This window comes from Arthrobacter sp. NicSoilB4, from assembly GCF_019977335.1.
In the GTDB taxonomy this organism is placed as follows: Bacteria; Actinomycetota; Actinomycetes; order Actinomycetales; family Micrococcaceae; genus Arthrobacter.
In genome coordinates this window covers 2,815,283-2,870,845 of record NZ_AP024653.1, presented here as the reverse complement: position 1 = coordinate 2,870,845, position 55,563 = coordinate 2,815,283, and the positions used below count along the sequence as shown (strand labels likewise).

At 68.7% G+C, this 55,563-nt stretch carries 52 protein-coding genes, 1 pseudogene and 1 riboswitch (2 of these 54 only partly in view); of the genes and pseudogenes, 32 read left to right on the top strand and 21 right to left on the bottom strand.

Annotated elements, in window-relative coordinates:
* Both LDO13_RS12985 and LDO13_RS12980 read right to left on the bottom strand, forming a co-directional pair.
* Positions 1-739: the 5' portion of a glutamate ABC transporter substrate-binding protein gene (locus LDO13_RS12985; RefSeq protein ID WP_224047136.1), read on the bottom strand. It extends 140 nt beyond the left edge of the window; the window shows 739 of its 879 coding nt (coding positions 1-739); the start codon lies at positions 737-739; the stop codon falls past the left edge of the window.
* A gap of 58 nt (positions 740-797) precedes the next feature.
* Positions 798-1,553 (bottom strand): amino acid ABC transporter ATP-binding protein, encoded by a 756-nt coding sequence (locus LDO13_RS12980; protein ID WP_056425621.1) that lies wholly within the window; start codon positions 1,551-1,553, stop codon positions 798-800.
* A gap of 205 nt (positions 1,554-1,758) precedes the next feature.
* On the opposite strand from LDO13_RS12980, the gene LDO13_RS12975 reads away from it, so the two are divergent.
* The 4 genes from LDO13_RS12975 to LDO13_RS12960 all read left to right on the top strand — a co-directional run bounded on the left by LDO13_RS12975 (position 1,759) and on the right by LDO13_RS12960 (position 4,861).
* Positions 1,759-2,691: a TIGR00730 family Rossman fold protein gene (locus tag LDO13_RS12975; protein WP_224047135.1), complete on the top strand. Its 933-nt coding sequence runs from the start codon at positions 1,759-1,761 to the stop codon at positions 2,689-2,691.
* A gap of 43 nt (positions 2,692-2,734) precedes the next feature.
* Positions 2,735-3,097, top strand: a complete 363-nt coding sequence (locus LDO13_RS12970; protein WP_224047134.1) for a DivIVA domain-containing protein — start codon at positions 2,735-2,737, stop codon at positions 3,095-3,097.
* 140 nt (positions 3,098-3,237) lie between these two features.
* On the top strand, positions 3,238-4,461 hold the full coding sequence (locus LDO13_RS12965) for a hypothetical protein (protein ID WP_224049781.1): 1,224 nt from the start codon (positions 3,238-3,240) through the stop codon (positions 4,459-4,461).
* Positions 4,462-4,693: 232 nt separating this feature from the next.
* Complete coding sequence (locus LDO13_RS12960) at positions 4,694-4,861, top strand: DUF3117 domain-containing protein (RefSeq protein WP_069949162.1); 168 nt, start codon at positions 4,694-4,696, stop codon at positions 4,859-4,861.
* Positions 4,862-4,983: 122 nt separating this feature from the next.
* Here the strand turns inward: LDO13_RS12960 and LDO13_RS12955 are convergent, their stop codons facing one another.
* Positions 4,984-5,616 (bottom strand): O-methyltransferase, encoded by a 633-nt coding sequence (locus LDO13_RS12955; protein ID WP_224047133.1) that lies wholly within the window; start codon positions 5,614-5,616, stop codon positions 4,984-4,986.
* Positions 5,617-5,944: 328 nt separating this feature from the next.
* On the opposite strand from LDO13_RS12955, the gene sigE reads away from it, so the two are divergent.
* The 3 genes from sigE to LDO13_RS12940 all read left to right on the top strand — a co-directional run bounded on the left by sigE (position 5,945) and on the right by LDO13_RS12940 (position 8,174).
* Positions 5,945-6,580 (top strand): RNA polymerase sigma factor SigE, encoded by a 636-nt coding sequence (gene sigE, locus LDO13_RS12950; RefSeq protein WP_224047132.1) that lies wholly within the window; start codon positions 5,945-5,947, stop codon positions 6,578-6,580.
* A 23-nt stretch (positions 6,581-6,603) separates the two neighbouring features.
* Positions 6,604-7,698 (top strand): hypothetical protein, encoded by a 1,095-nt coding sequence (locus LDO13_RS12945; RefSeq protein ID WP_224047131.1) that lies wholly within the window; start codon positions 6,604-6,606, stop codon positions 7,696-7,698.
* A gap of 80 nt (positions 7,699-7,778) precedes the next feature.
* Positions 7,779-8,174 carry a twin-arginine translocase TatA/TatE family subunit gene (locus LDO13_RS12940; protein ID WP_224047130.1) on the top strand — a complete coding sequence of 132 codons (396 nt, stop codon included), beginning with the start codon at positions 7,779-7,781 and terminating at the stop codon, positions 8,172-8,174.
* On the opposite strand, the gene LDO13_RS12935 is transcribed toward LDO13_RS12940, so the two are convergent.
* From LDO13_RS12935 to LDO13_RS12925, 3 genes are read right to left on the bottom strand one after another with little or no spacing between them, the layout of a single operon-like run.
* Entirely contained in the window at positions 8,171-9,337 is a 1,167-nt protein-coding gene (locus LDO13_RS12935) for an Mrp/NBP35 family ATP-binding protein (RefSeq protein ID WP_224047129.1), read from the bottom strand. The genes LDO13_RS12940 and LDO13_RS12935 overlap by 4 nt on opposite strands.
* Positions 9,338-9,348: 11 nt before the next feature.
* The gene (locus LDO13_RS12930; protein WP_224047128.1) at positions 9,349-10,134 is read right to left on the bottom strand and encodes a DUF1003 domain-containing protein; all 786 of its coding nucleotides are present in this window, start codon (positions 10,132-10,134) and stop codon (positions 9,349-9,351) included.
* Complete coding sequence (locus LDO13_RS12925) at positions 10,115-11,398, bottom strand: CBS domain-containing protein (RefSeq protein ID WP_224047127.1); 1,284 nt, start codon at positions 11,396-11,398, stop codon at positions 10,115-10,117. The genes LDO13_RS12930 and LDO13_RS12925 overlap by 20 nt, the downstream gene beginning before the upstream one ends.
* A gap of 77 nt (positions 11,399-11,475) precedes the next feature.
* Between LDO13_RS12925 and LDO13_RS12920 the strand changes: the two genes are divergently transcribed.
* Positions 11,476-12,375 (top strand): general stress protein, encoded by a 900-nt coding sequence (locus LDO13_RS12920; RefSeq protein WP_224047126.1) that lies wholly within the window; start codon positions 11,476-11,478, stop codon positions 12,373-12,375.
* Between the two features lie 91 nt (positions 12,376-12,466).
* Here LDO13_RS12920 and LDO13_RS12915 read toward each other — a convergent pair whose 3' ends face one another.
* Entirely contained in the window at positions 12,467-14,050 is a 1,584-nt protein-coding gene (locus tag LDO13_RS12915) for an aminopeptidase P family protein (RefSeq protein ID WP_224047125.1), read from the bottom strand.
* A 130-nt stretch (positions 14,051-14,180) separates the two neighbouring features.
* Here LDO13_RS12915 and LDO13_RS12910 point away from each other — a divergent pair, with 130 nt between their 5' ends.
* Positions 14,181-15,026: a PHP domain-containing protein gene (locus LDO13_RS12910; RefSeq protein WP_224047124.1), complete on the top strand. Its 846-nt coding sequence runs from the start codon at positions 14,181-14,183 to the stop codon at positions 15,024-15,026.
* Between the two features lie 20 nt (positions 15,027-15,046).
* Here the strand turns inward: LDO13_RS12910 and LDO13_RS12905 are convergent, their stop codons facing one another.
* The 3 genes from LDO13_RS12905 to LDO13_RS12895 form a co-directional block, all read right to left on the bottom strand.
* On the bottom strand, positions 15,047-15,919 hold the full coding sequence (locus LDO13_RS12905) for a site-specific DNA-methyltransferase (protein WP_224047123.1): 873 nt from the start codon (positions 15,917-15,919) through the stop codon (positions 15,047-15,049).
* Between the two features lie 8 nt (positions 15,920-15,927).
* Positions 15,928-17,697, bottom strand: a complete 1,770-nt coding sequence (locus LDO13_RS12900) for a DEAD/DEAH box helicase (protein WP_224047122.1) — start codon at positions 17,695-17,697, stop codon at positions 15,928-15,930.
* A gap of 310 nt (positions 17,698-18,007) precedes the next feature.
* Entirely contained in the window at positions 18,008-19,498 is a 1,491-nt protein-coding gene (locus LDO13_RS12895; protein WP_224047121.1) for an RNB domain-containing ribonuclease, read from the bottom strand.
* Positions 19,499-19,539: 41 nt separating this feature from the next.
* On the opposite strand from LDO13_RS12895, the gene LDO13_RS12890 reads away from it, so the two are divergent.
* Positions 19,540-20,211, top strand: a complete 672-nt coding sequence (locus LDO13_RS12890) for a ferritin-like fold-containing protein (protein WP_224047120.1) — start codon at positions 19,540-19,542, stop codon at positions 20,209-20,211.
* Positions 20,212-20,220: 9 nt separating this feature from the next.
* On the opposite strand, the gene thiE is transcribed toward LDO13_RS12890, so the two are convergent.
* Positions 20,221-20,883: a thiamine phosphate synthase gene (gene thiE / locus LDO13_RS12885; RefSeq protein ID WP_224047119.1), complete on the bottom strand. Its 663-nt coding sequence runs from the start codon at positions 20,881-20,883 to the stop codon at positions 20,221-20,223.
* A 26-nt stretch (positions 20,884-20,909) separates the two neighbouring features.
* Positions 20,910-21,041: riboswitch (TPP riboswitch) on the top strand.
* Between thiE and thiO the strand changes: the two genes are divergently transcribed.
* From thiO to LDO13_RS12865, 4 genes are all read left to right on the top strand, one after another.
* The gene (thiO, locus tag LDO13_RS12880) at positions 21,035-22,435 is read left to right on the top strand and encodes a glycine oxidase ThiO (RefSeq protein WP_224047118.1); all 1,401 of its coding nucleotides are present in this window, start codon (positions 21,035-21,037) and stop codon (positions 22,433-22,435) included. (Overlaps the previous riboswitch by 7 nt.)
* Entirely contained in the window at positions 22,432-22,668 is a 237-nt protein-coding gene (gene thiS / locus LDO13_RS12875; RefSeq protein ID WP_224047117.1) for a sulfur carrier protein ThiS, read from the top strand. The genes thiO and thiS overlap by 4 nt, the downstream gene beginning before the upstream one ends.
* Positions 22,669-22,673: 5 nt before the next feature.
* On the top strand, positions 22,674-23,492 hold the full coding sequence (locus LDO13_RS12870) for a thiazole synthase (RefSeq protein ID WP_224047116.1): 819 nt from the start codon (positions 22,674-22,676) through the stop codon (positions 23,490-23,492).
* Positions 23,493-23,517: 25 nt separating this feature from the next.
* Positions 23,518-23,847 (top strand): 4a-hydroxytetrahydrobiopterin dehydratase, encoded by a 330-nt coding sequence (locus tag LDO13_RS12865; RefSeq protein ID WP_224047115.1) that lies wholly within the window; start codon positions 23,518-23,520, stop codon positions 23,845-23,847.
* Between the two features lie 103 nt (positions 23,848-23,950).
* On the opposite strand, the gene LDO13_RS12860 is transcribed toward LDO13_RS12865, so the two are convergent.
* From LDO13_RS12860 to LDO13_RS12850, 3 genes are all read right to left on the bottom strand, one after another.
* Positions 23,951-24,253, bottom strand: a complete 303-nt coding sequence (locus LDO13_RS12860; RefSeq protein ID WP_224047114.1) for a hypothetical protein — start codon at positions 24,251-24,253, stop codon at positions 23,951-23,953.
* Between the two features lie 51 nt (positions 24,254-24,304).
* The gene (locus LDO13_RS12855; protein ID WP_224047113.1) at positions 24,305-24,529 is read right to left on the bottom strand and encodes a DUF3107 domain-containing protein; all 225 of its coding nucleotides are present in this window, start codon (positions 24,527-24,529) and stop codon (positions 24,305-24,307) included.
* A 61-nt stretch (positions 24,530-24,590) separates the two neighbouring features.
* Positions 24,591-25,256, bottom strand: coding sequence for a TetR/AcrR family transcriptional regulator (locus LDO13_RS12850; RefSeq protein WP_224047112.1), 666 nt, complete (start codon positions 25,254-25,256; stop codon positions 24,591-24,593).
* 84 nt (positions 25,257-25,340) lie between these two features.
* Here LDO13_RS12850 and moeB point away from each other — a divergent pair, with 84 nt between their 5' ends.
* A complete protein-coding gene (gene moeB, locus LDO13_RS12845; RefSeq protein ID WP_224047111.1) occupies positions 25,341-26,552 on the top strand; it encodes a molybdopterin-synthase adenylyltransferase MoeB in 1,212 nt (403 codons plus the stop codon).
* Between the two features lie 24 nt (positions 26,553-26,576).
* Here the strand turns inward: moeB and LDO13_RS12840 are convergent.
* Positions 26,577-26,751, bottom strand: a pseudogene (locus LDO13_RS12840) (NAD(+)--rifampin ADP-ribosyltransferase); the annotation flags it as partial.
* A gap of 278 nt (positions 26,752-27,029) precedes the next feature.
* Between LDO13_RS12840 and LDO13_RS12835 the strand changes: the two are divergent.
* Genes LDO13_RS12835 through LDO13_RS12825 form a run of 3 tightly spaced genes read left to right on the top strand, consistent with a single transcriptional unit; the run spans position 27,030 to position 30,493 of the window.
* Complete coding sequence (locus LDO13_RS12835) at positions 27,030-28,400, top strand: chloride channel protein (protein WP_224047110.1); 1,371 nt, start codon at positions 27,030-27,032, stop codon at positions 28,398-28,400.
* Positions 28,397-29,089 carry a hypothetical protein gene (locus LDO13_RS12830; protein WP_224047109.1) on the top strand — a complete coding sequence of 231 codons (693 nt, stop codon included), beginning with the start codon at positions 28,397-28,399 and terminating at the stop codon, positions 29,087-29,089. Before LDO13_RS12835 ends, LDO13_RS12830 begins: the two co-directional genes overlap by 4 nt.
* A gap of 24 nt (positions 29,090-29,113) precedes the next feature.
* Positions 29,114-30,493: a glutamate decarboxylase gene (locus LDO13_RS12825; RefSeq protein WP_224047108.1), complete on the top strand. Its 1,380-nt coding sequence runs from the start codon at positions 29,114-29,116 to the stop codon at positions 30,491-30,493.
* A 41-nt stretch (positions 30,494-30,534) separates the two neighbouring features.
* On the opposite strand, the gene map is transcribed toward LDO13_RS12825, so the two are convergent.
* On the bottom strand, positions 30,535-31,305 hold the full coding sequence (gene map, locus LDO13_RS12820; protein ID WP_224049780.1) for a type I methionyl aminopeptidase: 771 nt from the start codon (positions 31,303-31,305) through the stop codon (positions 30,535-30,537).
* A 52-nt stretch (positions 31,306-31,357) separates the two neighbouring features.
* On the opposite strand from map, the gene LDO13_RS12815 reads away from it, so the two are divergent.
* Positions 31,358-31,630, top strand: coding sequence for a helix-turn-helix transcriptional regulator (locus LDO13_RS12815; protein ID WP_224047107.1), 273 nt, complete (start codon positions 31,358-31,360; stop codon positions 31,628-31,630).
* A 59-nt stretch (positions 31,631-31,689) separates the two neighbouring features.
* Here LDO13_RS12815 and LDO13_RS12810 read toward each other — a convergent pair whose 3' ends face one another.
* Positions 31,690-33,051 (bottom strand): glutamyl-tRNA reductase, encoded by a 1,362-nt coding sequence (locus LDO13_RS12810; protein ID WP_224047106.1) that lies wholly within the window; start codon positions 33,049-33,051, stop codon positions 31,690-31,692.
* Between the two features lie 170 nt (positions 33,052-33,221).
* Between LDO13_RS12810 and hemE the strand changes: the two genes are divergently transcribed.
* From hemE to hemL, 10 genes are all read left to right on the top strand, one after another.
* Complete coding sequence (gene hemE / locus LDO13_RS12805) at positions 33,222-34,319, top strand: uroporphyrinogen decarboxylase (RefSeq protein WP_224047105.1); 1,098 nt, start codon at positions 33,222-33,224, stop codon at positions 34,317-34,319.
* 4 nt (positions 34,320-34,323) lie between these two features.
* Positions 34,324-35,811: a protoporphyrinogen oxidase gene (gene hemG / locus LDO13_RS12800; protein WP_224047104.1), complete on the top strand. Its 1,488-nt coding sequence runs from the start codon at positions 34,324-34,326 to the stop codon at positions 35,809-35,811.
* Positions 35,812-36,031: 220 nt separating this feature from the next.
* Positions 36,032-36,640 carry a hypothetical protein gene (locus tag LDO13_RS12795; protein WP_224047103.1) on the top strand — a complete coding sequence of 203 codons (609 nt, stop codon included), beginning with the start codon at positions 36,032-36,034 and terminating at the stop codon, positions 36,638-36,640.
* Between the two features lie 134 nt (positions 36,641-36,774).
* Positions 36,775-37,488 carry a hydrogen peroxide-dependent heme synthase gene (gene hemQ / locus LDO13_RS12790; protein ID WP_224047102.1) on the top strand — a complete coding sequence of 238 codons (714 nt, stop codon included), beginning with the start codon at positions 36,775-36,777 and terminating at the stop codon, positions 37,486-37,488.
* The gene (locus LDO13_RS12785; RefSeq protein ID WP_224047101.1) at positions 37,485-38,783 is read left to right on the top strand and encodes a ferrochelatase; all 1,299 of its coding nucleotides are present in this window, start codon (positions 37,485-37,487) and stop codon (positions 38,781-38,783) included. Before hemQ ends, LDO13_RS12785 begins: the two co-directional genes overlap by 4 nt.
* Complete coding sequence (hemC, locus tag LDO13_RS12780; protein ID WP_224047100.1) at positions 38,780-39,778, top strand: hydroxymethylbilane synthase; 999 nt, start codon at positions 38,780-38,782, stop codon at positions 39,776-39,778. Before LDO13_RS12785 ends, hemC begins: the two co-directional genes overlap by 4 nt.
* Positions 39,779-39,843: 65 nt before the next feature.
* Complete coding sequence (locus LDO13_RS12775) at positions 39,844-40,764, top strand: uroporphyrinogen-III synthase (protein WP_224047099.1); 921 nt, start codon at positions 39,844-39,846, stop codon at positions 40,762-40,764.
* Complete coding sequence (hemB, locus tag LDO13_RS12770) at positions 40,761-41,741, top strand: porphobilinogen synthase (RefSeq protein ID WP_224047098.1); 981 nt, start codon at positions 40,761-40,763, stop codon at positions 41,739-41,741. Before LDO13_RS12775 ends, hemB begins: the two co-directional genes overlap by 4 nt.
* Positions 41,741-42,844 carry an LLM class flavin-dependent oxidoreductase gene (locus LDO13_RS12765; RefSeq protein ID WP_224047097.1) on the top strand — a complete coding sequence of 368 codons (1,104 nt, stop codon included), beginning with the start codon at positions 41,741-41,743 and terminating at the stop codon, positions 42,842-42,844. The genes hemB and LDO13_RS12765 overlap by 1 nt, the downstream gene beginning before the upstream one ends.
* Before the next feature lie 72 nt (positions 42,845-42,916).
* The gene (gene hemL / locus LDO13_RS12760; RefSeq protein WP_224047096.1) at positions 42,917-44,248 is read left to right on the top strand and encodes a glutamate-1-semialdehyde 2,1-aminomutase; all 1,332 of its coding nucleotides are present in this window, start codon (positions 42,917-42,919) and stop codon (positions 44,246-44,248) included.
* Positions 44,249-44,357: 109 nt separating this feature from the next.
* Here hemL and LDO13_RS12755 read toward each other — a convergent pair whose 3' ends face one another.
* From LDO13_RS12755 to LDO13_RS12740, 4 genes are all read right to left on the bottom strand, one after another.
* Entirely contained in the window at positions 44,358-45,200 is an 843-nt protein-coding gene (locus LDO13_RS12755) for a MetQ/NlpA family ABC transporter substrate-binding protein (RefSeq protein WP_224047095.1), read from the bottom strand.
* 164 nt (positions 45,201-45,364) lie between these two features.
* Positions 45,365-46,036: a methionine ABC transporter permease gene (locus LDO13_RS12750; protein ID WP_224047094.1), complete on the bottom strand. Its 672-nt coding sequence runs from the start codon at positions 46,034-46,036 to the stop codon at positions 45,365-45,367.
* Positions 46,033-47,091, bottom strand: a complete 1,059-nt coding sequence (locus LDO13_RS12745; RefSeq protein WP_224047093.1) for an ATP-binding cassette domain-containing protein — start codon at positions 47,089-47,091, stop codon at positions 46,033-46,035. The genes LDO13_RS12750 and LDO13_RS12745 overlap by 4 nt, the downstream gene beginning before the upstream one ends.
* Before the next feature lie 299 nt (positions 47,092-47,390).
* The gene (locus LDO13_RS12740; protein ID WP_224047092.1) at positions 47,391-48,101 is read right to left on the bottom strand and encodes a 3'-5' exonuclease; all 711 of its coding nucleotides are present in this window, start codon (positions 48,099-48,101) and stop codon (positions 47,391-47,393) included.
* A 140-nt stretch (positions 48,102-48,241) separates the two neighbouring features.
* On the opposite strand from LDO13_RS12740, the gene LDO13_RS12735 reads away from it, so the two are divergent.
* The 3 genes from LDO13_RS12735 to LDO13_RS12725 form a co-directional block, all read left to right on the top strand.
* Positions 48,242-48,658, top strand: a complete 417-nt coding sequence (locus LDO13_RS12735) for an MGMT family protein (protein WP_224047091.1) — start codon at positions 48,242-48,244, stop codon at positions 48,656-48,658.
* Positions 48,659-48,846: 188 nt separating this feature from the next.
* Entirely contained in the window at positions 48,847-52,092 is a 3,246-nt protein-coding gene (locus LDO13_RS12730; RefSeq protein ID WP_224049779.1) for an ATP-dependent DNA helicase, read from the top strand.
* Positions 52,089-55,563: the 5' portion of an ATP-dependent DNA helicase gene (locus tag LDO13_RS12725; protein ID WP_224047090.1), read on the top strand. 74 nt of this gene lie beyond the right edge of the window; 3,475 of the gene's 3,549 nt are visible here — the first part of the coding sequence; its start codon is at positions 52,089-52,091; the stop codon falls past the right edge of the window. Before LDO13_RS12730 ends, LDO13_RS12725 begins: the two co-directional genes overlap by 4 nt.

Genomic DNA, 55,563 nt, shown 5'->3' with positions numbered 1-55,563 from the left:
CCTTCTTCAGGCCGATGCCGTAGGGCTCCTTGGTGAAGGTCTGGTCCGAGGCCAGCTTGAAGGCGTCCGGTTCCTTGGACACGAACCCGGCCAGAATGACGTTGTCAGTGGTGATCGCTTCGACCTGCTTGTTGCGCAGCGGCTCAAGGCAAGCGGAGTACGTGGCGGCCGGGACGAGGACTGCTCCGTACTTCTCGACGATCGTGGCGGCCGGGGTGGAACCGGTCACGGAGCAGACGTTCTTGCCCTTGACGTCTTCGGGCTTGGTGATGGTTGTGTTGTCCTTGTTCACCATCAGCGCCTGGCCGGCCTCGTAGTACGGTCCGGCGAAGTCGACTTCGGTCTTGCGCTTGTCGTTGATCGTGTAGGTGGCGACGATCATGTCGACCTTGCCCTGCTTGATGAACTGCTCGCGGTTGGCGGAGACGGTCTCCACCCACTCGATCTTGTCCGCGGGGATGCCCAGCTTGGCGGCGATCAGCTTGCCGATTTCCACGTCGAAACCGACAGGCTTGCCGTCGAGGCCCTTCTGGCCGAACAGCGGCTGGTCGAACTTGGTGCCGATGACGATCTTGCCGGCGGATGAAAGCTTGGCCATGGTGGTGTCGGCCGCGAAGCTCGGCTTCTCTGCCACAGGCGGGTTGGACGTGGAGCTGCTGCCGCCGCAGGCGCTCAGGCTGAGCGCCAGAGCCGCGGACGCGGCAACCAGAAGGGATTTCCTTCGGAAAAATGCCTTCATGACATTCCTTTCATTGGACGGCCGCCTTGCGGCGGCCAGGGTGCGAACTCGTCAGGGATCAGTGGGTCAGCAGCTTGGAGAGGAAGTCCTTGGCGCGGCTGCTCTTGGGGTTGTTGAAGAACTCTTCGGGGGTGTCATCCTCGACGATCTGGCCTGCGTCCATGAAGATCACACGGTCAGCGGCCTTGCGGGCGAAGCCCATCTCGTGGGTGACCACGATCATGGTCATGCCTTCCTTCGCCAGCTGGATCATGACGTCGAGGACTTCGTTGATCATTTCCGGGTCCAGGGCGGAGGTGGGCTCATCGAAGAGCATGACCTTCGGCTTCATGGCCAGGGCACGGGCAATCGCCACGCGCTGCTGCTGCCCGCCGGAGAGCTGCGCCGGCAGTTTGGGTGCCTGGTGCCCGACGCCTACGCGTTCCAGCAGCGCCATGGCGTCCTTGTCGGCTTCGGTCTTCGAGAGGCCCTTGACCTTGATGGGGCCCAGGGTGACGTTCTCGAGGATCGTCTTGTGGGCGAAAAGGTTGAACGACTGGAAGACCATGCCGACGTCGGCCCGCAGCTTGGCGAGTTCCTTGCCCTCTTCGGGCAGTTCCTTGCCGTCGATCTTGATGACGCCGTCGTCGATTGTCTCCAGACGGTTGATGGCCCGGCAAAGTGTTGACTTGCCGGAACCCGACGGTCCGATGACAACAACAACCTCGCCCTTGCGGACATTCAGGTTGATGTCCTTCAGGACGTGCAACTGGCCGTAATGCTTATTGACGGCGTTCAGGGAGACGAGCGCGTCGCCGGGCACTTGAGTAGTCATAAGAAGAATCTAGCGAACATTACGGCTTTATGACCGTAATCACTCCTACTTCCTACGGATCGTGATTCAAGAGATACCTGCAGGTCAGACTGCCTGAGGGGTCATCCGGCAGTCTGCCGTGCAGGACGGAGGATCCGGTTCGCACGCCCGCGCCCCTGTGCCGCGCCGGACGGCCGCGGGGGAATTTCCGCGCTAACCTGTGGGCATGAGTACCGATCCGCAGCCCCAGGGAGCCACCGCCCCATCCGGAAAGCCCGCCGGAAAGCCGGCCGGAGGGAAGGCCGGCCAGGCCGCCGGACCGGCCGCCGCGAAAACCTCCGCCGAACCCCGCGACACACCGCCCCCTTCCGGGATCCGGCACAAGGGGCCGCTGGAGCTGCGGCGCAAGGCTGCCAAGGTGACGATGTCGGACCGGACGCTGCTGGACACCAAAGGGCCCGGCCAGTTCGTCCATACGGACCCGTGGCGCGTCCTGAGGATCCAGAGCGAGTTCGTTGAAGGGTTCGGCGCCCTGGCCGACCTTGGCCCGGCGGTCAGTGTCTTCGGTTCGGCACGGACCGTGCCCGGCAGCCTGAACTACGAACTCGCCGTCGAAGTGGGGCGCCAGCTGGCAGAAGCCGGGCTGGCCGTGATCACCGGCGGAGGTCCCGGCTCGATGGAGGCCGCCAACAAGGGGGCCGTGCAGGGCAATGGAGTGTCAGTGGGACTCGGCATCGAGCTGCCCTTCGAGCAGGGGATGAACCAGTGGGTGGACCTGGGGATCAACTTCCGGTACTTCTTCGCCCGCAAGACCATGTTCGTCAAATACGCCCAGGGCTTCATCGTGCTGCCGGGCGGCCTGGGGACCCTCGACGAACTGTTCGAAGCAATGGTCCTGGTCCAGACCAGGAAGGTGACCTCCTTCCCGATCGTCCTGCTCGGAACGGCGTTCTGGAGCCCGATGGTGGAATGGATCCAGACCACCCTCGTGGCCGAAGGCATGATGTCCGAGGAGGACCTGGATCTGCTGCAGGTAGTGGACGATCCGGCGCTCGCCGTGGAGCTGGTGGTGGAAGGGGCCGCCCGGCACCGGAACCCCAACGGCAGCAGCGCCGGCAACGGTACCAGCCCAGGAAACCCCGGCGGCACGCGGGGCTGACAGCCCGCCCGCCGGACCCGCCGCCGTCTGGCACGATGGGGGAGTGAGTTTCTTCCTGGTTTTCCTTGCGATTGCGCTGGTCGGCGCCGCGTTTTTCCTCGGCACCGGCAGGGCCTCGAAAGCCTTCCGCGGCCGGCGCGGGGCCGACGACGGCGGCCTGCGCGCGCTTAACGACGGCTTTGACCAGCCGGTCGCCAACCTCCCGCCAGTACTGCTGCCGGCCGAGGTGGAGCCGTCCGACGTCGACCGCCTCCGATTCGCCCTGGGCCTGCGGGGGTACCGGATGGACCAGGTGGACCAGGTGCTGGACGAACTGCGGGACCAGCTTGCAGCCAGGAACCGGCAGATCGCGGACCTGACCGCCGAACTGGAACGCCTCCGGGATGAACCCGGGCAGGCTCCGTGAGCAGCGAGCACCCCCGGACGGAGGCGCCGGAGGCGGAACAGCGGCAACACCGCGCTGCCGTGGAGGGCCGGGCCGGGAGCCCCGCGCAGCACGGCCCGACCGCCGCGGCCTGGGGCGCGGCCGCGGCAGCCGGCGCCCGGGTGGCACGCTGGCCCTGGTGGGTCCAGGTGGGCGCACTCTACGTCGCAGCCCGCCTCGTCAGCGCCTGCATCTTCATGGCCGCCGCACTGCACCAGGGCGTCAACCCCTGGTTTCCCGCCAAGCCCGATTACTGGTCTTTCGTCAATATCTGGGACGCCCGCTGGTACGGCGAGGCCCTCCAGAACGGCTACCCCGAGGTCCTCCCGACCGACGGGGCCGGCCACGTGCAGGAGAACGCCTGGGCGTTCTACGCGCTCTTTCCCTTCCTGGGCAGGGCAGTCGCCGGGCTGACCGGAATGCACCCGGCATTCACGCTGACGCTCATCGCCATGCTGGCCGGCCTGGGTGCAGCGCTGGTCATCTACCGCCTCTTCCGGCACAAGGCGTCCCACCGCACGGCGCTCTGGGCCACCGTGTTCGTTGCCACCTTTCCTGTCTCGCCCGTGCTCCAGGTGCCGTACGCCGAATCGCTGAACCTGCTCCTGCTGGCTGCCGCCCTGCTGCTGGTCGTGGAACGACGCTACCTGTGGGCGATGCCAGTCGTTGTGCTGATGTGCCTGTCCCGGCCGACCGGCGTTCCGTTCGCGGCGATGGTGGGGCTGCTGTTCCTGTACCGGCTGTGGCAGACCTACTCCGCCGGCCGCGAACCCGCGCGCTGGGAGGCCCCGGGCACGGGGGAAGCGGGGCGGACCGGACCAGTGCCGCACAGCGGCGGGCAGCTCTGGTCGCTGGCCGGGCTGACTGCGGTCAGCGGAGTCGGCGCCCTCATGTGGCCGGCCATCGCGTGGGCCGTCACCGGTGATATCCAGGCCTACACGAAGACCGAGACTGTGTGGCGCGGCCACGACCTGGTGCCGTTCAAACCCTGGTTCGACACCGGAATCCTGCTCTTCGGCCCAGTGCTGGGCGTGCTGGCACCGTTCCTCTTCGTTGCGCTGTTCACGCTGCTGATGATGTGCCGCCCGGTGCAGGCGCTGGGCACGGAGCTGCGGCTCTGGTGCGCCTGCTACATGGGCTACCTGCTGATCTTCCTGCACCCGCAGACAAGCACGTTCCGGATGCTGCTCCCGCTCTTCCCGCTGGCCCTCGGCGCGGCACTGGTCTCCCGGTCCCGCGCCTACCGCGGCACGGTGGTCATTATGTTCGTGCTGCTGCAGATTGTCTGGATCGTCTGGCTGTGGGCGTGGGCGCCGTTGCCTGGCGGGGGTGACTATCCGCCGTGACGCGCGGCACCTTTTCCGGCCCCCGGCCCTGCGCCGCGCGGCGCGTCGGAAAGTCCAACGATTAGCTACAGCCGCGTTGTTACGCGATAATAGAAGGTAAGCAAGGACAAGAAGCAAACTGAGTATATGGCCCTGATGGCTCCCATCGCGGCCGCCGGGCAGCTTGATTGACTGAGCGGACGCAGCCCGGCCGGGCTGGTATGTCACTGGACTAATGGAGGGGATATTCCTTATGGCGGCTATGAAACCACGCACCGGCGACGGCCCGATGGAAGTTACCAAAGAAGGGCGCAGCCTGATCATGCGCGTCCCGCTCGAAGGCGGCGGGCGGCTTGTGGTCGAACTCAACTCCGCCGAGGCCACCAACTTGAAGGAATGCCTCGTCGGCGTTACCGAATAGCCTCACTGCACCTTTTGACAGAGGGCGGTGCCCGCAGCCGGATGGCAGCGGGCACCGCCCTCTTTGTCGTCCCGGGCGGCCACCGCCCGGCAGGCTACGGCTTGACAGCTACTTCTTGACGGCTACTTTTTGACGGCGACCAGCAGGCCGTCACCGGTAGGCAGCATGGCCGACGCGAGGCGGTCGTCCTCGCGGATGGACTTGCCCACCTGGCGGAGCACCACGGTGGTGGCCTCGCGGGCGGCAGGGTTGGCGACGCGGTCCTTGTCCAGGGCGTCGTTGACGATCAGCAGGCCGCCGGACTTGAGCAGGCGGACGGCCTGTTCCACGTAGCCGGGGTAGTTCGGCTTGTCGGCGTCGATGAAGACCAGGTCATAGGCGCCGTCGGTCAGGCGGGGGAGGACGTCGCGGGCCCGGCCGGAGATGGTCCGCGTGCGGTTGGCCGGGCTGCCGGCTTCCTGGAAGGCTTCGCGTGCGGCTTTCAGGTGCTCGACGTCGACGTCGATGGTGGTCAGCACGGCGTGCGGGCCCAGTCCGCGCAGGATGCAGACGCCGGAGACGCCGGCGCCGGTGCCGATTTCGACCGCTGTCTGGGCCTTGGACGCCGCCGCCAGGACGGTCAGGACGGCTCCGACGCCCGGGCCAACCGGGGTCACGCCCAGTTCGAAGGACCGTTCGCGCGCGTGCAACAGAACCTCATCCTCGGCAGGCAGATCTTCTGCGTAGGACCAGCTCGTGGACTTATCGGCGCTCATGGAATTTCGCTTTCTGGGCGGCAGGGGAGTGTTCACCCCAGCCTACTGTGTCAAGTGGTGACCGGCCGGGAGGCGCCCCCGCGTGCGGCCGGGACGGCGGTCCGAGGGGCCCTCAGGCGGATGGCTGCGGCCAGCGCGGCGTGGGCCGTGCGGGCTCCCGGTTCTGCCGTGGGCAGAAGGAGCCTTGGCGTCAGGTAATTCCCAGCTTATTTTGAAATGATGGAGATCCGCTCATCCGCGTGGTGATCGGCGCCGAATCAAGGGTGCAGGAGCTTGCAGCCGCAAGCCCCGTCCACGGCGTAGGCACCATCCACGAGGGGAGCGGACAATGTCGGCACTGGCAGCTGTCCCTGCAACTGAACAGTCCCAGCCTGCGGCGGAAACCGAGTGGGTCCGGCCCACCTGGGAAGAAGTTGTGACCAACCACTCCGCGAAGGTGTACCGCCTCGCGTACCGGCTCACCGGCAACAAGTACGACGCCGAGGACCTCACCCAGGAAGTGTTCGTCCGCGTCTTCCGCTCACTCGAGAACTTCAAGCCCGGCACCCTTGACGGGTGGCTGCACCGGATCACCACCAACCTCTTCCTGGACCAGGCCCGGCGCAAGAGCCGGATCCGCTTCGACGCGCTGGCCGACGACGCCGAGTCGCGTTTGCCCGGACGCGAGCCGGGCCCGGAACAGAGCTTCGAATTCAACAACCTTGATGTTGATGTGCAGGCCGCTCTGGAAGAACTTCCCCCGGATTTCCGCGCCGCCGTCGTGCTGTGCGACCTTGAGGGGCTGTCCTATGACGAGGTGGCCGTCGCCTTGGGCATCAAGCTCGGAACTGTCCGCTCCAGGATCCACCGCGGCCGGACCATGCTTCGGGAGAAGCTGGCGCACCGCGACCCGCGCCCGCAGCAGTCCGCCAAGACCTCGCTGAAGCCGCGTTTGAAGATGCCGCGCATCGCCGGTCTCCTCTGAACCTCGATTCCCTGAAACACGCGATGCGTCTGCTCAAGCGACTGTTGGGCTGCCACGATCCGCGGCGCCGGCACCTGGAGTCCTGTGATCAGTGCCAGCAACAGTTGCGCCGGGAACGCCAATACCTGGAGCGGCTGCGCGGCGCCGAGGTCCCCTCGGCCAGCGGCGACCTGACGGCGCGCCTGCTGGCCCGCACCGAGGAACTGGCCCGCGGCACCGACACGGGAGGCACAGGACGGGCGCACCCACGCGGTCTGTCCTCTGCAGTGCCGGGCGTCCGGGGCTTCCGTCCCGCCCTTCGGTCCGCCTTGCTGGTGGCCGGCGGCGCGGCAGCCGCTGCCGCCCTGCTTGGCGGCTCGGCTTACGTCATGGGCGGGGACGCCGCCCCGCAGGCGGGCGGCGCACCTGCCTCAGCCTTCCTGCAGCGCGACCTTGCGTCCTCTGCGCCAGCTGCCGTCGAGGCGGGTGCCGGGACGCCCGCCGGCTGGGGCCCCACCGGCGAACCTGATTTCACCCCGGCCGGAACACTCACGGCCGCGCAGCTCGCCACCCTTCGCTCCGAGGGCTGGACCTGCCCCGAGCTCCGCGAACTCGGCTACCACCTGGTCTGGGCCCGGGGAGGGGTGCTGGCCGGGGTCGACGTCGTGGAACTGCGGCTCACCGACGGCCGGAATTTCGCCACCATCTTCGAAGAGCACAGTGGACTGCCCGGGCAGTCCGGCACACCGGAGGGCGGGCCACGAAAGGCACCGCCGGTCAACGTGCTGACGGGCCGTCCCGCGACGTCGGACGGATTCACCTCCGCGGCTGTCCCGGGCGGCGGTGCCGCGACGGGTGCCAAGGCGGAGACCGGGGGAGCGGCAGCGTCCAGCAGCGGGATCCTGTGGGTCAACCATGGTCCCCCCTACGCGGCTATCTACCAGAAAGACGATGCTACCTTCACCTACGTTTCGGATGAGCCCGCTGAGCGGGCCGACGACGGCGTGGCCGCCCTGGTGCACGCCCGCAGCGGGGCGGCGGCGGCCGCCGGAGACGGGGCCGGGTCCGGCGCGGGGCACAGTTTCACCGCGCGCCTGGAGCGCGGCCTGGGCAGGATCATGGAGCTGCTGGCCCCGTGACCGGGCGTTCCGCAGAGGCCCGCCGACGTGTGTCACGGCCGAATCGTCCCAGCTCCGACTAAGAGGGTAATCTTCCTACAGTGCTTGGAATCAATGGACCGGAGTTCTTACTTCTGCTGATCATCGGACTTCTGGTGATTGGCCCCAGCAGGCTGCCCGAATACACCCAGAAGCTGGCCAACATCGTCAAGGAAGTCCGCCGGATGGCGTCCGGGGCGCGGGAACAGATCAAGGAAGAAGTCGGCATCGATATCGATGAGGTCGACTGGAAGAAATACGACCCGCGGCAGTATGACCCGCGCCGGATCATCAAGGAAGCGCTGCTGGATGATGACACCAAGCCGGTCAGCGCCGGTGCCCCGGCCGCGGCAGCCACGGCGGTTGCTGCCTCCGCGGCCGCGGAGCGCCGCCCGGCGCGCGAGGTGGAGCGTCTCGCGGACGGTGAAGCGGCGCCCTTCGACTCTGAGGCAACCTAGCGGGGCTGCAGGCCCAGGGACATTCCGCTGAGCCCGCGCGGGACCGCGGCGAGCTTCCCGGCGATGTCCAGCAGCGCAACGGCAGACGGCGTCTCGGGGCGGCCCAGCACCAGGGGAACCCCGGCGTCCCCGCCCTCCCGGAGGAGGATGTCCAGCGGAATCTGGCCCAGTAGCGGAACCTCGGCGCCCACCGTCGCGGACAGCCGTTCGGCCAGCACAGCGCCGCCGCCGCTGCCGAACAGTTCCATCCGGCTGCCGTCGGGCATTTCCAGGTAAGACATGTTTTCCACCACGCCGGCGACGCTCTGCCCGGTCTGGGTCGCGATGGCCCCGGCCCGTTCGGCCACGTCCGCGGCGGCGGCCTGGGGCGTGGTCACCACGAGGATCTGGGCCTTGGGCAGGAGCTGGGCCACGGAGATCGCGATGTCGCCGGTTCCGGGCGGAAGGTCCAGGAAGAGGGCGTCGAGGTCACCGAAATAGACGTCGGTGAGGAACTGCTCCAGCGCGCGGTGCAGCATGGGCCCCCGCCACGCGACCGGCTGGTTGCCGGTGACGAACATACCGATGGAGATGACTTTGACGCCGTACGCCACCGGCGGCAGGATCATGTCATCCACCCGGGTGGGGGCCTGCGTGATGCCCATCAGCGCCGGGACGGAGAAACCGTAGACGTCAGCGTCCACGATCCCCACGCGCAGCCCCTGCGCGGCCAGCGCGCAGGCGAGGTTCACGGTCACGGAGGACTTACCCACGCCGCCCTTGCCGCTCGCGACGGCGTACACCTTGGTCAGTGAGCCGGGGTCGTTGAACGGGATCCCGCGCTGCCCGCCGGGGCCGCGGAGCTGCTCCTTCAGGGCGTCGCGCTGTTGCTGCGTCATGACCTTCAGCTCGACATCGACGCCGGTGACGCCGGGCACGGCGGCCAGGGCCGCCTCGCAGTCGGCGGTAATGGTGCCGCGCAGGGGGCAGCCCGCGATGGTCAGGAGCACCGTGATCCGGACCCGGCCGCCGTCGGACACCTCCACGGTGTCCACCATGCCCAGCTCCGTGATGGGGCGGCGGAGCTCCGGGTCGATCACGGTGCCAAGTGCGGCCTGCACGGCTTTCTCCAGGGAAGAGCCCGGCGACGTGTCCTGGATGCTGCTGTCCTGGGTAGGGTTCATGCGGTGGATGCTCAGCTCTCGGGGGATGCGGGGCGTGCCGGGGCGCTTGCGGTGTCCGGTGCGGCGCCGCGCAGGGTGTCGGTCGTGCCGGCTTTCTTGCTGGTTTTGGGGTCGTTCCTGGTGTCGGTCTTGACCCGGGGGATCTGCTGGGTCCGGGGGGTGCGCTGCTTGTCGCGGCGTTCCTTCAGCTTTTCCTTGACCTTGTCGCGGGGCGATTCGTGCGCGCCGGCCGTGGGGTCGTGGGTGCGCAGTTCCTCCTGCGCTTCCAGCATGTCCTCGAGCAGGCTGCGCAGCTCGGCCCGGACGTAGTCGCGGGTGGCGACTTCCCGGAGCGCGATGCGGAGCGAGGCGAGTTCCCGGGTGAGGTACTCGGTGTCCGAGAGGTTGCGCTCCGCTCGCTGGCGGTCCTGCTCGAGGGAGACACGGTCACGGTCATCCTGCCGGTTCTGGGCGAGCAGCAGCAGCGGCGCCGCGTAGGAGGCCTGCAGCGAGAGCATCAGGGTCAGCAGGGTGAAACCGAGGGCCCGGGAATCGAACTGCCAGTCCTCCGGGGCAAAAGTGTTCCAGGCCAGCCAGATGACAACGAACACCGTCATGTAGACCAGGAACTGCGGCGTGCCCATGAAGCGGGCGAACCCTTCCGTGGTCTGGCCGAACGCATCCGGGTTCGGGGAGAACTTCGGCAGGATCCGCTGGCGACCGCTCAGCGGGGTATCGAGGCTTCCCTTGGACGATTTGCTGCCCGTCCGGACGTGCGGGTTCCGTGGTGCGCTGCTATCAGCCAATGCGGCCTCCAAGCTTCCTTATCGGGGCGTCGTCCTCGTGGGCGCGCCAGTCATCGGGCAGCAGATGATCCAGCACATCGTCAACAGTCACCGCCCCGACAAGCCGACCATCGCTGTTGACGACGGGGAGCGAGTTGAGGTTGTACGTGGCCAGAGTGCGGGCGACCTCGCTGATGTGGGCCTGGTCCGACACCGGCTCCAGGGTCTTGTCCACCAGGTTGCCCAGAGGTTCGGGCGGCGGGAAGCGCAGCAGCTGCTGGATGTGGACGACGCCGAGGAACCGGCCCGTCGGCGTCTCCAAGGGGGGCCGGGCGATGAAGATCGACGACGCCAGGGCGGGGGAGAGCTCTTCGCGGCGCACGTGGGCCAGGGCCTCCGCGACGGTGGCTTCCGGGGGCAGGATAACCGGGACCGGCGTCATCAGCCCACCGGCGGTGTCCTCGTCGTATTCGAGCAGCCGCCGGACGTCTTCTGCACCTTCGGGCTCCATCAGCTGGAGCAGCTCTTCGGCCTGGGCGCTCGGGAGTTCCGCGAGGAGGTCGGCGGCGTCGTCCGGGTCCATCTCCTCGAGCACGTCGGCGGCACGATTCACGTCGAGGGCGGAGAGGATTTCCACCTGGTCGCCTTCGGGCATCTCCTGCAGGACGTCCGCCAGCCGTTCGTCCTGCAGCTCGCTGGCGACCTCAAAGCGGCGCTTGTCGCTCATCTCCTGCAGCGCTTCGGCGAAGTCTGCAGGCTTGAGGTCCTCGTGGGTCGCGACAAACTGGGTGGCGGCCTGGGGCTCGGTGCGGGCGCCCTGCTGCGCGTCGGTCCAGTCGATGATCAGTGTCTCGTTGCGGCGCAGCCTGCTCAGCGGGGACAGGGAGTGGCCGCGGCGGACAAAGAGCTTGCTGACGAACCAGTCACCGGAGCGGTGCTTGTCCATCGCGATGTCCTCGATCGTGGCGTCCCCGCTGCCGTCGGCGAGCGTGACGCGGCGGTCAAACATTTCAGCCACAACGAGGGTTTCGGCGCCACGCTGTTCGAAGCGGCGCAGGTTCACCAGCCCGGTGCAGATGATCTGGGTCTGGTCGATCGAGGTGATCCGGGTCATCGGGACGAAGACGCGCTTCTTCCCGGGAACCTCGACGACGATGCCCACCACGTGCGGGGCGCCGCGGGTGCCGCGGGAGAGCACAACGACATCGCGCAGCCGGCCCAGCCGGTCGCCCAGTGGGTCGAAGACGTCGAGTCCGAGCAGGCGCGCAACAAACACCCGCGAAACATTTGTACTCACCTGTACAGGCTACCGAGTCCGCTCTCTTTTAGCTGAATTTACAGCCGGTGCCCAGCAGGATAGGTAAGAATAGGCGTATGTCAAACATTTTTGGTGCTCCCAGGGCTGGCGCCCCCAACGGCCCGGACGAGGCCCGCAGTGTCCCCAAGGGCGACACCGTTGGTTCCTACAACTCCTACCTGGATGCCCAGAAGGCGGTGGACTACCTCGCGGACCAGCAGTTTCCGGTGCAGATGGTCTCGATCGTCGGCAACGACCTGAAGATGGTGGAACGGGTCACCGGCCGGCTCACGTACCCGCGGGTGGCCCTGTCGGGCGCGCTGAGCGGCATGTGGTTCGGTTTGTTCGTCGGCATCATGCTGTCCTTCTTCTCCACCACACCCGGGTATTTCTCCATTGTGACGTCGGTGCTCATGGGCGCGGCGTTCTTTATGCTGTTCGGCATCGTCACGTACGCCATGCAGCGGGGGAAGCGGGACTTCACCTCCACGAGCCAGGTGGTGGCGACCAACTACGACGTCGTGGTGTCCTTTGAGGCGGCGAACGAGGCGCGGCGGTTGCTCCACCAGCTGCCGATGACCCAGCGTGACGCCACGGCATCCGCCGGAACGGCCGGCTACTCCCAGCGCGACTACCAGCACCAGCCGTACCAGCCCGGCCCCGGGCAGGGTTCCGAACAGCCCGGCCATGCCCCGCAGCGCCCCGCGGGCTGGAACGACCCCTACGGCCAGCGGGCTCCCGAATCCGGCGGACAGCCCGCTGGCGGATGGCAGCCCGGCAACCAGCCGGCCCCGGGCCATGAGGCAGGGCCTTCCGGGCAGCCGGCAGGATCCGCCGACGCCGCACCGGACAAGGAGGAAGCGGCCAAGCCCTCCGGTTTCTCCTATCCGGACCTGCCCGACGGCCGCCCGCAGTACGGGGTCCGCGTCGATGACGCGGCCAAGCGGGAGCCCGGCCAGGACGGCTCGCAACACTAGAGTCGCTGCCCGCAAACGCTGAAGGCCTCCGCCCGGAACGATCCGGGCGGAGGCCTTCTGCGTACCGACGGACCAGCCGGCACAAGCGGAACTATGCCGTCTGGCCGTCCACTTCCTGGTAGATTCCCGCCATCCAGGACTCGACGTCGTCGGCCTTGCGGGGCAGGGCGGCGCTGAGGTTGACCGGACCGTCGGCGGTCATGAGGATGTCATCCTCGATCCGGACGCCGATTCCGCGGTATTCCGCGGGGATGGCGAGGTCCTCGTCCTTGAAGTACAGGCCGGGTTCGATCGTGAAGACCATGCCGGGCGTCAGTACGCCGTCGAGGTACAGTTCACGCTTGGCCTGGGCGCAGTCGTGCACGTCGAGGCCAAGGTGGTGGCTGGTGCCGTGCGGCATCCAGCGGCGGTGCTGCTGGCCCTCGGCGCTGATGGCTTCCTCGACGGAGACCGGCAGCAGGCCCCAGTCGGCCAGCCGTTCGGCCAGTACGGTGGTCGCGGCTGTGTGGATGTCGCGGAACCTCGTGCCCGGCTGAGCGGCGGCGAACCCGGCGTCAGCGGCGTCGAGCACGGCCTCGTAGACTTTCCGCTGGATCTCGGAGAACGTGCCGTTGGCCGGCAGGGTGCGCGTGATGTCCGCCGTGTACAGGGAATCCGCCTCGACCCCGGCGTCCAGCAGCAACAGTTCTCCGGCAGTGACCTTGCCGGTGTTCCTGGTCCAGTGCAGCACCGTGGCGTTGTTGCCGGACGCCGCGATGGTGTCGTAGCCGAGCTCGTTGCCTTCCTCCCGGGCGCGGGCGAAGAACGCACCTTCGACGACGCGCTCGCCGCGCTGGTGGGTGAGCGCCCGCGGCAGGGCCTTGACCACCTCGGTGAATCCCTGCACGGTGGCGGCGACGGCCGTCTTCATCTGTTCGACTTCCCACTCGTCCTTGAGCAGGCGCAGTTCGGAGAGTGCCTCGGTGAGCTTTTCGTCGAGGGCGTCAAGGATGCCCAGGTCCAGGTTCTCCGGGTCCTTCGCAGTGTTGTAGCGCGCGGTGTCAACGAGGGCGTCGATGTTCTCGTCGACCTTCCGCACCAGCCGGATGGAGATGCCGCCGATTTCCGGAGCACCCACGTTCTTGGTGATGCCGAGTTCGAGTTCGCTGATGTCCGCGGTGGCCAGTCCGAGCCGGGCCTTGAACTCGGCCAGCGTGGGGCGGGCGCCGATCCAGAACTCGCCGGAACGGGAGTCGGCGTAGAACTGTTCGGTGTCGCGGCCGGCCAGCGGGCGGAAGTACAGCGTGGCGCGGTGGTGGCCGCCGTCGTCGCCCTTGCCTTGCTCGACGGGTTCCAGGACGAGCACGGCGTCGGGCTCGTGGTCCAGGCCCAGGCCGGTGAGGTGCGCGAAGCCGGAGTGCGGGCGGAAACGGTAGTCGCAGTCGTTCGAGCGGACCTTCAGCGGACCGGCGGGAATGACCAGGCGTTCGCCTTTGAACTGCTCTGAAATGGCGCGACGGCGGGTGGCTGCGTGGCCGGCGACGGCGTCGCGTTCCGGCAGCTGTTCGCTGGACGGAGCCCAGTTGCTGGCCATAAACGCCTTGAAGGCATCGGAGCTGGGCCGCTGGGAGCGGTTGTTGACGCGCTCGTCGAGGGGCTGGGAAGCGGAGACTTGGGTGTTATCTGCATCGTTCACCGTCCCATAGTCTCACCAGCGGAGCGGCTTGGGCCAACAGGCCGGGGCGTTCATCCGCTCCATCCCTCCCCTGCATCCCTCCGCTGCATCCCTCAGGGGGCTGGCCGCGTCGATCTACTAGGCTGGTGGGGTGAGGATCGACCTGCATGCCCACTCGAACGTTTCCGACGGCACCCAAGCACCCGGCGCGGTGATGGCCTCGGCGGCGGAGGCGGGCATCGACGTCCTCGCCCTGACGGATCACGACTCCACCGACGGCTGGGCCGAGGCCGCCGTGGCCGCCCGGGAACACGGCGTCACGCTGGTTCCGGGGATGGAGATCTCCTGCCGGACGGTGGAGGGCATCAGTGTGCACCTCCTCTGCTACCTGCACGACCCGGCGCACCCCGGGCTGCTGGAGGAAATCACCAAGGCCAAGGACGCCCGTTTCACCCGGGCCGAACGGATGGTCAGCCTGCTCGCGGAGGACTACCCGCTGAGCTGGGACGATGTCATCCACCATGTGGCGCCCGGGGCCACGCTGGGCCGGCCGCACATCGCCGACGCGCTCGTGGCCGCGGGCGTGGTCGCCGACCGCACAGAGGCGTTCGAATCCATCCTGACCTCGCGTTCACGCTACTTTGTGCAGCATTACGCGCCGGACCCGGCGTTCGCCGTCGAACTGGTCCGTGCGGCCGGCGGCGTGCCGGTGTTCGCCCATCCTGTGGCGACCGCCCGCGGGCGGATCGTGGGGGAGCGCACGTACCGGGAAATGATCGACGCCGGCCTGGCCGGGCTGGAAATCTACCACCGGGACAATCCCGAGGAGGGCAGGGCGTTCCTGCGCAAGCTCGCGGACCGGTACGGACTGCTGGTCACGGGGTCCTCCGACTACCACGGGGCGGGGAAACCGAACCTGCTGGGCGAGAACCTGACCTCGCCCGAGGTGTTCGCCCGGATCGAGGAACTGGGAACCGGAACCCCCGTAGTGCGCTGACCGCCCCCGTTAGACGCGAGCTAGTTGCGCGGGAACGACGTGAATGCGGCGTGCGGGGCGAGCCGCTTGGCCATGACGTCGATCGCGGGCTGGTTCTGGTCCACGCACACGAACCTGCGGTCCAGCTTCGCCGCGACGGCGCCCAGCGTCCCGGAGCCCGCGAAGAAGTCCAGGCACCAGTCGCCGGGCCGGCTGGAGGCGGCCACCACACGACGGATCAGCCCTTCGGGCTTCTGCGTCGGGTAGCCGGTCTTCTCCTTGCCGGTGGGGGAGACGATCGTGTGCCACCAGACGTCCGTGGGAAGCTTGCCGAGCTCCCGCTTGGCCGGCGTGACCAGGCCGGGGGCCATGTACGGCTCCCGGTCCACCTCGGCGCTGTCGAAGTGGTATTTCGTGGGGTTTTTGACGTACACGAGGATGTTGTCGTGCTTGGTGGGCCAGCGGTATTTGGCGCGCGCGCCGTAGTCATAGGCCCAGATGATCTCGTTCAGGAAGCACTCCCGGCCGAAGATGGCGTCGAGCATGACCTTGGCGTAGTGCACCTCCCGGTAGTCCAGGTGCAGATACAGGGTGCCGTCGTCGGCGAGCAGCCGCCAGGCCTCGACGAGCCGGGGCTCGAGGAAGGTCCAGTAGTCGCTGAACGCGTCGTCGTACTTGTGCAGCGCGCCCTTGATGGTGTCGTAGGACCGGCCCTTGAACCCGACCCTGTCGCCCTCGCCGCCGGCGTTGAGCACCATCTTTGTTTCCTGGCGCTTCTGGACCCGGCCGGTATTGAAGGGCGGGTCCACGTAAATCAGTGTGAAGGCGCCGTCCGGCAGCGTTGGGAGGAACTCCGCGTTGTCCGCGTGTACCACCAGGTTGCTGCCGTCCGGCGCCCAGACGGTGTCAGCCATAAAGGGGATTAGGCCTCGGCGCTGCGTGCCGGAGCGCCGCCCTGAGCCTCGCCGGCGACCACTTCACCGTTGCGGCGGCGGGTGCGGGTGCGGCGGCGTGCACGGGTGGCGCGGTCAACCTCGGTCGGCGCGCTGGCGGCTGACCTGGCCGGTGCCTCGGCGGCGGGGCCGGTGCTGGCTTCGGCGTCGGCCGGACGGCGACGGCGGTCGCCGGAGCGTCCGCTGTCTTTTCCGCCGCCGGCGCCGGCGCTGCGGCGCGTGTCGCGGCCACCTTCGCGGGAGCTGCTGCGGCCTCCGTCGCGGCCGCCCGTGCTGCTGCCGTCGCGTGAGCCGCTGCGGGCGCTGTCACGACCGCTGTCACGACCGCTGGTCTGTCCGCCGGCGCGGGTGTTCTTCTTGCCGGTCTCGCCCAGGTCCTCGAGGACTTCGGCGTCGACGCCGGCGAGCACCCGCTTGTCGCGGGGCAGGCGGCCCTTGGTGCCCTCGGGGATGTCGAGTTCCTCGAAGAGGTGCGGCGAGGAGGAGTAGGTTTCCACCGGCTCCGGGACGCTGAGCCCCAGGGCCTTGTTGATCAGGCCCCAGCGGGGCATGTCGTCCCAGTCGACGAAGGTCACGGCGGTGCCCTTGTTGCCGGCGCGGCCGGTGCGGCCCACGCGGTGCAGGTAGATCTTTTCGTCTTCGACACACTGGTAGTTGATGACGTGCGTGACGTCGTCGACGTCGATGCCGCGGGCGGCGACGTCGGTGGCGACGAGAACGTCCACCTTGTTGTTGCGGAAGGCGCGGAGGGCCTGCTCGCGGGCGCCCTGGCCGAGGTCGCCGTGGATTGCCGCGGCGGCGAAGCCGCGGTCCACGAGTTCCTCGGCAACCTTGGCGGCGGTGCGCTTGGTCTTGGTGAAGATGATGGTGCGGCCGCGGCCGCGGGCCTGCAGGATGCGGGCCACTACCTCGATCTTGTCCATGCTGTGGGCGCGGTAGATCAGCTGGCGGATGTCGCGCTTGGTGAGGCCCTCGTCGTCCGGGTCGGCGGCGCGGATGTGGGTCGGCTGCGTCATGTAGCGGCGCGCCATGGCAATGACCGGGCCGGGCATGGTGGCGGAGAACAGCAGCGTCTGGCGCACGGGCGGCGTGCCGGCGATGAGGGTCTCGACGTCGGGCAGGAAGCCGAGGTCCAGCATTTCGTCGGCCTCGTCAAGGATGACCATCTTGACGTTTTTCAGGACCAGGTGCTTCTGCTTGTACAGGTCGATGAGGCGGCCGGGAGTACCGACGACGACCTCGACGCCCTTCTGCAGCGCCTCAACCTGCGGCTCGTAGGCCCGGCCGCCGTAGATCGTGGTGATCCGGGCGTTGCGCTTGCGGGCGGCGTTCTGCAGGTCGCTGGCAACCTGGACCGCCAGCTCGCGGGTCGGAACAATCACGAGGGCCTGCGGTGCGCCGGGGGCGGGGAGTTTGTCGAACCCGGCGTCGTCCGGTCCGACGACGCGCTGCAGCGCCGGGATGCCGAAGCCGAGGGTCTTGCCCGTTCCGGTCTTGGCCTGGCCGATGATGTCATGGCCGCTCAGGGCGACCGGCAGGGTCATGGCCTGGATCGGGAAGGGGTGGGTGATGCCGGCGTCGGCAAGGGACTCCACGATATCGGCGCGGACGTTGTAGTCCGCGAAGGTCTTCTCGGCTATCTCGTGCGGCTTTTCGTCCGAGATGATGGTCTCTTCCGGCTCGATCGTTTCCGTTCCGGAATCGTCGGTCAGAAGCTGGTGCGTGTGCAATTCACTCACAGGGGAGTTTCCTTATTCATTTGGGCTGCGCTGCTTGCTCAACGGGGCCGGCCGGGTGGCCGTTCCGGAGCACGCTCAGGCGCGCAAGCAAATCCAGTGGAAGCCGATCGCGGGCTATCTAAATGCTGGCACTGGTGACCAGCGGGTCTATCTCAAGATCGCGTAGGGGCGGGCTTGTTGAATTCGAAAATCAAGGAAATCAACGACCGGGCATCCATATCTACCCTTCCAGTCTAGCTGTACGCGGCCCGGATCCTCGACGGACCGCGCTGAGTCATACAAGATGCGCGGGGGGAACAGCGCCAATTGCTCAGCCCACCAGCTCCAGCCGGACCTCGCGGGTGGCAATGTCGGCTGAAACAATCCGCACCCGGACGTGGGTGCCGGGTTCCAGTTCGCCGGGGCAGCGGGCCGTGACCGCAGGCTCGGCGATCTGCACGATCCCGGAGGGGCCGTTTCCGTTGCCGCCCCCGTTGCCGTTCTTTCCGTTCCCGTTCTTTCCGTTTCGGGCGGGTTTGGAACCGGAGATCACGACGGCGTCGAACTCCTGGCCGACGTGGTTGACCAGGAGTGCCGCCTCGACCGTATCGAGCGAGAGGCGTTCCAGCCGGGCGGCCAGCTGGTCCGAGGCGGCCATGATCGCGGGCAGGGACGGGAGGGCTTCGCGGGCCCAGGCCGGGACGTCCGCGCCGTTGCTGAGTGCCTCGCAGATCACCAGGACAAAACGGTCGATCAGCCGGCGCAGCGGGGCGGTGGAGTGGGCGTAGGCTGCGCCGATCGCGGCCTGGATGGCGGCGTCGGGAACCGTTCCGTCGAACGGGGTGTAGCCGGCGCCGCGGAACAGCATGCCGGCCGAGTGCACGATGGCCAGCTGCTGCGGGTCGGTGGGATCGAGGGTGCGCAGGTATTCGCCGTAACTCATTTCGCCGTCCCACGGCTTGCCCAGGGCGCGGGTCTGGCGGTGGAAATGCGCCAGCGAGGCGGCATCCGGAGCCGGCATGGTGCGCAGGATGCCGACTTTGCCCTTCAGCATGATTCCCGCGGCGGCCATCCCCGTCATGAGGGAAATCTGTGCGTTCCAGTCCTCCACGGGCAGCGGCGGGGCGGCCACGATCCGGTAGCCGCCGTCGGGCAGTTGTTCGATTTCCTGTTCCGGCATGTTGAGGCTGGCGCCCCCGCGGAGCCGTTCCAGCTCCACGCGCTTCATTCCGACTTCCTTGAGCAGCTGCAGCACGGGTGCGGCGGTGCCGGCGTCGAGTTCGGCCTGCACGCCCGGGTAGTTGAGCTTGGCCCGGCTGCGGACCGCGGCCCGGCGCACCCGCACCGCGGACACCTCGGCGGCAGCGTCCAGCTCGAATTCCCAGACAAACGCGGCGCACAGCTGGCCGGCCAGCAGGCTTCCGGCTTCTTCGCTGATGACCTCCGGGTGCAGCGGGATCCGGCCATCCGGGGTGTAAAAGGTCTGGCCGCGGCGGCGGGTCTCGGCGTCGAGGGCACCCCCGGGGGCCACGAAGGAGGGGACGTCGGCGATCGCATAGAACACCGTGTAGCCCTCGCCGGCGCGGTCGATGAAGAGGGCCTGGTCCAGGTCGGTGGACGACGCCGGATCGATGGTCACGAACTCGATGTGCGTGAAATCCAGCTCCGGCAGCTCGTGGCGCGCGACTGCCTCCTTGGCCTCCCGGAGCACGTCCTCGGGGAAGGGGCCGGGCAGTTCGAGCGTTGCCCGCAGCGCGCTGAGCGCCTCGGCCAGTTGGTTCTCTTGCCGGTGGACGCTCGGGGTCAGGCGGTGATGGGACACGAAAATCAGATTAGCTCGATTTGCGCCATTAGTCTTGGATCATGAGCACATCCCCGGCTGATCCTGCCCGCTACAACAGCTTTCTGATGGATCTGCTCGGCGTGATGGCCTACGGCGAGCTGTCCGCCTTCGAACGGCTCTCCTCCGATGCCCGGTATTCACCGTCGCTGCACGACCGCGCGGTGCTGGGCCGGATCGCCGTGATCGAGTTCCAGCACTACGAACTGGTCAGCGCCAAACTCGAAGCCATGGGTCTGGACACGGAGGCTGCCATGCTGCCGTTCCAGCCGTCCGTGGACCATTTCCACGAACGCACCCGCCCGGCGGACTGGTACGAATCGCTCATGAAGGCGTATGTGATCGACACTGTCTCCGCCGATTTCTACCGGGCCATTTCGCGGTACGTCGACGCCGGGACCCGGGCCCTGGTCGAGCAGATCCAGGCCGATGAGGAGGCCACCGCCGTGCTGCGGGAACGGCTCAAGTCCGCCCTCGCGGATGACCCGCGGCTGGCGTCACGGCTGGCGCTGTGGGCCAGGCGCCTTCTCGGCGAAGCCCTGACCCAGGCGCAGCGGGTGAGCTTCGAGCACGCGTTCATCGGCGGCCTGGTCGACGCTGACGAGGACAGGTCCAAGGAACTGGTCCGCAGGCTCATGGCGGAGCTGGCAGCCAACCACTCGCGCCGGATGAAACAGCTCGGCCTGGCCGGCTGAACTGCCCGCTCAGTTCCCGGCGGCGTCGAGTGCGGCGAGCAGAGCCCGGGCGGCACCGGCGGGATCGTCGGCTTCGGTGATGGCACGGACCACCACGATCCTGCGGGCGCCGGCCTCCACCACCTGTTCCACATTTTCGAGGTCAATGCCGCCAATGGCGAACCACGGCACCCCGCCGGCTGCCGCGTCCGCAGCGTAGCGCACCAGCTCGAGTCCGACGGCGGCGCGGCCCGGCTTGGTGGGGGTGGCCCACACCGGCCCGACGCAGAAGTAGTCCAGGCCGTTGCGGCCGGCCGAGGAGGCAATGGCCGCATCCACCTGCTCCGGGCTGTGGGTGGACAGCCCGAGGGCGGTGTCCTGGCCCAGGAAATCCCTGGCGGCGCCCGTGGGGATGTCCTTCTGCCCGATATGGAATACCGGGGCCCCCGAGAGCGAGGCGAGGTCCGCCCGGTCGTTGACGGCCCACAGGCGGTTGTGGCGGCGGGCTGCCTGGTGCAGGACCTCCAGCAGTTCCAGTTCCTCGGCCGCCTCCAGCGACTTGTCGCGCAGCTGAATGATGTCGACGCCGCCGGCAAAGGCCTCATCCACGAAGTCCGCAAAGTCGCCGCGGCCCTGCCGGGCATCGGTGCAAAGGTACAGGCGGGCGGTGGTGTGGGCGGCATCCTGGCTCATGCCTCCAGCCTAGTTCCTCTAAACTGGGCCAATACCGCGGGAGCCCGCCGCCGACGACGCCACCAGCGTCCGGCGCCGGCAGGCTGAGAGGGCGTCAGAGCCGACCGCTTGACCTGATCCGGTTAGTACCGGCGTAGGGAAGGAATCCTTCATGGGCACCACATCCGCCCGCGGCACGGCCGCGGGCACTGACGCCGAGCCGCCTGCTGCGGCCGGCCCTGATGACACCGAAGCCGGGAAATGTTACGACGTCGCCGTGATTGGCGGCGGGGCTGTTGGCCACGGGATCGCCTGGGCGGCGCGACGCTCGGGCCGAACGGTCGCCCTCATCGACGACGCCCCGGGAAGCGGCGCCAGCTGGGCTGCCGCCGGCATGCTCGCCCCCGTGAGTGAACTGCACTACCAGGAAGAGCCCCTCCTGGAGCTTATGCTCGAGTCCTCACGCCTCTGGCCGGCATTTGCCGCGGCGCTGGAGGCAGGGGGCGCCGGCCCGGACACGCGCACTGCCGCCGTCAGCAGTACGGGTTACCTCACGACGCCGACCCTCGCCGTGGGCGCCGACGCAGCCGACCGCCGGGCGCTCGCGGACCTGCGCACCGTCCAGCAGGCGTACGGCCTTGGCGTCGAGCCGTTGAGTGTCCGCGAGGCGCGCACGCGCGAACCGCTGCTCAGCCCCGGCATCTCCTGTGCCTTCGACATCCCAGCCGACCACCAGGTGGACCCGCGCCGGCTGCTCGCCCGGATCGGGGAACTCCTGGCGGCGGACAGCGGCTGCGACACCGTCAGCCGTCGCGCCGCCGGGCTGTTGTGGCAGGACGGGCGCGTGGCCGGAGCCAGCCTCGCCGGCGGCGGATCCGTGCTGGCCAGGGAAACTATCGTGGCCAACGGGCTGGGCGCCGCCGCGCTCCACGGCCTGCCCGCCGGACTCCGGTTGCCGCTGCGGCCGGTCCACGGCGATATTCTCCGGCTCCGGGTCCCGGAGAGACTGCGGCCGCTGCTCACTTCAACCGTGCGGGGGCTGGTCCGCGGAGTGCCGGTCTACATCGTTCCCCGGCAGGACGGCACAGTAGTCATCGGTGCCACGCAACGGGAAGACGCCCTCGGTGAAGACAGCCGTTCGGCAGCCCCGGCCGGTGCCCCGCCCGGCTCGGCAGTCTCAGCCGGCGGCGTCTACCAGCTGCTGCGCGACGCACAGCAGCTGCTCCCCGCCGTCGCCGAACTTGAACTGCTGGAGGCCACCGCCAGGGCACGGCCCGGGACGCCGGACAACGCACCGCTGCTGGGCCGGGTGGCGCAACCTGGAGGCGCCGGGGGTGTTGCAGGGCTGATCATCGCCACCGGTTTCTTCCGGCACGGAATCCTGCTCACGCCCGCCGCCGCGGACATCTGCCGGCAGTTGCTCGACGGCGCCGCGGACCCCCGCTGGGTCCGGTTCCGGCCGGACAGGTTCGCCGCAGGTACCGAGCCCTGCGGCCCGCCCGCCGCGAGACAGCCGGACACGTCCCTGCGGACCACCAATCCCAACCCTGAGCACAGCAAGGAAACGGCATGAACATCACATTGAACGGAACCGGGCACACGCTGCCCGACGGCGCCTCGGTGGGCACCCTCGTCAGCGCGGTCACCGGCCGGCCGCTGGCCCCGAACGGCCAGTCCGCCGACGGCCGGAAACTCGGGGTCGCCGTCGCCCGCAACGCGGAGGTGGTACCCCGCAGCCAGTGGCACGGCACCGCGCTCGCCGACGGGGACGACGTCGAACTGGTCACGGCGGTACAGGGAGGATGAGCAGCATGGAGGACACCACCCTGGCCGCGGCACCCGGAGTGTCGGCGGCTGCAGCGGATCCGTTTGAGGTCGACGGCGTACAGCTGGGGTCGCGGCTGATCATGGGCACCGGCGGGGCGCCGAGCCTGGGCGGGCTGGGGGCCGCGCTGCTGGCCTCGGGCACCGAGCTGACCACTGTCGCCATGCGCCGCTATTCGCCTGCGGAAGCCGGTTCGCTGTTTCAGCTGCTGCTGGACCACAACATCCGGGTGCTGCCCAACACCGCGGGATGCTTCACGGCAAGGGACGCCGTGCTGACCGCCGAACTGGCCCGCGAGGCCCTCGAAACGGACTGGGTGAAGCTGGAAGTCATCGCGGACGAGCACACCCTGCTGCCGGACGCCGTCGAACTCGTCGAGGCCACCGAGCAGCTCGTGGGCCGGGGGTTCAAGGTCTTCGCCTACACCAACGATGACCCGGTGCTTGCCCTGCGGCTGGAAAACCTCGGCGCCACGGCGGTGATGCCCCTGGGCGCGCCCATCGGCACGGGCCTCGGCATCCTGAATCCGCACAACATCGAACTGATCGTCTCGCGCGCCTCCGTGCCCGTGGTCCTCGACGCCGGGATCGGCACCGCCTCCGACGCAGCCCTTGCCATGGAGCTTGGCTGCGACGCGGTGCTGCTGGCGACGGCAGTGACCCGGGCGCAGGATCCGGTGATGATGGGGGAGGCCTTCAAGCACGCGGTGATCGCCGGTAGGCTGGCAAAAAGGGCCGGCCGGATCCCGCGCCGGGAGCACGCGCTGGCGTCGTCGGCAATGGAGGGACGGGCCGAATTCCTTTAGGCCCTTCGCAGCAAAGGAGCCCGTTATGGCAGGCACAGAGGACGTCCTCGACGAGAGCCAGGTCGACGCGGCCCTCGCCGGGCTGCCGGACTGGACGTACCGGCTCGGCGGTCTGGTCACCGTCTACAAGGCGCCGTCTGCGGCCGCGGCGCTGGACCTGATTGCCGCCGTCGGACGCATCGCCGAAGAACAGAACCACCATCCGGACCTGGAATGGCGGTACAGGAAGGTCTCCCTGCGGTACAGCTCGCACGACGCCGGGGGCAAAGTCACGCGGCGGGATGTCGCGGCCGCGGCGGCCGCCAGCGCGGCCGCTGCCCGGATCGGCGCTGTCGCGGAGCCTCCGCCGCTGTAAGCCCAGGTCGCGGGCTGGAGGAACCTGGGGCGGGCCTTAACGAACCGTGACCACCACCCGGGTGGGCGGTGGTCACGGAGGCCGGGCTGCTGCCGGCGAACGGCTAGTAGCGCAGGATGGCGGTGAGCCGGGCAGTGTCGCGGCTGGTGCGGGTCCTGCCCAGGTAGAGCACGGCTGCCACGGCGGCGGCGGCGCCCAGGACCATGGGCAGCACCCACGGAATCCAGGTCAGCCCGGGTTGGTAACCCAGCCCGGCGGCGACGAAGATGGTCCAGCTCACCATCCCGGCGGTCAGCGATACCCCTGCCGGGACCGCGATGCCGTACTTGGCATGCCGTTTGTCATTGGCCCAGACCACAAAGCCCGCGGCCACTGTCACCAGCGCAACCACAATCAGGGAAAGCATGTTTGGACTCCTAGCGGATCTGGTAACGGGGTCGGCAGCGGCCTGTGGTGCCTACAGCGCGCCGAAACCGACGCGGCGTACTTCCTCGGCGCCGATTTCAACATAGCCCAGAACGTTTGCGGGAATGATGATCTGGCGGCCCTTTTCGTCCGTCAGGCGCAGTTCCGTGCCCTTGGCGATGGCCTCACCAACCACCTTGGCCACGGCGTCGGCATCCTGGGCCGATTCAAGGACAATTTCGCGGCCGATGTTCTGAATGCCGATCTTTACTTCCACAGCAAGGCCTCCCAGCCAATCAAAGTCCAACAAAAATCAAAGCGTCATCTCTATTTGTAGTCTAGGTTTCCTTGGGGAAGCGTGAGATTCCGCGCCAAGCTAAACGGTAGATCAGGTCGCTGGCCACATCGAGGTCAAGATTGCCGTCGGTTTCCAGCCAGTACCGGGCACTGACATGCGCCAGCCCGGCGAGTCCGCGGCCCAGCAGCTGGGCCTCCAACTCGGGCAGCTTCGTGTCCTCGGCGATGACCCGGGCGACGGCGTCGGCGAAAGTCTTGTTGAACGTTTCGAGCCGGGCGCTGACGTCGGGATCGTTGACGAGGTCCGATTCGAAGACCAGGCGGTGGGCCTGGTCGTCACTGGCGATGAAGCGGAAGTAGGCCCGCATGACCGCCTGGACGCGCTCATCGTTGTCCGTGGTGGAGTTGAGGGCCCCCAGCAGCAGCTCCGTCAGCTTGCTCAGCTGGCTGTCCAGCAGGGCGATGTACAACTCGCGTTTGGACGGGAAGTGCTGGTACAGCACGGGCTTGCTGACGTGGGCGGTCTCGGCGATTTCGTCCATCGCGGCGCCGTGGTAGCCGTTGGCGACGAAGACTTCCTGGGCCGCCGCGAGCAGCTGCGCCCGGCGTTCATCGCGGGGCAGCCGCGCCGACCGCTGTCCGCCCCGTGCCGGCGCGTCCGGCGACTTTCCCGCATGACCCCGCTCAACCGGTGCCTGGTGAACCACTGTCGGCCTTCTTTCCCTTGCTGTTACGTCCACTTTACGTGGCGGTAATATGACCTGGCGGCATCTGCGGGCATAGATTGAAGTATGGCTTCCAAGTTCACCGCAGCAACAGCCCCCGCAACTCCGGACACGGCGCCCGGGCCGCTGGTTGAGCCCGCGGACGGATTGAGCCCGGAAGAAGTCGAACGCTACTCCCGGCACCTCATCATTCCGGAAATAGGGGCGATCGGGCAGCGCCGCCTGAAAAACGCCAAGGTCCTCGTGATCGGCGCGGGCGGCCTGGGCTCACCCGCGCTGCTCTACCTGGCCGCCGCCGGGGTGGGCACCCTGGGCATCGTCGACGACGACACCGTGGACCTGAGCAACCTCCAGCGCCAGGTGATCCACGGCGTCGCAGACGTGGGCCGGCCCAAGATCGAATCCGCCCGGGACGCCATCGCCGCGCTGAACCCGCTGGTTGAGGTCCGCCTCCACAATGTCCGCCTTGACGCCTCGAACGCCCTGGAACTCTTCACCGGCTACGACCTCATCCTCGACGGCGCCGACAACTTCGCCACGCGCTATCTCGTGAACGACGCCGCAGCCATCCTCGGCAAGCCCTATGTCTGGGGCTCGATCTTCCGCTTCGACGGGCAGGTCAGCGTCTTCTGGGAGCAATACGGCCCCACGTACCGCGATCTGTACCCGGAGGCGCCGCCCGCTGGCTCCGTGCCGTCCTGCGGGGAAGGCGGTGTGTTCGGGATGTTGTGCGCCGCGGTGGGTTCGCTCATGGTGACGGAGGCCGTCAAGCTGATCACCGGCGTCGGGCGTTCCCTCCTGGGACGCGTGGCACTCTTCGACGCCCTTGGCGGGACCTGGCGCGAAATCAAGGTGTCCCGTGATCCCGCGGCCGAGCGGATCACGGAACTGACCGACTACGAGGCGTTTTGCGGCATCACCCCGGCAGCGGAGGCAGGCACTGAACATACCGTGACGGCGACGCAGCTGGCCACGATGCTGGCCTCCCGCACGGCCGGGCTCAAGGACTTCCACCTCGTCGATGTGCGCGAGAGAGGGGAATTCGAGATCGTCCGGATCGACGGGGCGGTGCTGATTCCGCAAGGCCAAATCCTGGCCGGCGAAGCGTGGCACGAACTGCCCCAGGACATGGACATCGTGTTCCACTGCAAGGCCGGCACCCGGTCCGCGGCGGTCCTCGCCGCCGCCCGGGCGGCGGGCTATGAACGCGTCAGCCACCTAGAGGGCGGAATCCTGGCCTGGGTGCGGGACGTTGAGCCCGGGAAGCCGGTCTACTGACGCGAAGCGTCAAGGCAGCGAAGTTCAATCGATCGCTTCGATGCCGAGCCGCTTGAGTTCTTCAAGGTGGTTCCGCATGTTCTGGAGCACGGGGAGTGCGGCTGCCAATCCAGGATCTCATCGACCACCCGCAGCGGCGCCCGCGTGCGTAGGACAGCGTCGGATTGCCCGGGAATTTCTTGTCCGTCAGATTGGGGTCGGGTTCCCGCTCCAGCCCGCCGGCCGGTCCACATCCGCTGACTGGTTCTCTCTTTCACCCGCATTGGGTGATGACTGCCCCGACTGGACCCGCTAGCTTGGCGAACGAGTGATTGACCAGCTTCCGTCCCCTGTGAGACCCCACTGAATGCTGCCGCCGTCCGGCGGACGGCCAGCGGAAGGAGTAGGGATGCCCAACTGCTACGCCGGGCGAACCGGGCCCGTCCTGTCAGTGCCTCCGGTGGCCCGATTCGTCACTGCCGCGCAGGGTTGCCCGGCATGAGCGAGCCTGCAGCGTCGCCCGCGCGTATCGATCCGGTCGCCGTGATCCGTTCCAAGCCGTACATCTCTGCGCTCGTGTTGGCGGCGCTCTTGGGCGTTCCCATCTCGGCCATTGCATACGGTTTTCTCGCTTTGGTGGCCACGATCCAGCGGTACATCTTCGACGGGCTGCCGAATCAAGTCCTGGGGGGTCCTGCTCCTGCGTGGTGGCCGGTCCCGTGGTTGGTGCTGTGTGGGTTGTTGACGGCGTTGACCATCCGGTATCTGCCGGGAAACGGGGGCCACTCACCTGCTTTCGGGTTCAAGACGGGCGGCGGTCCGCCGAACGGGCGGGAGCTCGTGGGCATCTTCCTCGCGGCGCTGGCCACGCTCAGCCTGGGTGCGGTGCTCGGGCCTGAGGCGCCGCTGATCGCGATCGGCGGCGGCCTCGGGGCGTTGGCGGTGCACCTGGTGAAGAAGGACGCGCCGCCGATGGCCCTCACGATCATGGCGTCGGCAGGCAGCTTTGCCGCGATCAGTACCTTGCTCGGGTCTCCCGTGCTCGGTGCATTCCTGATCATGGAGGCCGCCGGGATCGGGGGAATGACGCTGAGTCTGATGGCCCTGCCCGGGCTGCTCGCTTCTGGCGTCGGGGCGCTGGTGTTCGTCGGCTTGGACGGCTGGACCGGATTGGGCAGCTTCTCGCTGGCGCTGCCTGTGGTGCCGCCTGCGGAGCCGCCGACGTTGGCGACGCTGGGCTGGGCGGTGGTCATGGGCGCGGTCGGCGCGCTGTTGGGATGGTTGATCCGCCGGGTCGCGCTGTCACTTCGTCCGCTCGTGCATTTGAACCGGGTGTTGGTGACGTCCGCGCTCGGCCTGTTGATCGGTCTCACCGCTATGACGTACCAGTTGATCTCCGGGAACAGCTTCACGCAGGTCCTGTTCTCGGGGCAGGACGCACTTCCGGAGCTGGTCGAACACGCCGCCAACTACTCGCTTGCTGTGCTGGTCCTGCTGATCGCTTGTAAGACCTTGGTCTACGGGCTCTCGCTGAGCGCATTCCGTGGTGGTCCCGTGTTCCCGTCGATGTTCATCGGTGCGGCGCTCGGCATTGCTGCGAGCGGGTTGCCCGGAATGAATCTCGCGGCGGCGATCGGCATGGGCATCGGAGCCATGTGCGCAGCCATGCTGCGGTTGCCGTTGACGTCGACGCTGCTGGCCACGCTGCTCCTGGGAGTCGACGGTGTGGCCGTCACGCCCCAGGTGGTGGTGGCTGTTGCGGTGGCCTTCGTCATCACCAATGTGCTCCCGGTCCCGGGCCCGACGGCGTCCGCGGGGCCCGACGACGCCGGCGGCGTCCACCAGCGGACTCCCCGGAGGGCAACATGAGCACGGGCCGTTCGACCGTACGGGACCGGTGGATCGCCTGGTTGTTCATCATTGGCTCGAGTCTGTTCGCCTTGGGAGCGGTGCCGCTATACGCCGAGGCCGTGGGATTGCGCTTGTGTGGAGTCACCTTCTTCGTCGGTTCGCTGTTCTTCACCTGTGCGGCCTTCCTGCAGTACCGCGAAGCCGTTGACGCGCTCCCGGCCGCCGGTGCCGTGAGCCGTTCGTTGTGGGTATGGGCGCCGCGGAATCTTGTCTGGCTCGCCAGCGCGATTCAACTGGCCGGCACGCTGTGGTTCAACTGGAGCACGGGGAACGCGCTGCTGGTCAATCTCAGTGCGGAGCTGACCGAGCAGCGGGTGTGGCGACCCGACGCCCTGGGTTCAGCCGCCTTCCTTGTCTCAAGCGGTATCGCCTTGCGGTATGCCGGTCGCAGCACCATCGCCGGCAGGCCCAGGCCCAGGCCCCGGACGTGGAAGATCGGCGTGATCAACGTGGCAGGCTCTGTTGCGTTCGGCATCTCGGCTGTCGCGGCCTTTGTCATACCGTCGAGCGGCGACGTCTGGAACGCCGAACTGTCCAATCTCGGCACCCTCGTGGGGGCCCTGTGCTTCCTCACCGGCGCGATTCTGATGCTAAGCCCGGAATCCACCGACGCCTCGGTTCCCGCGGACCGGGGAACGCATCCGTAACCCTTTTCAACACTAGGAGAAGTGATGTCAATAAATTCCCAGCCGGCTGATGCCGACGTGGCATTGTTCGGCAACCGATTCGTGACCCAGGAGGTTCCGAGCCGGGAGTTCCCGGAGACGGGCATTCCCGCTCAGGACGCCTTGCGGCTCGTGTCCGAGGACCTGGCGCTGGAGGGTGATCCGGCCCGGAACCTGGCGACCTTCGTGACCACATGGATGGAGCCGCAGGCCCAGCAGATCATCGCCGCGAACCTGCACCGCAATTTCATCGACCACGCCGAATATCCCCGCACGGCCGAGATCGAGCAGCGCTGCATTCGGATGCTCGCCGACCTCTTCCACGCGCCCGGCGAGACAACGGGAGCCCGAACCCAGGGATCGTCCGAGGCGATCATGCTCGGCGGCCTTTCCCTGAAGTGGAACTGGCGCAAGCGCCGCGAGGCCGCCGGCGGGTCGACGTCGAGCCCCAACCTGGTGTTCGGCGGCGATGTTCACGTCGTGTGGGAGAAGTTCTGCCGCTACTTCGACGTCGAACCGCGGATTGTGCCGCTGCAGCCGGGGAAGTACACGATCGGCCCGGACGACGTGCAGGCCCATGTCGATGAGAACACCATTGGTGTCGCGGCCGTGCTGGGTACGACGTTCACGGGGCACAAGGACGACATCGTCGGCATCAACGACCTGCTGCTGCGGATCAAGCGTGAGCGCGGCCTTGATGTTCCGTTGCACGTGGACGGGGCCAGCGGGGGGTTCGTCTGGCCCTTCCTCTACCCGGACTCCGAGTGGGACTTCCGGCTCGAGCAGGTCCGCTCGATCAATGTCTCGGGGCACAAGTTCGGGCTGGTCTATCCAGGCATTGGCTGGCTGATCTTCCGGGAGAAGGCCGATCTGGCGAAGGAGCTCGTCTTCGAGGAGAACTACCTCGGCAAGACGGACTCGACCTTCACCCTGAACTTCTCCACCGGCTCGTCGATGGTTCTCGCCCAGTACTACAACTTCGTGCGCTACGGCCGCGCCGGTTACACCTACATCATGCGGAACATGCAGACCAACGCCCGCGTCCTCGCCGAGAAGCTGGAGGCCATGGGCCGGTTCGAGATCATTGGTCCCGACGAGGAACAACTTCCCCTGGTCGCGTTCCGGCTCGCCTCCGACCCCGGGTACAACGAGTTCGACATTGCCTGGCAGCTCTCGGCCGAGCGTGGCTGGATGGTGCCGGCCTACACCCTGCCGCCGAACGCCCAGGACGTGACGATCATGCGGGCCCTGGTCAAGGAAACGATGAGCCGCGAGCACGTCGACACGCTCGCCCGTGACATCGAAGAAGCGTGTGCCACACTGGCGAAGAAGGGCGGCGCGCACGAATCCGAACGAAACAAGATCGTCACCGGCCCCGGCCATTGACCCGCTGCAGCGGTGGCACGCCGGGCCCGGGGCCGGAGGTTCTAGGCCAACTGAGTGAGGACGACGGGTCCGGATTCCGTGACGGCGATCGTGTGCTCCGAGTGCGCCGTTCGGCGGCCATTGGAACTGCACAGGGTCCAGCCGTCGGGAGCTGTGACGAGTTTGCTGGTGCCGTCCATGACCCAGGGCTCTATGGCCAGAAGCAGGCCGGGGCGGAGCACATATCCGCGTCCGGGCTTGCCGGTGTTCGGAATATGCGGGTCCTGATGCATGGTGCTGCCAACGCCATGTCCGCCAAATTCGGTATTGACCTGGAAACGGGCCGATTCGAGGACCGAGCCAATTGCATGGGAGATATCTCCGATCCGCGCCCCGGACTGCGCCGCCTGGATGCCGGCCAGCAGAGCGTTCTCCGTGGTTTCAATCATGAGCCGGTCAACGGGCGCGGAAGATTCCCCGACGGTGAAGCTGATGGCGGAATCGGTGACCCAGCCGTTAACACTGGCTGCGAAATCGAGTGAGAGCAGATCCCCGTCCGCCAGAACGTAGTCATGAGGGAGACCGTGCAGAACGGCATCGTTGACGGACGTGCAGATGACTTTTCCGAACGGACCGCGCCCAAACGACGGGGCGTAGTCGACATAACACGAGCGGGCTCCGGCGGTCCGGATCATCGAGGCTGCCCAGTCGTTTATTTCCAGGAGATTCGTGCCCGGCTCGATTCTCGCCCGCAAGTCCGACAGGGTCCTCGCCACGAACTGGCCAGAGAGGCGTGCCTGGTCAACTTCGCGGGGCGTGAGCAGTTCAATCAATGATTCCTCCAGCATAGGACCGGTATTATTATAACGGTACTATGCTTGGAGGATGGTTAGAGTCCCCCTGAGTCCAGACGACGTCCGTGCAGGAAGGCTGCTCGGGGAGATGCTCCGTAATGCGCGGGGGGAGCGGACACTGGTCCAGGTGGCTCTTGGCGCAGGTATTTCCCCTGAGACACTGAGGAAAATCGAGACGGGTCGGATCGCGACACCGTCTTTTATGATCGTGGCGGCCCTCGCCGAAGAACTGGGCCTCTCGCTGGATGCCATCCAGGAAACGCTGCGAAGGACATCGGGCGAGAAGCTCGAGGTAGCTTCCTGAACGCACCTGCCATGCGGCCCCAGGGCCACAGTATTGCCGAAGTGGGAACCCCGTGCGGCTTAGGCCGAGTGCCGGCGGTCTTCATCCCCGGCATCGCGGACAACAGCATCGTGGACGACAGCATCGTGGACGACGGGGCACTCGGCGCCTGCGGTCTTTGCGGCGGCCGGCTCAACTGTGATGCCGTACAGCGCCTCAAGGGCGGCGACGTAGTCTTCCTGCTGGCCGTTGGCGGCGAGCTCCCGGGCGCGGACCGTGGGGACGTGGAGCAGCTGCTTGACCATCCGGCGGAGCGCGAACTCAACTTCCTCGGCCGCTGCGGTGCAGCCGTGGCGGGCCCGGACCTTTTCCATTTCCGTGTCCAGCACGTTCATGGTGTGCCGGCGCAGGGCGACGATCGCCGAATCGACGGAGCGGGCTTCGCGTTCCTGCTCGAAGGCGCTGGCCGCGCCGGCCACGATGCTGCTGGCCTGGGCCAGCGATTCTGACTGTTCCTGCGGGGCGGCCAGGCGGACCGATTCCAGCGTGAGCAGCTCGACGCCGTCGAGTCCGCCGACGGCGGGGTCAAAGTCGTGGGTGAGGGCGAGGTCGATGGCGATCAGGGGCTGGGGCGACGCCGCCCTGACGGCGGCCAGTTCCGCGGCCTCGACGCGGGTGTCCGCTCCGCTGCAGCCGATCATGACGTCGGCCGCGGCGACGGCCGCCGGAAGCGTTTCGCCGTCGAGCGCGGTCCCGCCGCGGGTGGCGACGAAGCCGGCTGCGCGGCCCGAGGAGGAGTAGACGGAAACGTCCGTGCAGCCGCGTTCGCGCAGCAGCGACATGGTGGCGCCGGCGTAGGCGCCGGTGCCGAAGACAACGATCTTTTTGGTGGACCAGTCGGGGTCCTCGGAGAGCTCCGTGGCGAGGTCCAGGGCCACCGAGACGACGGAGAGGCCGCGGGCACCCAAGGCGGTCTGGGCCCCGACGTCCTTGGCGGTCTTCGACGCGGCCTGGAACAGCCGGACAAGGCCCGAGCTGGCCGTGCCTTCGTGCTGGGCGGTAATCAGGGCCCGGCGCACCTGGCCGGCGATCTCGCGTTCACCGACGACGGCGGAGTCGAGTCCCGAGCTGACCGAGAAGAGGTGCCGGGTGACGTCCGGGCCCGTTCGTGTGTTGAAAGACTGCGCGACGAGCTGTTCGTTGAGTCCGGTGGAACCGCTGAGCTGGGCGATGAGGGCCGCACGGGCGTCCTCGACGTCGTCCGGGCGGTGCGCCTCGCCATAGATTTCGAAGCGGTTGCAGGTGGCAAGGACAATGGCACCCGCCACGGCCGGCGACCCGGCGAGGGCGGATGTGGCGAGCTCTGAAGCGCCGGTGCTCAGTTGAGCAACGGTCTCGAGGTCGATGTCGGCGTGGGTCGCCACCAGAGAAAAAAGAACCACAGCAGGACAATCATAGCTTTTTCGTCCCCGTGTAGAACAACTGCCGGGCGTGTGACCGCACACGCCGGCGTGTGATTCCCGCCACCGCGCAGGGGCGGCCCGCGTCGGTGCCCGCGCCGGTGACAGGCTGTCGTTATCTTTTGGGCCTGATTTTCGGCACAATCGAAGTCATGACTCCTAGCACTGCGGCAACTCCCGAAATCTCCGGCCTTGATGCCGGGCACCCGCTGATGGACGGCCGCACCGCGGATTCCCCGCTGATCACGGCCTACCGCGGCGGCAAGCCGTCGCGCCGCCCGGTCTGGTTCATGCGCCAGGCCGGCCGTTCGCTGCCCGAATACCTCAAGGTGCGCGAGGGCGTGGCCATGCTGGATTCCTGCCTGCGCCCCGAATTGGCCTCGGAGATCACCCTGCAGCCGGTCCGCCGCCACGACGTCGACGCCGCCATCTTCTTCTCCGACATCGTTATCCCGCTCAAGCTGGCCGGAGTCGGCGTGGACATCGTCCCCGGCGTCGGTCCCGTGCTGGACAAGCCGGTGCGCACTGCGGCCGATGTCGCCGCCTTGCCCGAGCTGACGTGGGAAGCCCTCGAGCCGATCCGCGAAGCCGTCCGGCTCACCGTCGCCGAACTCGGCAGCACCCCGCTGATCGGCTTCGCCGGCGCGCCGTTTACCCTCGCGGCGTACATGGTGGAAGGGAAGCCCTCCCGCGACCACCTCGGCCCGCGCACCATGATGCATGCTGATCCCGAAACGTGGACCGCGCTGGCGAACTGGGCCGCGGACGCCTCCGGCATGTTCCTCCGCGCCCAGCTGGAAGCGGGCGCCTCCGCCGGCCAGCTGTTCGACTCCTGGGCGGGCTCCCTCGGCCTGGCGGACTACCAGCGCTTCGTCGCTCCCGCCTCCGCCCGCGCCCTGGACCACGTCCGGAACCTGGGCGCACCGCTGATCCACTTCGGCACCGGCACCTCGGAACTGCTCGTCGCCATGCGCGACGTCGGCGTCGACGTCGTCGGCGTGGACTACCGCCTGCCGCTCGACGAAGCCAACCGCAGGCTGGGCGGCACGGTGCCGCTGCAGGGCAACATCGACCCGGCCCTGCTTTCCGCGCCGTGGGAGGTGCTCGAGGCCCACGTCCGTGAAGTCATTGCCGCCGGCGCCTCGGCCCCGGGACATGTGCTGAACCTCGGCCACGGGGTGCCCCCGGACACCGATCCCGCCGTGCTGACGCGCGTCGTCGAACTTATCCACTCGATCTCCCCGGAATAGCCGCATGGAGGCGGCCGGCACGCCCGCGGGGACAGGGCAGACAGCAGTGGTGGTGGGTGGCGGAGTCGCCGGCCTGCTTGCCGCGCGGACGCTTGCCCGGGCCGGCGTCACCACCACGGTTCTGGAGGCCTCGGGCGAGTGGGGCGGCTGCGTCGGCAGCCATACGGTGGCCGGCCTGACGCTGGACAGCGGCGCGGAGTCCTTCGCCACCCGTTCCTCCGCCGTGGCGGACCTCGCCGCCGAACTGGGCATTGCCGATGCCATTGTCGCGCCGAATCCCGGCGGCGCCTGGGTCCAGTTGCCCGAAGGCCCGCGTGAACTGCCCCGCACCGGGGTCCTCGGCATTCCTGCCAATCCCTGGGATCCTGAAGTACGCCGTTCGCTCGGCCTTGCGGGTTCGCTCCGTGCCTCGCTGGACAAACTGCTGCCCGCTTCGCTGGGCACTGCAGCCGAGGCCACGAGCATCGCGGCACTTGTCCGTGCCCGGATGGGGCGGCGCGTGCTCGATCGGCTTGTGGCGCCCGTCGTCGGCGGTGTCCACTCCGCGGACCCTGACGTGCTCGACGTCGACATGGTGGCACCGGGCCTGCGGGCCGGGATCAAAGCCCACGGCTCCCTTGCCGCCGCAGTGGCCGCCCAGCGCAGCGGAAACGAACGCAGCCGAAACGAACGCCGTGCCGGGGACGCCGTGGCGCCGCCGCCAACCGGTCTGCAGAAGGCGGGGTCCGCCGTCGCGGGGCTGCGCGGCGGCATGCACACCCTCATCACGGCGCTGGTCGCCGATCTGCACGGCCGGGGCGTGACGCTGCTCGGCGGCACGCGGGCGGATTCCGTGGAGCGCACCGCCGGCGGCTGGCGCGTTTACGCCGGTGGCACTGCGCACGACGCCGGGCTGCTGGTCGTCGCCGTGGACGGCCCGGCCGCCGTCGGGCTGCTGGCCGGCGCCCTGCCGGAACTTGTCGGCCTCCGCCCCGAGGCCGGACCCGACGTCAGCCTAGTCACGCTCGTGGTGGACCTGCCCCCGCTCGACGCCAGTCCGCGCGGCACAGGGGTTCTGGTCGCGCCGCAGAGCCCGGGAATCCAGGCCAAGGCCCTCACCCACGCCACCGCCAAATGGGCGTGGCTCGCTGACCGGACCGGCCCCGGCACCCACGTTGTCCGGCTGTCCTACGGGCGCGGTGACGCCCGGCACGGCGCCCAGCCCCGGCCGGAGCCACGCACCGACAACGAACTGTTCGACGCTGCCTTGACGGACGCCTCCACCCTGCTCTCCGTTCCGGTCACCGCCGCGGACGTCGTGGACTGGGACGTCGTGCGCTGGGGCGGCGCGCTGCCCTTCGCCTCACTCGGCCACAGGCGCCGCGTAGCGGAAGTGCGCAGCATCTGCTCGGCGGACGGCACCCTGGCCGTCGTGGGCGGCTGGCTGTCCGGCAACGGACTCGCGGCGATCGTTGCCGACACCCCGCAACAGGTCCGGCAGCTGCTGTCCTGAGCGGCTCGGAGGCCAGGAATCCGCCCGGAATCCTGCCTCCGGAGCGGGCACGCCGTCGGGCGCCGGTACCCGGAAAAGGCGGGAACGGCAAATTTTCCCCCGCGTCCTCTGGGGGCTAAGGTCGATGACCATGGTTACTCACAGGTCCAACGTCCAAGAAACGCCGGCCGGTCACCATGGGGGACTTCGGCGTGGCACGGCAGCTGCAGCGCTTGGAGTGGTGCTGGCTCTATCCGCGGGCGCGCCCGCATCACACGCGGCCACGGGCACCGCCGTCTCCGTGCCTGCCGCGACGGACGCCCTGTCCATCGACCTCGATGGCCTGGTTGACGGACTGCTCGGCCCTTCGAAGACGCCCAGCCCCTCGCCCACGAGCCCCTCGCCCCAGCCCTCCGCCTCCGAGGAACCCGACGAGCCGGAGCCGAGCCGCTCTCCGACGCAGTCACCCACCCAGACGTTTGCTCCGCAGCCCGTGGCACCTCCGGTGCCGGGGACCCCGCAGCCCGCCGCCCCGGCCGTGCCCGCGGTTCCTGTCCCGGGCCAGTCAACCGCGGCACCGGTCCCCGGTGCGCCGGCTCCGGAGCTTCCGGCCGGGACAGAGGCCCCGTCTGAAGCCTCGGCGACGGCGTCGGCCACCGCCGCCGTTTCCCCGACCGCTACCGGTGGCCCCGCAACAGCGTCGGCCAAGCCCCGCTCCGGCAGTACCTCCATGGAGGCCACTTCAACGCGGCAGGCCGCGGGACCGTCGCCTTTGTTGGGCGCGGGCATCGGCCTCGTTGCGCTCTCCCTCATCGCCGGCGGCGTGGTCCTGCGGATGCGGCGCGTCTGACGGAGCCGACAGCTTCCTCCCCGGAGCGCCGGACCCGGAGTCTAGAGCCCCGCTGATGTGAAATAAAGCACTTCTACGCGCTGTAGAAGTGCTTTATTTCGACTTAGCTGAGGGGAAGGGGCAGACTGGTATCCATGAGCCACACTTCTGCCGAAACTGTCACTAAAACTGAATCAGCAAGCGAAGAAGCAGCCGAGCAGTTCTTCACGCTCTGGACGGTTTTCAAGCGCTCCGCCGACGTGCTTCGCAGCGGCGATGCTGCCGAAGAGTTCGACGTCCTCATTGCGCGGCTGGCCGACTCGGGCGTTGTCCACCGCGGCAGCTACGACGTGTCGGCGATGCGCGCGGATGCGGACATCATGATCTGGCTGCACGGCCCCCAGCCCGAGGCCCTTCAGCGGGCCGTCCGGGATATCCGCCGCAGCAAGCTGTTCACCGGCACCGAGATCGCCTGGTCCGCCATGGGCGTGCACCGTGAGGCCGAGTTCGCCAAGAACCACACCCCCGCCTTCTCCCGTGGCGTCGAACCGGCGGAGTGGCTCTGCGTCTACCCCTTCGTCCGCTCCTACGAGTGGTACCTGCTGCCCGACGCGGAGCGCGGCGCCATGCTGCGTGACCACGGCCTGCTGGGCCGTGACTTCCCCCAGGTCATCTCCAACACGGTGTCCTCCTTCGCGCTCGGCGACTGGGAATGGATCCTCGGCCTGGAAGCCCCCGACCTCGTGGACCTCGTGGACCTGATGCGCCACCTGCGCGCCACCGAGGCCCGCCACCACGTCCGCGAAGAAATCCCGTTCTACACCGGCCGCCGGGTGGGGGCCGCCGAGATCGCCGAGGTCCTCTCATGAGCCCGCTCGATCCGCAGGAAACTGCCACCGCCGCCACTGCCGTCAATGAGGTGACCGAAGCCGGCCGGATGGCTCCCAAGGAGTACGACGCCGTCCTGCTCGCCTCCTTCGGCGGGCCCGAAGGCCAGGACGACGTGATCCCGTTCCTGCGCAACGTCACCCGCGGCCGCGGCATCCCGGACGAGCGGCTCGAAGAGGTCTCGCACCACTACCGCGCCAACGGCGGCATCAGCCCGATCAACCAGCAGAACCGGGAGCTCAAGGCCGGCATCGAGGCCGAGCTCGCGGCACGCGCGATCGATCTGCCGGTGTTCTGGGGCAACCGCAACTGGGCCCCCTACATCCCGCAGACCCTTCAGGAGATCCACGACGCCGGGCACCGAAAGGTCCTCATGGTCACCACCAGCGCCTACTCCTGCTACTCCAGCTGCCGCCAGTACCGCGAGGATATCGGCATCGCGCTGACCGAATCCGGACTGGACGGCAAACTTGAGGTGGACAAGGTCCGCCAGTACTTTGACCACCCGGGCTTCGTCGAGCCGTTCATCGAAGGCACAGCCGCCGGCCTCGCCGAGGTCCGGGCCAAGCTGGCCGCGGACGGCACGCCCGACGCGCCGGTGCACATCGTGTTTGCCACGCACTCGATCCCCACCCGTGACGCCGAGGCGGCCGGCCGCTCCGACGCCGAACCGCGCCACTTCGAGGAGGACTCCGCATATGTCGCGCAGCACCTCGCGACAGGCACGGAGGTCATCCGCCGGGTGGAAGCCGAGAGCGGCGATACTGCCCCCTGGTCCCTCGTCTACCAGTCCCGCTCCGGTGCCCCGCAAGTGCCGTGGCTGGAACCGGACATCAACGACGCCATCGAGGAACTCGCCGGCAAGGGCGTGAAGGGCATCGTGATCGTGCCGCTCGGCTTCGTCAGCGACCACATGGAAGTGGTCTGGGACCTCGACACCGAAGCCCTGGAGACCTGCGCCAGGCTGGGGCTCGCCGCGAGCCGCGTCCCCACGCCCGGGACGCACCGCAAGTTCGTCGGCGGAATCGTGGACCTGATCTGCGAGCGGACCGCCGCCAACAACATCGCCGACCGGCCGCACCTGACCAACCTCGGACCCTGGTACGACGTCTGCCGGCCGGGCTGCTGCGCCAACTTCCGCGGCGAAAAGCCCACCATCGCAGGAGCCGACACCACGGTCGGGACCGGCCATGACCCCTACCCGGCGGCCTCCGCCGCATCAGGCGCGTCCGCTCCGGCAGGCTCTTCGGCTCCGGCAGGCCAGGACGCATCATGACTGTCAGGATCGGGACCCGCGCCAGCAAACTGGCGCTCACCCAGACGCAGCAGACCGCCGACCAGCTTGCCGCCGTCGGCGGGTTCCCGGTCGAGCTGGTCCACATCCGCACCGACGGCGATGTCCTCAAGGGCTCGTTGTCCCAGATGGGCGGCACAGGCGTCTTCGTCGCGGCCCTGCGCGACGCGCTGCTGCAGGACAAATGCGACGTGGCCGTGCATTCGCTCAAGGACCTGCCCACCGGTCCGGCCCTCGGGCTGACCCTCGCCGCCACGCCGAAACGCGTCGACGTCCGGGATGTGCTCTGCGCCCGCGACGGGCTCAAGCTCGCCGACCTGCCCACCGGCGCCACCGTCGGCACGGGTTCCCCGCGACGCGCGGCCCAGCTCCGCGCCGCCCGTCCCGACCTGGACATCCGGGACATCCGCGGCAACGTGGACACCCGGCTCGGCCGCGTCCCCGGGCTGCCGGGCAACACCACCGACGCCGTGGTGGAAGGCAAGAGCTGCGATCTCGACGCCGTCGTGCTCGCCGCTGCCGGCCTGCACCGGATTGGCCGGCTCGACGCGGTCAGCGAGTACCTCGAAACCGAGGTCATGCTGCCCGCCGCCGGGCAGGGGTCCCTCGCGATCGAATGCCGTTCCGCCGATGCGCCGCGCAAGGCGGGATCCACCGAAGGCTCGCAGGGTGTGCTGGCGCAGGCCCTCGCCGCCCTCGACGATCCCGACACCCGGCTCGCCGTCACCGCCGAGCGGGCGCTCCTGGCCCGGCTGGAAGCCGGCTGCGCCGCGCCGGTGGGCGCGTACGCCTACCGCAAGGGCAGCCTCCTGCACCTCGAGGCCGTGGTCTGCGCCGTCGACGGAACCGCCTCTGTCCGGGACAAGAAGGCCACGGACGGACTGACCGAAGTCGGGGCAACCCTGCTCGGGATTGAGCTCGCCGAAGTCCTGCTGGCCCGCGGCGCCGCCGACATCGCGGACCTGGCCGCTTCCTGAACCGCGGAATCCATTAGTTCATGGGACGGCACAGCGCCCGAAACGCAGACGACGGGCAGCCCGGTATGAGGACACCCGACGGCGCCCGGGTCCTCGTTGCCCGCAACCCGGACCGCGCAGCGGAGCTCGTCACCGCCCTGCGCGACGCCGGTGCCGAGCCGCTGCTGCTGCCGCTCATCGACTTCGAACTCGCCAGCGACCAGCACTCCCTCGACGTGGCCTTCGACGCCCTCGGCGCCGGCGCCTACGCCTGGCTGGTGGTCAGCAGCGTGACCACGGTCCAGGCGCTGGAGGCCAAGGCCGCCGAGCGGGGCACAACCCTCAGCGGCTGGCTTCCCGGCAGCCTCCTCGTGGCGGCGATCGGACCCGCGACCCGCCGCTTCCTGGAATCCCGCGGAGTCGCCGTCGACCTGGCGCCGACCGGGCAGCAGTCCGGCGCGGGATTGGTCGAAATCTGGCCCGAATACCAAGGCAGCGTGCTCCTGCCGCAGGCCGACATCGCCGACCCCCGGCTTCGCCGCGGGCTGGAGGCCCGGGGCGCCTTCGTCCAGGCCGTGACCGCATACCGCACCGTGGATTACCCGGCAGACCCGCGCCGCAGCCTCGCCGCGTGCCACCCGGCAGCGGAAACGTGGGCCCCAGCGCAGCTGGACAACGGAGCACAGCTGGACAACGTGGCACCCGTGCTCACCCCGGACCAGGCGAAGGCTGAAATCGGCGCCGGCCGGCTGGACGCCGTCGTCGCCGCTTCCCCCAGTGCAGCCCGGCGCATCCACGAGGACCTCGCCCCGCTGGGCGCCTGCCGCTTCGTGGCGATCGGACGGTCGACCGCCGCCGAGGCAGAGTCGCTCGGCCTCACCGTCGCCTCCATCGCCGAGGAACCCACCGCCTCCGGCCTGGTGGCCGCAGTCGTCCGGGCCCTGGCCGGCCAACCGTCCCCACCTCATCAGCCAGTCGCAGAGCCCCCAGCAAAGGACACCATATGAGCTTCCCGACCCACCGCCCCCGCCGGCTGCGCACCACCCCTGCCATGCGCCGGCTCACGGCCGAACACCGTCTCTCGGCCGCGGAACTCATCCTGCCCGCTTTCATCCGCGAGGGCCTGACGGAGCCGAACCCCATTGCCTCGATGCCCGGCGTGCAGCAGCACACCACGGATACGCTGAAGCGCGCCGCTGCCGAAGCCGTGCAGCTCGGCGTCGGCGGCATCATGCTCTTTGGAATCCCGGCCGTCCGCGACGCCGCCGGCACTGCCTCTCTCGACCCCGACGGCGTGCTGAACAAGGCCATCCGCGACGTCCGCGCCGAGGTCGGGGACGAGTTGGTCATCATGAGCGACGTCTGCTTGGACGAATTCACCGACCACGGGCACTGCGGCGTCCTCGATGCCAACGGCTACGTGGACAACGACGCCACGCTGGAGATCTACGGCCAGATGGCCGTGGCCCAGGCGGAGGCCGGCGCGCACGTGCTCGGCCCGTCCGGGATGATGGACGGCCAAATCGGTGTGATCCGGCAGGCGCTCGAAGACGCCGGCCACGCCAACACCGCCGTCATCGCCTATGCCGCGAAATACGCCTCGGCGTTCTATGGCCCGTTCCGCGAGGCCGTCGACTCGCAGCTCAAGGGCGACCGCCGCACCTACCAGATGGACGCGGCCAACCGCCGCGAAGCGATCCTCGAAGTGGAGCTGGACGTCGAGGAAGGCGCCGACATGGTCATGGTGAAGCCCGCCATGAGCTACCTCGACATCCTCGCCGACGTCGCCGCCATGAGTCCCGTCCCGGTGGCCGCCTACCAGATCTCCGGTGAGTACTCCATGATCGAGGCCGCCGCCGCCCACGGCTGGATCGACCGCCGCGCCGCGGTCACCGAATCCGTGCTGGGCATCAAGCGGGCCGGGGCCAACATGGTCCTGACCTACTGGGCGAGCGAACTCGCCGGCTGGCTGAAGGAGTCCTGATGAACAACGCGACAACCCCCGACCCGGCAGCCGGGGCGAACCCGACGGCGCCCGTGGGCCCCGGGCGCATCCTGCTGGGATTGAACACTTTCGGCGACGTGGGGGTCTTCCCCGACGGGCACCCCGTCCCGCACGCCCAGGTGCTGCGGCAGCTGCTGGAACAGGCTGAACTGGCGGATGAGGTGGGGCTCCATGCCTTCGGCGTGGGGGAACACCACCGCCGCGACTTCGCAGTCTCCGCCCCCGAGGTGTTCCTCGCCGCGGCGGCCGCCCGGACCAAGCACATCCGGCTCGGCTCAGCCGTGACCGTCCTCAGCTCCGATGACCCGATCAGGGTATTCCAGCGCTTCTCCACCGTCGACGCCATCTCCAACGGCCGGGCCGAGGTCATGCTGGGCCGCGGCTCCTTCGTTGAGTCCTTCCCGCTCTTCGGCCTCGACCTGGCCGACTACGAGGTCCTGTTCGAGGAGAAGCTCGAGCTCTTCGACAAGGCCCGCGCCCAGAAACCCATCCACTGGGAAGGCCGCACGCGTCCCGCCATCAACGGGCTCATTGCCTACCCGCCGCTGGAGCACCACCTCCTGCCGGCCTGGATCGGCGTCGGCGGCACGCCCGAGTCGGTGCTGCGGTGCGCCGAGTACGGCTATCCGATCATCTTCGCGATCATCGGCGGACAGCCACGGTCCTTCGGCCCGCTGGCGAACCTCTACCGCGAGGCGATGGCCAAGTACGGGCACACGATGCAGCAGATGGCCACGCATTCACCCGGACACATTGCCGAGACCGACGAGGAGGCGCGGGAGGAGTTCTTCCCGCACTGGCTCGGACAACGCAACCTGATCGGCGCCGAGCGCGGCTGGGGTCCGGGCAACCGGGCCGAGTTCGACGCCATGTGCACGCCCGAGGGTGCCCTCTACGTCGGATCCCCGGACACCGTCGCCGCGAAGATCGCACTGCTCAAGAAGAACCTCGGCGTGGACCGCTTCGACCTCAAATACAGCAACGGAACCCTGCCGCACAAGGCGATGATGCGCTCGATCGAGCTGTTCGGCACCGAGGTGGCCCCCCGGGTGGCCACCCTGCTGGCCGGGCCCCGGCACTGAACCGAGCTCCGGGACTGAACCGCGCTCCCGGACTGAACTGCGCCCCCGGACTGAACTGAAAGAATAGGAACCATGACTTCCAGCCATCCTCGCAACGAGGAACTCTTCGACCGCGCCCGCCAGCTGATGCCGGGCGGCGTCAACTCCCCGGTCCGCGCCTTCGGCTCCGTCGGCGGGACCCCGCGTTTTATGGTCTCCGCGAAGGGTCCGTACCTGACCGACGCCGACGGCGCCGAGTATGTCGACCTGGTCTGCTCCTGGGGCCCGGCGCTGCTGGGACATGCCCACCCGGCCGTCCTCGCCGCCGTGCACGCCGCCGTCGACCGCGGGCTGTCTTTCGGTGCGTCGACCCCGGATGAGGCCAATCTCGCCGCGATCGTCCAGGAGCGCGTCCCGGCCGCCGAGCGCGTCCGCATGGTCTCCACCGGCACCGAGGCGACCATGACCGCCGTCCGGCTTGCCCGCGGCTTCACCGGCCGGAACCTCATCATCAAGTTCGCCGGCTGCTACCACGGCCACCTGGACGGGCTCCTCGCCGCTGCGGGCTCCGGCCTCGCGACGCTAGCGCTGCCGGGCTCGGCCGGGGTCACGGCCGCCACGGCTGCCGAGACCCTCGTGCTGCCCTACAACGACCTCGACGCCGTCGAGGCCGCCTTCGCCAAGCACGGCGACAGCATTGCCGCCGTCATCACGGAGGCGGCGCCGGCCAACATGGGCGTGGTCACCCCGGGCGAGGGCTTCAACGCCGGCCTGTCGCGAATTACCCGCGAACACGGCGCCCTGCTGATCCTCGACGAGGTCCTCACCGGCTTCCGCACCGGCTACTCGGGCTACTGGGGCCTGACCGGCGGGGCGGCCGGCGCCGCCGAGCCCTGGGCCCCGGACCTGCTGACTTTCGGCAAGGTGATCGGCGGGGGCATGCCGGCGGCGGCCCTCGGCGGCCGCGCCGAGGTCATGGACTACCTCGCACCGCTGGGCCCGGTGTACCAGGCCGGAACGCTCTCCGGAAACCCGGTGGCCATGGCCGCCGGCGTCGCGACCCTCACGAACGCCACCGCAGAGGTCTACTCCTTCGTCGACGCACGGTCCCTGGAACTCTCCGCCGCGTTGTCCTCGGCGCTGGACTCGGCGGGCGTGGACCACTCCATCCAGCGCGCCGGGAACCTGTTCTCCGTGGCGTTCGGAACTTCCGCCCGCGGTGTGCACAACTACGACGACGCCCAGGCCCAAGAAGTTTTCCGCTACGCGCCGTTCTTCCACTCCATGCTGGACTCCGGGGTCTACCTGCCCCCGTCGGTCTTCGAAGCCTGGTTCCTGTCCGCCGCGCACGACGACGCGGCGATGAACCGGATCTTCGACGCCCTGCCGGCCGCCGCGAAGGCCGCGGCCGCCGCGAAGGCCTGACCCCGGAGGGGGCAAAGCCACAGGCGCCAGTTCCGGCGCCGTCGTTAAATACTTAGGGCACCCGCCGCGGCGGGTGCCCTAAGTGGTTAAGCGGATATCGAACCGGGGACTAGAACGCCACGGTCACGTCACCGTTGGGCCATTCCTTCTCGATGAAGGCCTTGACCTCGGGGGAGTGCAGGAGCTCGTCGAGCTTCTTGATGCGCACATCGTCCTTGGAGTCTTCACGCCAGGCCAGGAAGTTCGCGTAGGGGTTGTTCTCCACGGATTCCACCGCGAGGGCGTCCTTGGTGCTCAGGCCGGCCTTGAGGATGAAGTTGCCGTTAATCAGGGCCAGGTCGACTGACGGGTCCTTGAGGTCGTTGATCAGCAGTTCCGGCTGGTTCTCGGAGAACTTGAGCTTCTTCGGGTTCTGCTCGTCCGTCAGCGTGATCACGGAGGAGTCATCCTTGATGTCCTTGACCAGGCCGGCGACCTGGAGGACCTTGAGGGCGCGGACCTGGTTGGACGGGTCATTCGTGATGGCCACCTTGGCGCCGTCCTGGATGTCCTTGATGTCCTTGACCTTCTCGGAGAACGCGGCGTAGGGCTCGATGTGGATTCCCTCGCCGTGCCCGAACTTGTAGCCCTTGGTCTTGACCTGATCTTCGTACCAGGGAAGGTGCTGGTAGTAGTTGGCGTCCAGGGAGCCGTCGCTGAGTGCGGTGTTGGGCGTCTGGTAATCCTCGATTTCCTTGATGTCCAGCTTCAGGCCGGCCTTGGGGGCGAGGTCCTGGTTGATGAATTCGAGGATCTTCGCCTGCGGCACGGGGCTGGCGCCGACCGAGAGCGTGGAAGGCTTGGCCGGATCCAGGGCAGTGACCTGGGCGCTGGGGGTGGACGAACCACCGCAAGCCGTCAGCGCCAGGGCAGTGACAATGCCGGTGGCCAGGAGGGTGAGTGACTTACGCATTGGATGCGTTCCTTTCGAAATAGCTGGATTCACGACGTCGGCGCCGTGGTCCGCGCAGATGCAGAGGGCGGCTACCCGCTGCAGGAGTGGTGGTGCAAGGAGCGGCAGGCCGGCCGGGGTTGGGCCAGCCTGCCGGTGTCAGTAGCCCCTGGAACCAGGAGGCGTCAGCGGTGGTCGAGGCCGCGGGAAATCCGCTCGCCCACGAGCTGGATGACCTGGACCAGGACAATGATCAGCACGATGGTGACGAGCATGACCGTGACATCGAAGCGCTGGAAGCCGTAGTTGTAGGCGAGCTTGCCGAGGCCGCCGCCGCCGACCAGGCCGGCCATCGCGGAGAACCCCACGAGGGTGACCACGGTAGTGGTGGCGGCCGCGACGAGGGCGGGGAGGGATTCGCGCAGCATCACCTTGTTGATGACCTGCATCTTGGTGGACCCCATCACCTGGGCGGCGTCGATCTTGCCGTGGTGCACGTCGCGCAGGCAGTTTTCCACCAGCCGGGCGAAGAACGGGATGGTGCCGATCGAGAGTGACACCGAAGCGGCCACCGGGCCGAGGCTGGTGCCGGTCAGGGCGCGGGCCAGCGGAATGAGCGCCACCATCAGGATCGCGAAGGGGATGGAACGGGTGATGTTGACGATCACGTCGCTGAGGATCCGGTTGGTGACCGGCATCGGGCGGAGCCCCCCAGGGGCGGAGACGTGCAGGAAAACGCCCAGCGGCAGGCCGATCAGGACGGTGAAGAAGGACGAGATCCCCACCATCTGCAGGGTTTCGATGATGGCTTCGGGCAGGGCCTTGGCCAGGACGGGATTGCTGAAGATGTCGTTCATGAGTTACCTCCCTGGTCCCCGGTGGCGAGGACAGCGGCCGGAAGGGCGGAGCCGGCGGTGGCGGGGACCGAATGCTTCGCGCCGATGCCGCGCTCGTGCAGGTAGGCCAGCACGGCGTCAGCGTCGGCGTTTTCCGCCAGCTGGACACGCAGGTGGCCGAACTGCTGGCCCCCGAGGGTTTCGACGCTGCCGGCCAGGACGTTGATGTCAATGTCGAAATGCCGGGCGACGCCGGTAAGGACGGGTTCCTTGGCGCTGTCGCCGGAGAACAGGATCTCCAGGACCGGTCCGCGCTGCAGGGCACCGGGCAGCGGTTCGGACGGCGGCAGCGGCAGCAGCGCCTTGGCGAGCTTGCTGTCCAGGTCGCCGGCGACGTCCCGCAGCGCACCGTGTTCGACGATGCGGCCGCCGGAGAGCAGCGACACGGAGTCGCACACGCGCTTCACGACGTTCATCTCGTGCGTGATGATCAGCACGGTGAGCTGCAGGCGCTTGGTGAGGTCCTGGATCAGGTCCAGGATTTCTTCCGTGGTGGCCGGGTCCAGGGCCGACGTGGGCTCATCGCACAGGAGCACGTCCGGATCGGACGCCAGAGCCCGGGCGATGCCGACACGCTGGCGCTGGCCGCCTGAGAGCTGCGAGGGGTAGGCATTTTCGAACCCTTCGAGGCCAACGAGCTTCAGGAGCTCGGCAACCCGGGTCCGGATCTTGTCCTTCGGAGTTTTCACGAGTTCAAGGGGATGCGCCACGTTGCCGGCCGCGGTCCGGGAATCCATCAGGTTCGCGTGCTGGAAGACCATGCCGATGCGGCGCCGGGCGGCACGGATCTCCGAATCCTTCACGGAACTGAGTTCGGTGCCGTCGATGCTGACGGAGCCCGACGTCGGACGGTCCAGCAGGGTCAGGCAGCGCACCAGGGTCGACTTTCCGGCACCTGAATGGCCGATGATGCCGTGAATGGAGCCCTTAGGCACCGAAAGAGTGACGCCGTCGAGGGCCACCACCTCTTTCTTGCCCTGCTGGTAGACCTTGCGAAGGTCAGTAACTGTGATCATCTATCCCTTGGCGGTTGGGGGTTTGGCGCGGCATAACACACGCCAGGTTCTGAACTAAATTATGTCAGGGGCGCCATGGAGCATCCACTCGCGCATATAGTTCGTCACAAATGGGTTTTTGGTGCGATAAATTCAGAATATGGTCCGGGTGGTCGGGCACCGCGGCCCCGCGCCCCCGGTCCGCGGAATCCCTGACAGGCCTTTTGGGGCACGGCGGCGCAACGGCGGACTGTGATTTCCATCCCAACGCCTTGCGCGGTGCCTGCCCGGTGCCTCGCCGGGCTCAAGAAGTCCCCGGGCTAGAAATCCCCGCGGCTGGCGTCCTCGGGCGGCAGCACCGGCCAGTCACCCTCAATGACGGCGGCGGGTTTGGTCTTGCGCAGGTAGCTCTGGAAATCCGAAGCCTGCGCGGAGGCCCATTCGACCTGGAGCTGGTGCAGGTGGCTTGCCGGCATCCGCAGCTTGGGAAACTTCCCGGCCATGGCGTCGAGCATCCGCAGGGTGGCCAGGGCATCCGCAGCGGAGGTGTGGGCGTTGTCCAGGTTCACCCCGTACTCCTCGCACAGGGCAGTGAGGGTGCGCTTGCCCTTGCGGTAGCGGTCCACCTGCTTGTTCATGATGTACGGATCCAGCACGGGGAAACGGCTCAGCTGCGGCACGCCGTAACGGGCCGATTCGGCGGCGAGGACGGTGAAGTCGTAGCTGGCATTGAAGGCGATTACCGGCACTCCGGCGTCGAAGAGGTCCTGGAGCACGGCGGCGACCTCCCGCGTCACGTCGGCGGCGGGGCGGCCCTCGCTGCGGGCCTTCTCAGTGGTGACGCCGTGGATGTCACTGGCCTCCGTGGGGATTTCGACCCCCGGGTCGGCGAGCCATTCGTGTTCCTTGACGATTCCGCCGTCGGAGTCAACCACGGTGATGGAGGCTGTGACGATCCGGGCGGAGCGGGAATTGCGCCCGGTGGTTTCAAGGTCGAACGCTGCGCGGGGGAGGGTGTTCCAAGTGCTCATGCTGCAACGCTACCTGCTGCCACCGACAGTAATGCGCCACCACCCCGTACGCTGCCCAGCATCAGGTCACCGGCGCGGGGAGCGTCCTGACAGGGCCGATGCGGGGCTGCCCGGCGCCCCCCGGACGCTAGGCTTGTGTCATGCGGATGGAGTATGTCGAGGCGGTGCTGGACGTGGTGAGCCTGATCCCGGCGGGCGCCGCAGTGGCGTACGGCGACGTCGCCGAACTCCTCGGCTCCGGCGGTGCCCGGCAGATCGGTTCCGTCATGAGCCACCACGGCAGCTCCGTGCCCTGGTGGCGGGTGCTGAAGGCCAGCGGAGACGCGCCTCCGGGACACGAACGCGAGGCCCTTGCCCTGTACATCGTGGAGGGAACCCCGCTGCTGGGCAGCTATGCCGAATACCTCCGCACGGGCGAGGGACGCTGGCGGGTGGACCTGATGGCCGCCCGCTGGGCACCGAGCGACGGTGAGTTCGACCGGATCGACGCGGTTGCCGAGCGGCTGGAGCGCTCCTTGCATAAACTGTCGGCCCCCGATGATGAAATGACTGTGTGAGCATCCCCCGCCAGAATCCTGAGTCCGCCCCGCCCACAGCAATGCAGCCCACAGCAATGCAGCCCTCAGCAACACAGCCAGCAGGGGCACAGCCCACAGCAACACAGCCAGCAGGGGCACAGCCCGCGTCGCCCGCGCCGTCCAAGGGAGGCCCGCGTCCTGCCCGTTCCGGCACGTCAGGTTCAGCACTGCGCCTGCTGCCGCCGCGCAAGCTGCACAGCGCGGTGCCCGTGCTGTCGGCGGACCAGCTCGCGGCTGTCGACGTCCCGCACGGCTCCGGTCCCGTCCTGATCCCCGGGGCGCCAGGGACCGGCAAATCGACGGTGCTCGTGGAAGCCGCGGTCCGGCGCGCGCAGCGGGACGGCCTCGATCCCGAGCGGATGCTCATCCTCGCCCCCGGACGCCTCGCCGCTGACTCGCTCCGGGACCGCTTCACCGCGCGGCTGGACCGCAGTCTCAGCACGACGCCGGCCCGCACCTGGGCGTCGTACGCCTTCGACCTGATCCGGCGCGCCAAGGCCGAAGGCATCCTGCCGCTGCCGCGCCCGCCGAAACTCCTGTCCGGTCCGGAGCAGGACCTGATCATCAAGGAACTGCTCGAAGGGCACGCGCAGCCCGGACTTGAACTGCCCTGGCCGGAGGACCTGGGCGCGGCACTGCAGACCCGCGGCTTCCGTCAGGAAGTCCGGCAGCTCTTTGACCGGATCATCGAATCCGGACGGACCGCCGGGGACCTCGTGTCCCTCGCCAGGCGCTGCAACCGGCCGGACTGGGTGGCCGCGGCAGCCCTGTACGCCGAGTACCGCGACGTGCTTGACCTGCGCATGCCCGAATCCTTTGACCCGGCCGGCATCATCACCGCCGCACGCCAGATCTTCCAGGACGAACCGGACTTCCTGGCCGCTGAACGCGACAGGCTCCAGCTGGTCCTCGTGGACGACATGCAGGAGGCCAACCCTGCCGTGTTCGAGCTGCTCGCGGATATCGCCGCAGGCAAAGACGTCCTCATCACCTCATCGCCGGACACCGTGGTCCAGGGTTTCCGAGGCGCCCGCCCGGACCTCGTGGCGGAGCTTCCCCGGCTGCTCGCCCCCGCCGGCGGCACCGTCCTCGAGCGGCCGCTCTGGACCGCGCACCGCCACACGCCGGCCGTCGCGGACGCCTGGCTCTCCGTAGCCGGGCGGATCTCCCGCCGCGCCGGCGGGCAGTCCGCGCGACGGCTCGAACGGCCCCAGGATTCCGGCCCCGCAGGCGGCACGGTGGAGGCGCACCTGCTGCCGTCACCGGTGCACGAACTGCGGTACGTGGCCCAGCGGATCCTGGAAGCCCAGCTCAACGACGGCCGCGAACTCGGTGACATCGCCGTGATCGTGCGCAACGGCGGCCAGCTCAGCCAGCTGCAGCGCTACCTCGCCGGCCAGGGTATCCCGGTCCGGATCCCGGTGGCCGAATCCGCGGTCCGGGACGAGGTGGCCGTCCGGCCCCTGCTGGACGCCTATGCCGTGGCCCTGGACCCGGGAATGCTGACCCCCGAGGCGGCCGTGGCCCTGCTGACCTCCCGGATCGGCGGAGCCACCGCGATCGAACTGCGGCGCCTGCGGCAGTCCCTGCGCCGGGAGGAGCTCCTGGGCGGCGGCGGCCGCACGAGCGACGTGCTCCTCGTCGAGGCGCTGCTCGAACCGGGAGCGCTGGCCACCCTCGGCATCGAGGGGCACTCCGCGCGCCGCATTGCCCGGATGATCCAGGCCGGCAGGGACGCGGCCCAGGCGCCCGGCGGCAACGCCGAAACGGTGCTGTGGGCGCTCTGGAGCTCCACCGGCCTTGCCTCCCGCTGGACCGAGGCGGCGTTGGCAGGGGGAGCGGCCGGGGCCCGGGCGGACCGGGACCTCGATGCCATGATGGCCCTCTTCCACACCGCCGAGCGCTTCGTGGACCAGCTGCCCGGCTCCGGACCGGAACAGTTCCTCGAGTACCTGCTCAGCCAGGAACTCCCGATGGACACGCTCGCCGCACGCGCCCAGCTGGAGGACGCCGTGGAACTCATGACCCCGGCCAGCGCCGCCGGCCGGGAATGGCCCGTGGTCATCGTCCCCGGCCTCCAGGAGGGCGTGTGGCCCAACACGAGGCTCCGCGGCGAACTGCTCGGCAGCACGCTGTTCGCCGACGCCGTCGAGCACGGTGTGGACTACGCCCTGCAGCTGGATCCCCTCAGCCGGCTGCGCGAAATCCGCTATGACGAACTGCGCAGCTTCTCCACCGCGGTGTCGCGGGCGCAGCAGGTGCTGATCTGCACCGCCGTTTCCTCGGAGGACGAACAGCCCTCCTCGTTCCTGGACTACGTGGCACCCCTGGACCCTGACCAGGACCGGCGCGGGTTCACCCCCGTGGAGCGTCCGCTCACCCTGCGCGCCCTCGTCGCCGAACTGCGCCAGTACGCCCAGCTCGACGCCGGAGTCCCCGAAGCACTGGAGGCCGGTGCCGTTCTCGGCGCCCTGGCCGCGGCACAGCCGCCCGTGCCCGGGGCGCACCCCGCGAGCTGGTGGGGCCTTGCGCCGCTGTCCACCGAGGAGCCGGTCGTTCCCCCGGGCGGCACCGTCTACGTGTCGCCGTCGAAAGTGGAAACGGTACAGAAATCGCCGCTGGACTGGTTCGTCCAGGCCGCCGGCGGAGAGGCCGCCACCGACTTCGCCCGCAGCCTCGGCACCCTGGTCCACGCCATTGCGCAGGACCTGCCGGAAGCCTCCGGCAGCGACTACGTGGCCGAGCTGGTCCGTCGCTGGCCAACGCTCGGGATGAAGGACAACTGGGAAGGCAAGCTGGACTTCCAGCGCGCCGAAACCATGGTCCGGAAACTCGCCCAGTACGTGCTGGTGATGCGCAGCGAGGGCCGGTCCCTGGTCGGCGTCGAGCAGGACTTCGAAGTGAAACTCCCGGACGTTGCGGCCCCCAGCGCCAACGCCCCCGGCGCGGGCACTGACGGCGAATCCTGGCCGGCCCGCCCGGCCGTGCTGCGCGGCCAGGTCGACCGGCTGGAGATCGACGCCGAGGGCCGGCTCGTCGTCGTCGACCTCAAAACCGGCAAGCGGCAGCCAGGCAAAGCCGATCTCGAGCGGCATCCGCAGCTGGGCGCCTACCAGGCGGCTGTGCTGGCCGGCGGCTTTGGCGGGCCCGACGACGGCCCGCCCCCGCTGCCCGGCGGGGCCGTCCTGGCCCAGCTCGGCACCACCACCAAGAGCCCGGGCATCCAGGCCCAGACGCCGCTGGACCCGGCGGACAACTGGGCACTGGACATGGTGGGCGACGCCGCCGGGGTCATGTCGGGCAGCACCTTTGAGGCGCGACATGATCCCTCCAAGGGCGGCCACGGCGGCCATGGCTGCCGTCTTCCCGAAGTCTGCCCGCTGTGCGTGCGGGGAAAGCAGGTCACCGAATGAGCGCCGAGCCAAATCTGCCCGGCGGGGTGCCCGCCGCCCCTCCCTCCGCTCCTCCTTCTCCGATGTTTACCCCCGAGGAGCTCTCCGCCATGCTGGGGGAGAAGAACAGCCCCACCGCCGAACAGTCGCACATCATTTCCTCGCCACTGTCACCCCGGCTCGTCATCGCCGGCGCGGGCTCGGGCAAGACCGCCACCATGGCCGACCGCGTTGTGTGGCTCGTCGCCAACGGCTGGGTCCGGCCGGAAGAAGTGCTCGGCGTGACCTTCACGCGGAAAGCCGCCGGGGAGCTGGCCACCCGCATCCGCGCCAAGCTGGCCGCGCTGCAGCGCATCGCGGCGGCCGACACCCAGAACCACGTCTTCCCCGCCGGGCTGCTCAGCACCGACGCCCTGGAGCCCAAGGTCTCCACGTACCACTCCTATGCCAGCGGGATCGTGTCGGACTACGGCCTCCGGCTCGGCGTGGAGCGGGATGTCGTGCTGCTCGGCGGCGCACAGTCCTTCCAGCTCGCGAGTGAGGTCGTGGAGGCGTTCGACGGCGAGTATGAACACTTCCGCTCCGCCAAGTCCACGCTGGTCAAGGCCGTCATCCAGCTGGCTGGTGAGTGCGCCGAACACCTCCAGGACCCGGCCGGGGTCCGAGGCTGGCTGCTGGACCGGGTGGCCGAATTCGAGTCGCTGCCCTATCTCTCCACGGCCAAGAAGAACCCCAGTCAGGCCGCGGGCGAACTCAGCGGGCTGTTGCGCACGCGGGCCAGCGTCGCTGAGATGGTGGGGCGCTACACGGACGCCAAGCGCGCCCGCGGCGCCCTGGACTTCGGCGACCTCGTGGCCCTCGCAGCCCGCGTCGCCAACGAGATCCCGGTCGCCGCCGAGACCGAACGGCAGCGTTATAAGGTGGTTCTCCTGGATGAATTCCAGGACACCTCGCACGCGCAGCTCGTCCTTTTCTCGCGGTTGTTCGGCGACGGCCATGCGGTTACCGCGGTAGGGGACCCGAACCAGTCCATCTACGGCTTCCGCGGTGCCTCCGCAGGCCAGCTGTTCCACTTCGTCCGCGAATTCCCGGTACGGCTCCCCGCCAATGAATCTGCCGACAAATCAGCCGACGACGGCGCTGCAGACGTTTCCGGCAATGACAACGCCGCGCGCTTTGCCGTGGCGCCGACGTCGTACCTCACTACCGCATGGCGCAACGGCCGGAACATCCTCGCCGCCGCCAATGTCATCTCGGCACCCCTCAGCAGGGCCGCAGCCCAGACCGGCCCGGCCGGCGAACGGGACACCGCCGGGGGCGTTGAGGTGCCGCCGCTGCAGCCGAGCCCGGCCGCGGTCCAGGGCCGTGTGCTGATGGGCCGCTTTGGCACCGACGAGGACGAGGCGGCGGCGATCGCGGACGACGTGCTGAAGTTCCGGGTGACCGACTTCGACGGGTCGGCCGCGGAGCCCGAGCCGCCGGCCATGGCGGTGCTGTGCCGCCGGCGCGCCCAGATGGAATGCATCCGCCGCGAATTCGAGGTGCGCGGGATCCCGTACGAGATCGTCGGACTCGGCGGGCTGCTGGACACCCCCGAGATTGTCGACCTGGTCGCGACCCTCCGGGTGCTGGCTGATCCGGGCCGCTCGGACTCGCTGATGCGCCTGCTCGCCGGGGCGCGCTGGCGGATCGGCGCCGCGGACCTGATGGCCCTGCGGGACTGGTCCAGCTTCCTTGCCCGGCGCCGCGGCCGCCCGGGCACGACTGACGACGAAGCCGCCGACGCCGTCGACGACGGAGTGGAGGCGGCCGTGATCGAGGGTGACCTGACCGACGCCGCCAGCCTGGTCGAGGCCCTCGACTGGCTGCCGCGGGAGGACTGGACGTCCGCACATGGCCGCCGGCTCAGCCCCGAGGCGCTGGAACGCCTGCACCGGCTCTCGGCGGAGCTGCGTCAACTGCGCGGCTACATGGGCGATGACCTCACCACGCTCCTCGGCGAGGTGGAGCGGGCCATGCTGCTGGACATCGAAGTGGCGGCACGGCCCGGAATCAGCATCCATCAGGCCCGCCGCAACCTGGACGCCTTCCAGGACGCCGCAGCCGGGTTCCTCTATACGTCCCAGCGGGTCGACGTCCTCGCGTTCCTGGCGTGGCTGGAGGCCGCCGCCGCCGAAGAAAACGGCCTTGACGCCGCTGCGCCGGAAGTGAACCACGAAGCGGTGCAGCTGCTGACCGTCCATGCCTCCAAGGGCCTGGAATGGGACGTCGTGTTCGTGCCCGGGCTGAACGCCGGAGCCTTCCCCAGCAGCCGGGACTCGCGCTGGAGCAGCGGCAGTGCCGCGCTGCCTTGGCCGTTGCGCGGGGACCGCGCGGACTTGCCGCAGTGGGACCTCGACCACCCGGACCAGAAAGGCTGGCTCGACGCGGAGAAGGAGTTCAAGTCCGCCGTGCAGGTGCACGGCGAGGCCGAGGAACGGCGGCTGGCCTACGTGGCCTACACGCGGGCCAAGCACGTGCTCTGGGTTTCCAGCGCCGCCTGGGTCGGCTCCCGCGCCGGCATGGCGGACATGTCGCCCTTTCTGGCCGAGCTCGAGGTGCTTGTTGACGGCGGCGCGGCCGGGATCCACCCGCTCTCCGTCAGTGAGGAATCTTTGCCGGAGGAGAGCCCGCTGACGTCGGAACTCGAAGTGGCCGGGTGGCCGTACGACCCGCTCGAGGGGCCAACCGATCCGCGTACGGGGGCGCGGCTGCGGCTGGTTCCCGGCCGGCGGGCGGCGATGCAGTCCGCGGCGGCACGGGTGCTGGAGTCCCTGGACTCCGGAGTTCTGGTGGACGCCGCCGCAGAGGCGGGCGGCATTGGTCCTGGACAGCGGCGGCCCCTGCGCGGCCCGGCCGGCGGCTGGGCGCTCGAGGCCGCCACCTTGCTGGAACGCCGCTCCCGCCGCACGCTGGTGCAGGACGTGCACCTGCCGGGCCACATCTCCGCGTCCACCCTGGTGGATCTGGAGGACGACGCCGGCTCCGTCGTCGCCCGGCTGCGGCGTCCGGTGCCGCGCGAACCGGGGATGTCCGCCCGCAAGGGCACGGCCTTCCACGCCTGGGTGGAGGAGTACTTCGGCACGGCCGGCATGCTGGACCTCGGCGAGGCTGCAGGCTCCGATGACCATATCGACGAGGCCTACGGGCTGGACACGATGGTGGAGACCTTCCGGCAGTCCGAGTGGGCCAACCGCGCCCCGGCCTACGTCGAAGTGCCGGTGGAGACGCGGATCGGTGACGTCGTGGTGCGCGGCCGGATCGACGCCGTCTTCCGCGACGCCGACGGCGGCTGGGACCTGGTGGACTGGAAGACGGGCCGCCGTCCGTCCGCCGCCCAACTGAAGACCAAGGCAGTGCAGCTTGCTGTGTACCGGCTGGCCTGGGCCCGGCTCAAGGACGTTCCGCTGGAACAGGTCCGGGCAGCGTTCTACTACGTGGCGGACAATCAGG

What these genes read in the sequence shown, in the direction of transcription:
- LDO13_RS12980 (WP_056425621.1), bottom strand. Translation starts at nt 1,553, where the DNA reads ATGACTACTCAAGTGCCCGGCGACGCGCTCGTCTCCCTGAACGCCGTC.
- LDO13_RS12975 (WP_224047135.1), top strand. Translation starts at nt 1,759, where the DNA reads ATGAGTACCGATCCGCAGCCCCAGGGAGCCACCGCCCCATCCGGAAAG.
- LDO13_RS12960 (WP_069949162.1), top strand. Translation starts at nt 4,694, where the DNA reads ATGGCGGCTATGAAACCACGCACCGGCGACGGCCCGATGGAAGTTACC.
- LDO13_RS12955 (WP_224047133.1), bottom strand. Translation starts at nt 5,616, where the DNA reads ATGAGCGCCGATAAGTCCACGAGCTGGTCCTACGCAGAAGATCTGCCT.
- sigE (WP_224047132.1), top strand. Translation starts at nt 5,945, where the DNA reads ATGTCGGCACTGGCAGCTGTCCCTGCAACTGAACAGTCCCAGCCTGCG.
- LDO13_RS12945 (WP_224047131.1), top strand. Translation starts at nt 6,604, where the DNA reads ATGCGTCTGCTCAAGCGACTGTTGGGCTGCCACGATCCGCGGCGCCGG.
- LDO13_RS12935 (WP_224047129.1), bottom strand. Translation starts at nt 9,337, where the DNA reads ATGAACCCTACCCAGGACAGCAGCATCCAGGACACGTCGCCGGGCTCT.
- LDO13_RS12920 (WP_224047126.1), top strand. Translation starts at nt 11,476, where the DNA reads ATGTCAAACATTTTTGGTGCTCCCAGGGCTGGCGCCCCCAACGGCCCG.
- LDO13_RS12905 (WP_224047123.1), bottom strand. Translation starts at nt 15,919, where the DNA reads ATGGCTGACACCGTCTGGGCGCCGGACGGCAGCAACCTGGTGGTACAC.
- LDO13_RS12890 (WP_224047120.1), top strand. Translation starts at nt 19,540, where the DNA reads ATGAGCACATCCCCGGCTGATCCTGCCCGCTACAACAGCTTTCTGATG.
- thiE (WP_224047119.1), bottom strand. Translation starts at nt 20,883, where the DNA reads ATGAGCCAGGATGCCGCCCACACCACCGCCCGCCTGTACCTTTGCACC.
- thiO (WP_224047118.1), top strand. Translation starts at nt 21,035, where the DNA reads ATGGGCACCACATCCGCCCGCGGCACGGCCGCGGGCACTGACGCCGAG.
- thiS (WP_224047117.1), top strand. Translation starts at nt 22,432, where the DNA reads ATGAACATCACATTGAACGGAACCGGGCACACGCTGCCCGACGGCGCC.
- LDO13_RS12870 (WP_224047116.1), top strand. Translation starts at nt 22,674, where the DNA reads ATGGAGGACACCACCCTGGCCGCGGCACCCGGAGTGTCGGCGGCTGCA.
- LDO13_RS12865 (WP_224047115.1), top strand. Translation starts at nt 23,518, where the DNA reads ATGGCAGGCACAGAGGACGTCCTCGACGAGAGCCAGGTCGACGCGGCC.
- LDO13_RS12860 (WP_224047114.1), bottom strand. Translation starts at nt 24,253, where the DNA reads ATGCTTTCCCTGATTGTGGTTGCGCTGGTGACAGTGGCCGCGGGCTTT.
- moeB (WP_224047111.1), top strand. Translation starts at nt 25,341, where the DNA reads ATGGCTTCCAAGTTCACCGCAGCAACAGCCCCCGCAACTCCGGACACG.
- LDO13_RS12835 (WP_224047110.1), top strand. Translation starts at nt 27,030, where the DNA reads ATGAGCGAGCCTGCAGCGTCGCCCGCGCGTATCGATCCGGTCGCCGTG.
- LDO13_RS12830 (WP_224047109.1), top strand. Translation starts at nt 28,397, where the DNA reads ATGAGCACGGGCCGTTCGACCGTACGGGACCGGTGGATCGCCTGGTTG.
- LDO13_RS12825 (WP_224047108.1), top strand. Translation starts at nt 29,114, where the DNA reads ATGTCAATAAATTCCCAGCCGGCTGATGCCGACGTGGCATTGTTCGGC.
- LDO13_RS12815 (WP_224047107.1), top strand. Translation starts at nt 31,358, where the DNA reads ATGGTTAGAGTCCCCCTGAGTCCAGACGACGTCCGTGCAGGAAGGCTG.
- hemE (WP_224047105.1), top strand. Translation starts at nt 33,222, where the DNA reads ATGACTCCTAGCACTGCGGCAACTCCCGAAATCTCCGGCCTTGATGCC.
- hemG (WP_224047104.1), top strand. Translation starts at nt 34,324, where the DNA reads ATGGAGGCGGCCGGCACGCCCGCGGGGACAGGGCAGACAGCAGTGGTG.
- hemQ (WP_224047102.1), top strand. Translation starts at nt 36,775, where the DNA reads ATGAGCCACACTTCTGCCGAAACTGTCACTAAAACTGAATCAGCAAGC.
- LDO13_RS12785 (WP_224047101.1), top strand. Translation starts at nt 37,485, where the DNA reads ATGAGCCCGCTCGATCCGCAGGAAACTGCCACCGCCGCCACTGCCGTC.
- hemC (WP_224047100.1), top strand. Translation starts at nt 38,780, where the DNA reads ATGACTGTCAGGATCGGGACCCGCGCCAGCAAACTGGCGCTCACCCAG.
- LDO13_RS12775 (WP_224047099.1), top strand. Translation starts at nt 39,844, where the DNA reads ATGAGGACACCCGACGGCGCCCGGGTCCTCGTTGCCCGCAACCCGGAC.
- hemB (WP_224047098.1), top strand. Translation starts at nt 40,761, where the DNA reads ATGAGCTTCCCGACCCACCGCCCCCGCCGGCTGCGCACCACCCCTGCC.
- LDO13_RS12765 (WP_224047097.1), top strand. Translation starts at nt 41,741, where the DNA reads ATGAACAACGCGACAACCCCCGACCCGGCAGCCGGGGCGAACCCGACG.
- hemL (WP_224047096.1), top strand. Translation starts at nt 42,917, where the DNA reads ATGACTTCCAGCCATCCTCGCAACGAGGAACTCTTCGACCGCGCCCGC.
- LDO13_RS12755 (WP_224047095.1), bottom strand. Translation starts at nt 45,200, where the DNA reads ATGCGTAAGTCACTCACCCTCCTGGCCACCGGCATTGTCACTGCCCTG.
- LDO13_RS12750 (WP_224047094.1), bottom strand. Translation starts at nt 46,036, where the DNA reads ATGAACGACATCTTCAGCAATCCCGTCCTGGCCAAGGCCCTGCCCGAA.
- LDO13_RS12745 (WP_224047093.1), bottom strand. Translation starts at nt 47,091, where the DNA reads ATGATCACAGTTACTGACCTTCGCAAGGTCTACCAGCAGGGCAAGAAA.
- LDO13_RS12740 (WP_224047092.1), bottom strand. Translation starts at nt 48,101, where the DNA reads ATGAGCACTTGGAACACCCTCCCCCGCGCAGCGTTCGACCTTGAAACC.
- LDO13_RS12735 (WP_224047091.1), top strand. Translation starts at nt 48,242, where the DNA reads ATGCGGATGGAGTATGTCGAGGCGGTGCTGGACGTGGTGAGCCTGATC.